Raw genomic sequence first — 57,671 nt, forward strand, 5'->3', positions numbered from 1 at the left:
TCTGGCCAGGATCCCGATGTCGAGCGGCTGCTGGAGGGGTTTGCATTTCTCACGGGTCGCTTGCGGCAAAAACTCGACGACGAACTTCCAGAACTCACGCACTCGCTGATGCATTTGCTGTGGCCCAACTACATGCGCCCAATGCCCGCGTTCAGCATGTTGCAATTTGACCCGTTGAAGCACTCAGGTCCCGGTGTGTGGGTGGCGCGTGATACGCCGGTGGAAAGCGCCGCAGTCAACGGTGAGCGATGCCGTTTCCGTACTTGCTACGCCACACAGGTTCTCCCGCTGCAACTGAGCGCCCTGGAGTACAGCACACAGGCAGGGCAGGGCGTGTTGAGTCTGCGCCTGCGCATGAGCGCCGCCGGTAATTTCAGTGACTGGGCCTTTGATCAGTTGCGCCTGCATCTGGCCGGGGATAGCTACATTAGCCAGGCGTTATACCTGAGCCTGCTGCGCCACCTCGAAGGTATCGAGCTGTTGCCTTTGGGCCACGATGGACTGCCCGTCAGCGGGCCCGACGGTCAGGCAATATCACTGCGACTGGGTGCCGAACAGGTACAGCCGGTGGGTTTCAGTGAGGAACAGGCGTTGATCCCCTATCCGCAGAATACCTTCCCGGGGTATCGCCATCTGCAGGAGTATTTTGCCTTTCCTGACAAGTTCCTGTTTGTCGATGTAGGGGGCATGGACGTGCTGCACAGATTGCCCGGTGAGCAGCTCAAGCAGGTAGGTGGCCTGATAATGCGCTTTGAGTTACGCACGCCATGGCGTGAGTCCCAACAGCCCACCCTGGATAACGTGAAGCTCTACTGCAAACCCATCGTGAATCTGTTCAAGCATGACGCGGTGCCCATTCGCCTGGACGGGAAGCAAGATGAGTACCTGCTCATTCCCGGCGAGTATTCGCGGGAGAACGCAAGTGTATTTTCCGTAGACCGTGTAACGGGTTGGCAGCCAGGTGGGCGCGGGTATAAGGCCTACGTGCCGTTCGAATCCTTTGAACATGATGGCGATACCGACCTACCGGAAAACCCACCCAGCTACAGCATTCGCCAACGGCCATCGACACAGCATGCCGGGCTGGAAACCTGGCTTGGGATTGGCAACGGCCTCGAGTCGGACCAGCAAACACTGTCGATCGAGTTGACGTGCACCAATCACAACCTACCTCGACTGTTGCAGTCAGGCGACATCAACCGGCCGTGCGAACAGACACCGGAGGGGCTGTCGTTTCGCAATATCTGCGCGCCGACAGCCAGTCTGTCTCCGCCTCTGGACCAGGATTTTCTCTGGCGGCTTATCAGCAACATGTCGCTCAACTACCTGTCATTGAGCGATATCGACGCCTTGAAGGTGATTCTCAAAACCTATGACTTGCCGCGCTATCACGACCGACTGGCGCAAAAGGTCAGTGAGAGGAAGTTGGATGCAATGCGATCCGTCAGTCATTCATCGGTTGACCGCTTGCACCGCGGCTTGCCGTGTCGCGGAGTACGAATTGATCTGAAGATTGATCCCCAAGGTTTCTTGGGGGCGGGCGAAGTGTTCATTTTTGCGTCAGTGCTCAACGAGTTCTTTGCGCTCTATGCCAGCCTCAATGCTTATCACGAACTAAGAGTCATCAGCACACAAGGAGACGTGTATCTATGGCCACCACGGATGGGGCAGCAGCCCCTGCTTTGACGCGACTGTCGCGGATCATCCGCGAATATTCGCTGTTCCAGGCGGTTTTGCAGGTGATCAAGCGTCTGCGCGATGCCCATCCTCTGTTGGATGACGACGCGCTGTATGACTTGCTGGAGTTTCAAGCCAACCCTGGCCTCGGTTTTCCCGGCCACGATATTGATCGCGTGGAGTTTTTTGTCGAACACGAACAGCTGCGCGCACGCCTTCGCCTCAACGTCTTGGGCTTGTGTGGCGCGGGGTCGCCGTTACCTGCGTTTTATGGCGAGCAGGCCTATGGCGACGGGGCGGGCGGCAACGCTACGCGAGATTTCCTGGACGTGTTTCATCACCGCCTGCAACGACTGATGCTGCCAATCTGGCGCAAATATCGTTATCGGGCGTGTTTCCAGGCGGATGCGCGTGACGCCTTTTCCGAGCAGATGTTTGCGTTGATCGGGTTGAGGGGACGGCCGATTCGCAGTGTCGCGCAATTGAACTGCAAACGGCTGTTGCCCTACTTGGGGCTGCTTGGCCTGCGGGCACATTCGGCGGCCTTGATCGAGACGGTGCTGCGCTACTACTTCAAGCACAACCGGCTGTTCCTCGAGCAATGGGTGTTGCGCACGGTTGTCATCGCCGACTCACAGCGAAACCGGCTCGGCGTCGCGAACAGCGTACTTGGTCATGACCAGGTATTGGGCAGCCAGGTGGCCGACCGCAGTGGCAAGTTCAGGGTGCACCTGCAGGGCCTGCGCTGGCAGCAACTCCATGGGTTTCTGCCCACGGGTGCGGACTACCCGCTGCTGTGCTCATTGGTGCGGCTGACGGCGCGGGACCCATTGGCATATGACCTGCGCCTGGTGCTTGCCAAAGAAGAGATCCGACCGCTGCACATTGGCGAACACAACGTCTGTCGCCTCGGCTGGACCAGCTGGCTGGCACATGAGTACGCCGATGGTGTGGTCATGGTGCCGAGCAACGCTCATGAGGGATGAATCATTATGATGAATGTGGACCTGCAACAACTTATCCAGACCTTGACCCCCCAGGCTCGTCGCGATTTGGTGCGCGCGGCTGAACGCTGCGTAACGCGCGGTGGCCGGGAGGTGTTGGTGGAAGACCTGCTGTTGGCCCTGCTGGAGCATCACGACGGCCTTCTGGTACGGGCATTGGCAGATGCGGGCATCGAAACCGGCGAGCTGCAAGCTGCACTGCAACCCAAAGGGGAGGCGAGTGCTTCGCGCAATCCGGTGTTTGCCCAGGCGCTTGTAGAGTGGCTGCAACAGGCCCTGATGGTTGCCCATCTGGAACTGCGACAGACCGAGGTCGATCACGGCGCCCTGTTGCTGGCATTGCTGCGTCATCCACTGCACCACGCGGGGAGTGTCTATCAGGTTTTATTGAATCGGTTGGATGCGCAGCGTGTGCACGACTTTGTGCGCAGCCAGGCGCCTGGCACTGACCCTGCCTCGAAGGGTGAGTCACTGCTGGAGCGCTTCACCCACGACCTGACGCGCCAGGCCCATGAAGGGCGTATTGATCCGGTGTTGTGCCGGGACGTCGAGATCGGCCAGTTGATCGACATCCTCATGCGCCGCCGCAAGAACAACCCAATACTCGTCGGCGAAGCCGGGGTCGGCAAGACGGCCGTTGTCGAAGGCCTCGCGCTACGCATTGCCAGTGCGCAGGTGCCGGGGCCACTGCAGGATGTCCGGGTGCTGACCCTGGACATGGGCTTGCTCCAGGCCGGTGCCAGTATCAAGGGTGAATTCGAGCGGCGCCTCAAGGGCTTGATCGATGAGGTCAACGTTTCAGTGCCGCCGGTGATCCTGTTTATCGATGAGGCGCATACCTTGGTCGGGGCGGGCGCCCAGGCAGGCGCGTCCGACGCCGCCAATCTGCTCAAGCCTGCCCTGGCTCGCGGCGAACTGCGCACCATCGCTGCCACTACCTGGTCGGAATACAAAAAATACTTCGAAAAGGATCCTGCATTGGCTCGGCGTTTCCAGCCTGTACGGGTGGGCGAGCCCAGTGTCGAGCAGGCGGTTTCGATCTTGCGCGGACTGGTGTCGGTGTATGAGCGCAGCCACGGCGTTTATGTGCGTGACGATGCCGTCGTGGCGGCGGCGCAAATGAGTGCTCGTTATCTGTCCGGGCGCCAGTTGCCCGACAAGGCGGTGGATGTATTGGACACGGCCTGTGCTCGCTTGCGTACCCGTCGGGAGACGGCGCCGGAGGCATTACAACGCCTGTACGCGGAGCAGGCGGAAGGTATGCGGCAGCATCAGGCATTAAGTCGTGACAGGGACGCAGGGTTTGCCGTGGATGAGCAGATCTTGCACGCGTTGAACCTGCGCAGGGATGCAATGGAAAGTGAGCGCCTGGAGCTGGAACAGCACTGGTTAGAGCAACAGGCCGTGCCGCAGCAGGTTTGCCCGCGCCTGGTGGCCCAGGTCATCAGTGCCTGGACCGGCATCCCGGTTGAACAACTGGCACTCGAGCACAGCGCACGGGCGCTGGGCTTTGCCGATGCGCTGCGCGCGCGCATTCTTGGCCAGGAACAGGCGGTGCAGGCCCTGGACCGCAACTTGCGCGCCGTTGCCACGGGGCTCAATAAAGCCGACGCACCGGTCGGTGTGTTCCTGCTGGTCGGCCCAAGCGGTGTAGGCAAGACCGAGACAGCACTTGCCCTTGGCGATCTACTGTATGGCGGTGAACGGTTCGTTACGACGCTCAACATGTCGGAGTTCCAGGAAAAACACTCCCTGTCGCGGTTGATTGGTGCTCCGCCCGGTTATGTCGGTTTCGGCGAGGGCGGTGTGCTGACCGAAGCCGTGCGCCAACGACCGTATTCGGTGGTGCTGCTCGATGAGGTCGAGAAAGCCGACCCGGAAGTGTTGAACCTGTTCTATCAGATTTTCGACAAGGGTCTGGTCAATGACGGGGAAGGCCGGGAAATCGACTTTCGCAACACACTGATCCTGATGACTTCCAACCTCGGCAGTGAATGTATCGGTGAACTGTGTGTTGGCGATCAACGGCCTGACATGCAAATGCTGCAAGAGGCGATCCATCCGCTGTTGCGCGATTACTTCAAACCGGCATTGTTGGCCCGCATGCGTGTGGTGCCGTATTACCCGATCAAGGGTGAGGTTCTGCATGACCTTGCAAGGCTCAAGCTGGAACGCTTGGGACAACGGTTGCGTCTACGCAAGCTGGCTTTCAGCTATACGCCAGAGCTGGTTGCACACATGGCCGAACACTGTGCCCACGGAGATAGCGGCGCTCGTTACATTGACCAGTGGATCGAGCTCAATTTGTTGCCGCAGGTGGCAGATCGGCTGCTGGCGGCCATGGCCCAGGGTGAATGCTTGGCGAATGTGCATGCGCGCCTGGAGGGTAGCGGCTATCCCATTTGTGAGCTCAGCCAATGAGGGATAATCGGTCCACTCAACTATCCCATCCCCTGGCCTTCGCCGACGCGTTGCTCGGCTGGTTCATTCGCTTGGGCATCGATGGCGACCAAGCCTCTTTGCCCGGCCTGTGTGTGACGGCGGTGGCGCAACTCAGCCAGTGCGAACTCAGCCAGTTGTACTGGCGAAATGAGTCTACAGGCCGACTCGAACTGATTGCCCAGCATTTATCCGGGGAGCTTTGCCCCGGTGATCCGGTCGGCACCAAGGACTTCCAGCACGAGCAGGTATTGCACTACGTACTCAGCCATCAAACGGCCCTTAGCCTGGAGGACCTATCGAGCAGCGTGTACGAATACGGCTTCCTGCCAGCCATGGCGACAGGCTGGGAAGCGCTGTCATGTGTGCCGTTGTTCAACCGGGACAAGGCCATCAGCGGCGTATTGCTGTGCGCCAGCCAATGCCGGAAACACTTGCAGGACTACTCGGTCGCCCTGAGCCAACTGGGTAGTTTTACCTTGATGCAATTGGCTTTGCTGCGCTGTCAGCCATCTTTTGGAAGTGTCGTCCGACAGAATCAATGCAATCCGGCTCCCCGTGCAGCATTTGGCTTGGTCGGTAACAGTACGGCCATGGATGAGACATACCGCCTGATTGGCAAGGTCATGCATACCTCTTACACCGTATTGCTGCGAGGGGAGACGGGAACGGGTAAGGAGGTGGTGGCGCGGGCTATCCATTCTGCGGGTTCGCGTCGCAGCAAAACGTTCGTGGTGCAGAACTGTGCGGCATTTCCCGAAGGCCTGCTGGAAAGTGAGCTGTTTGGCTATCGCAAAGGCGCTTTCACGGGAGCTGAACGCAACCATACCGGGCTGTTTGATGCGGCACACGGCGGCACGCTGCTCCTGGACGAAATCGGCGACATGCCGCTGTCGCTGCAGGCCAAGTTGCTGCGGGTTCTACAGGAGGGCGAAGTCCGTCCCTTGGGCGCCAGCGCGGCACACAAGGTGGATGTGCGGATCATCGCCGCGACTCACCGTGATCTCGCCGCGATGGTCGCCCAAGGCAGTTTTCGCGAAGACCTTTACTACCGGCTGGCGCAATTTCCCATCGAACTGCCGCCCTTGCGCGAGCGCGACGACGATGTGCTGTTGTTGGCGCGTGAATTTGCGCAAAAGGCTTCTCTTGCCCTTGAGCGCGAACCGGTGTCGTGGTCCCGCGCAGCCCTTGACCAACTGTCGAGTCACGCCTTTCCCGGCAATGTCCGTGAACTCAAGTGCCTGGTGGAACGTGCGGTACTGCTCTGCGATGACGGTGTGATCCTGCCCGCGCATTTGTCCTTGTCTGCCCCCCCCACCGATGAGTCCGTCGATGCAACGTTGCGTCAACGCCTGGAACGGGTCGAGCGAGTATTCCTGATCGATTGCCTGCACAAAAACCGTGGCAATCGCACCCGTACCGCACGTGAGTTGGGCGTCGCTCGCCGCACGCTGCTCTATCGCCTGGCGCGCCTGAAGATCCCCCTGGGCGATGTCTGCGAGGGGGGCTGAATGGGGGCGTGTTGGCACCTGATTTTCATGGGAGATACCTGATGTTTTTTCGTCCGTGGCAAGGCCTTTTGCTGGTGCTGTGTTTGTTGAGTGGCTGTAACGCCAATTATGTCTTTGACGATGCCGACTACCGTCCGTTGGGTGAACCCCAGGCGACCCGACGTGGGCAGTGAGCAGGGGAGCTGCGCCATGCAACTAGTGTTTGAAGTCTGTGGTACCGAAGGCGCTGCGATGCCTGCTCGCAAGACGTTTGCGGGCGTCGGTGGCGTGATCGGCCGTGGGGTGGGCTGTGACTGGATCATTCCTGATGCCAATCGCCTGATCTCCAGTCATCACGGCTTGGTCAGTTACCGAGAGGGCCGCTACTTCCTGACCGATATCAGCAGCAACGGCATCGGTGTATCAGGCAGCATGGAACGCCTGGAAAAGGGGCAGGCACGGCTGATCAGTGAGGGTGACGTGTACCAATTGGGCGGGCTGGAGATCCGCGCTCGCTTGCTGGCAAATGAGCGGCGGTCATATGCCCGAGATGACGCGATCCCAGACGATGCGTTCCTGGGACTTGACCCTGTCGATGCACTGGATCGCGAGCAACTGCGTGCTGATTCATCGGCAGAACTTGATGCCTTGGATACAGCCATGCAGGTGCCGTCCCAAGCGCTATGTCAGGGGGCCGTGGAGCGTGATCATTTGGTCGTGCCGAAGTGGGCTGACCCCGTCAGGGAGGATCTTCCTACCGGGCCCGCTGCGGCCGCGCCGGGTGGCTCGGAAACATTCTGGCCACAGTTCGCGCAAGCGTTGGGCATGCAACTGGACATGCTTGATACGCTGGGCCGTGAGGCCCTGGCGATCAAAGTGGCAGGTCTGTTCAAGCTAACCATCGATGGGTTGCAGCAGAGCCTGCGAACCCGCGACGAGCTGAACAGTGAAATCAACTCTGCACTGACCGCTCCAGGGCTCGATACCCGCAACCCTTTAAAAGCCTGTGCCGACGGCCCTACTGCCATGAAGTAATTGCTGGGTGTTGGCGAGCTGGGCGAACACTCTGCCGAATACGCCGTCGCCCAGGTCTGTCGTGAACTGCAAGTGCATCAACTGGCCTTGGTCGTGGCCAGTCGGGCCGCTGTGCGCAGCGCATTGGCAGCCTTTGCGCCAGGCCACTTGCTGCTGTGTTTCGAACGCGAGGGCAAGCCACCCAGGTTCTTCAGCGATGGCGCCCATTGGCGGGCGTATCAACGCCACTATCAACGGTTGACGTCCGAAGAGCCCTTGGGCGAGCAGGGGTTGCTGAATGATTTTTCCAAAGCCTACGAGGAGCAGGTGCGCCTGGTCTCCACCTTGCACGTCGGGTGCCCAGGATGATGTTCATGTATCGGATCACTGTCATATCAACGCTGTCAGCCCTTGGCCTATTGGCCGGCTGTAGCACGCTTTCACCTTTTTCGACGCTGACCAAACTGGACTTGACGTTGATCGCTGGCGATGAAGTCAACCCCGACCTGCACGGTCGTCCCTCACCCGTGGTGGTGCAACTGCTTGAGCTGCGGCATCCCGTGGCCTTTGAAAACGCCGACTTCTTCAGCCTCTACAGCCGGGCCGAGCAGACTCTCGCCAAGGATTGGGTCAGCGGTGAGGAATGGGAGTTGCGTCCCGGCGAGCAGTTGCCGCTCAAGCTCAGTGTCGAGCCGCATAGCCGTTATGTCGGCGTGCTGGCGGCCTACCGCGACTTGCCTCACGTGCAATGGCGGCTGGTGTTGCCAGTGGTGCCAGGGCAACTGACGCGGGCCGAAGTTGCGCTGGACCAGTCGGGCCTTCGCCTGGTCGCGCCTCAGACTGACAGGACGGAGGATTGAAATGCACGTCCATAACGTGATCTGGCAAGAGGGCATGTTGCTGCGGCCCCAGCACTTGCAGCATAACGACCGCTACTACCATCGACAGCTCAACCGTACCCGCCTGCTGAACAGTGACGCCTGGGGTTTCCTGACCTTGGAAGTCGATGTGCAGTACCTCAATCTGGGCAAGGTCGTGGTCAACCGGGCCAGCGGTGTCTTGCCGGATGGCAGCTTGTTCGAGCTGAGTGGCGCGATGGAGCCTTTGGTGTTGCAGGTGCCTGCCAATGCAGGCAGACAAGCTGTGTACCTGGCGCTGCCGCTGGCAACAGAGAATCAGGTTGAAGTGCGCAGGCAGGAGCAAGGCGATGTCCTGGCTCGCTACGTCGCCTGTGAAACGGAGATAGGGGACTCCAATGCCGGCGTCGACGCTCGTTGCCAGATCCACTGTGCACGCCCGGACTTGCGCCTGATGCTGGGGGAAGGGCCCAGCGATCCGTTCTACGTGAGACTCCAGGTCGCCCAGGTGCAGGATTCGACCCAGGAGGGGGGCGTAAAACTGGAGGCGGATTTTGTACCGACGTTCATCTATCTCCAAGGTTCGGGGTATGTGTCTTCATGCCTCAAGGAGGTGATCAGTCTGCTGGCAGCGCGTGGCGATGCGATCGCATCACGCATCCAGGGCAGTGGCGCCTCGGCTGGGGCACAGGTTGGCGACTTTTTGATGCTGCAACTGATCAACCGTGCTGAGTTGATATTGCGTCATTACCAGGGGCAAACCCAGGTGCGGCCGGAGTTGTTGTATCGGGCGTTGTTGGCGATTCTCGGGGAGCTGTCGACGTTCGCCTGCGACAACAAACGTGCGCAATTGGCGGTGCAGTACCAACACGGCGACCAGGGGGCGAGCTTTCGCGGGCTGATGGAGGGTCTTCGCACCGTCTTGTCGTCGGTGCTGGAGCAACATGCCATTGAGCTGACGTTGCAACAGCGACAGTACGGAGTGCTGGTCTGCCCGGTCAGCGATCTCAAATTGCTCGGCACTGCGACATTCATTTTAGCGGCTAGCGCCCAGTGTGATACGGAGGAGCTGCGTCATCGTCTGCCGGCGCATCTCAAGATCGGCCCTGTGGAACGTATCCGCGAGCTGGTGAACCTGCATCTCGCAGGTATCAAGGTCAAGCCGTTGCCGGTAGCACCTCGACAGATTCCGTATCACGCCGGCAAGACCTATTTCATGCTCGAACTCAGTCCACGTGACATCGCGCAGTTGGAGCAGTCGGGTGGTTTCGCCTTCCACGCCAGTGGCGAGTTCGCCGAGCTGGAACTCCACTTCTGGGCTATCAGGAACTGAACAGCATGACGATGGACAGTGAATACCCGCAGGATGAAAAAACCATATTGCTTGATCGTGAAGGGTTCGGTCCGGCACAGGGCCCCGTCACGGACTTTCCAACGCCGCCACGCTTCGAGCAGTTGGAAGACCGCATGATCTACACCGCCCATCTGCAGGGGGCGCAAAGCTTCAAGATGGGCTCCAACAGTCTGTTGGCCGCCGCCTGGGAACTCCTATCACAGGTTGCCCTGCTCAAGGCCAGCCCCGGTCGGGAAAGCCTGCAGACGCTCAATGACCAGCTTTCATCGGGTGTCACCGCGTTTGAGGCCCATGCCTTGCATTTGGGCGTAGAGAACAGTCAGGTGATCTCGGCGCGTTATGTGTTGTGCAGTGTCATTGATGAGGCCGTCGTGACCACGCCGTGGGGCAGTAGCAGCGATTGGTCGAAGAGAAGCCTGTTGAGCCGATTTCACAACGAGACCTTCGGAGGGGAAAAGTTTTTCCAGTTGCTGGAGCGTTTGTCCCGCGACCCCTTCAAGCATCTGGCCATGCTGGAACTCATGTACTTGTGCTTGTCGTTGGGCTTCGAAGGCAAGTACCGCGTCATGGAGCGGGGAAGGGCGCAACTTGAAGCGCTTCACGACGCTGTGTACCGCCAGATCAGGCATGTGCGCGGGGACCGTTTGCCGGTCTCCATTTCGCCAGAGGCGGGGAGAGCATCCCGGTCACGGATACGTATTGCCTCCGGCACTGGGGTCGCCATCTGCGTGCTGGTCTGTTTGCTGGTGATGTACTCAGGATTTGCCTGGGTACTGGGCCAGGAACGCAAGACGACGCTGCAACCTCTTCAATCCTGGGTGCCAGGTTTGTTTCGGACGCACTCATAACGCCGGGAGCAATGGATGAACGCATTTTTCAAGGGCGTGGGGACGGTGCTGCGCAAAATTTGGCTGTGGAGCTTGTTGCTGGTGTTGTCCAGTGCACTGCTGATTTGGTTTTTCGGGCCTTTGCTGGCGGTGGATGACTACCGTTTCTGGCAGAGCCCGACATCCCGGTTACTGACCATCAGCGGGTTGCTGCTGTTGTGGGGGCTGTCGATGGTCGTGGTGGGTACTCGCCGTACCGCTCGTTTGAATCAACACGAGCACCACGAGCAACATCAGCGTCAGGCATTGATCAACGACGAAACAAAGCAGGTGCAGGGGCGCTTCAAGGAGGCCCTGCACACGCTGAAAAGCTCCCGACACTATGGTGACCGCAGCGAGCGCTGGCGGAACGAGTTGCCCTGGTACCTGTTGATTGGCGAGCAAGGCAGTGGCAAGACCAGCCTGTTGGCTGCCAACGGCGTGCAGTCTCTGTCCGGGCGACCAGAAACCGTGCTCCCAGGCACTACGCCTGACTGTGACTGGTATTTTGCCGAAGAGGCCGTGATGGTCGAGACGGCCGGCCGCTACTTGGGCCAGCCAGACCCCTCGGTTGATGCTGCGGGATGGATGACACTCCTGGGTATGCTCAAGTCGCGACGCCGGGCGCGGCCACTCAATGGCGTGGTGGTCACGTTGTCTGTCGATACACTTTCAAGCAGCAATGAGCACGACCTGGAGCGCCATGCGCGTCATGTACGTAGTCGCTTGCAGGACATCCAGCAGACATTGCATGCGGATGTTCCGGTCTATCTGGTGTTGACCCAGGCTGATCGGTTGGCCGGGTTTGCCGAGTTCTTCGACGCGCAGCAGGGCGATGGCGCAGAAGTCGTCTTGGGTGGGCACCTGGTGACAGGTACCGCCGGCACAGACATCGCTCAGGTCAGAGAGGCGTTCGAGAGCCTTTTGCAGCGTCTGGGCGCGGAGCTGATCCCGCGCTTGCATCAGGAGCGAAATATCGCGCGTCGACGCCGGATACTGGACTTTCCTCGGCAGGTTGCACACATCGGTGATCGCCTGTGCCTGTTTATCGAGACTGGATTTTCCGCCTATCGCTACCCACACATCAATGGTTTGCGAGGGTTCTACCTGACCTGTGCGAAGACGGTCGATGTACGGCCTCATTTTGTCCAAGGCTTGTTCAAGCGCGTGATTTTTGCCGAAGCCGATCTTGCCGGACTGCGTAGTCCTGAGCGGCAGCGCATACATCGGCGTCATGGGCTGATGGCGCTGGCTGCTTCAGTGGTCATCGGCACGGCGGGGGCGTTGTGGACGCACAGTTACACCTTCAACCATCAGCGGTTGGTGCAACTACTGGGATTGATCAACACCCAACCCTCTATTCAACAAGGAGACGACGAGAGCCTCGCACTGTTGACGCTGCTGGACAGTCGCCTGGCTGCAACGCATGTGTTTCCATCGTTGGCCGAAGCACGTTGGATTGATCGGGCTGGCTTGTATCAGGGAGAGGTGAGTTATCCGCTGCTGGCCAGCGCCTATGACCAAGCCTTGCAGCAGCATTTACTGCCGTACGTGACCAGGCTGCTCGAAGGACGAGTACGAGGCAGCCTGGGTGACCGCGGGCAATTGCTGGACAGCCTGCGTGCCTACCTGATGTTTAGTTTGCGTGAGCGGCGTGATGTGGGGTGGCTGGCAGAGCACTTGGCGGGTCAGTGGCGTGGGGATACTTCGACACATAAGCGTCTGAATGAGCACTTTATGCGGCTCCTTGAGCGACCATTCCTGGTGCCATTGAATGAAGAGCTGGTCGCCCAGGCTCGCTTGGTGTTGCGCGGTGAGTCGCTTACGGAAGTGGTCTACCGGGCGCTGCGGGAACAAGCGCGGAGCCTGGAGCCTTACCGTCTGGCCGAAGGCCCGGCGTTTTCCAGTTCAGGGCCCCCTATACCGGGGTTCTACACCCAAAAATACCTGCAGGTTTTCGAAACACAGGGCGCTCAATGGGTCAATGCCATCGCCCAGGACAATTGGGTACTCGGGGAAAGCTCCGACCTCAGCGTCACGGAACTACGCCGGTTGATGCTGGCGCTGGAGCAACGCTATTTCAGTGAATACGCCGATGCCTGGAGTGACGCCCTGGGTCGGGTCAGGCTGCAGGACAGTGGCAGCCTGCGACAAGGCGCGGAGCAACTTGCGGGCCTCACATCAGCCCAGTCGGCCTTGGTGCAGTTGCTGCAGCAAGTGCGCGAAAACACGCGGTTAGTGCCGATTCCCGATCGGTTTGAGGCGGTGAGCTCGCACGTTGGCGAACTGGGCGCTGCGACTTCCAAGGTTCTGGCCAGAACACCACTGCCCGATACGGCCCGGCGTGCATTGCAACGCCGCTTCGAACCCTTGCACCAGTTGCTCGACGAAGAGCAGAACCCAGGCGGCGAGTTGACACAGGCATTGCGATTGCTTGATGAGCTGCAGTTGCAATTGCTGGCGCTGAACCGGGATAGCTCGCCGGAGCAGGCCGCGTTCAAAATGGCCAGGCAGCGGATGGATGGGCAGCAGCCGCTGTTGGGCAACCTGCGTGATACGGCGGCCCGCTTCCCGCAGCCGCTCAAAGGTTGGTTCGAGGGTATTGCCGACCAAACTTGGCGCCACCTGCTTGATGATGCGTATGGGTACGTGAATCAGCGTTATCAAAGCGAGGTCTACGGCCTCTATGCGAAAGCCATCCAACGCCGATACCCGTTCGATGCCCACACCGGCAGCGACGTCGCCCTGGGCGATTTTCAGGCGTTCTTCAAGCCACGGGGCGCGCTGGCGCGCTTTTATGAGGGGTACCTGCGGCCATTTGTCAGTGTCGAGGGCGACCGTTATCGCATGCGGGCCCTGGAGGGGCGCAGCCTGCCAATGTCGCGTTCGGTGCTGGACCAACTAACCCGGGCCCAGACCATTCGCCAGGGGTTTTTCACCGAGGACCAGGGTGATTGGGCCGTGCGGTTCACATTGGCGCCCTACAGTCTGGACCAGGCCGTCAGCCGGGCGACATTGCGCGTCGGCGATCAGCAATTGGAATACCGTCACGGCCCGATCGTGCCAATGGCATTCCGCTGGCCGATCGAAGCCGAGAATGGTCGCAGCAGCCTGGTGCTGGAGCGCGCTGCACAGCGGCCGTTGGGGATCGAGAAGGACAGTGGCGCCTGGTCGTTGTTCCGGTTTTTCGACCTGATGCAAAGCGAGTCTGCCAGCGGCCGGGATGCGCAGATTCTCAAGGCTGACCTGGCAGGCCTGCGGGCCAATTACCTGCTCACCAGCCAACGCAACCCTAGCCCGTTCCAGATGGCGACATGGCGCACGTTCCGCCTGCCGGAACAATTGTGAGTGGGCCGCACGCATGGCGCAGTGCCGGGCGCACGGCACAAGGCAAAAGCCGTGCGCGCAATGAAGATGCTCTCCTCGATTGCCCACAACGGGGTTGTTGGGCGGTCGCTGATGGCATGGGCGGTCATCAGGCCGGGAATGTCGCCAGCCAGTGGGTGGTCAACAGCCTTGCCGCACTGTCAGGCAAGGGCGGCTTTGACCAACGGATCGAGGCCGTCCGCCTTTGCCTGCGTGGCCTCGACAGTCAGTTGCAACCCGTCGATGGCGGGGCGGGCATCATGGGCAGTACGGTGGTTGTGTTGTTGCTCGAACCCAACCGTGCGGCCTGTATCTGGGCCGGGGACAGTCGATGCTATCTCTGGCGGGGTCAGCGGCTGTATCAACTGTCACGCGACCACTCCTTGCAGCAGCAACTGATCGACCGCCAGCAGTTGAGTCCAGAACTGGCCCAGGCTCACCCAGGCAGCAGGGCCTTGACCCGAGCGGTCGGAGGCCGGCAGCCGCTGAAGCTGGAAGTACTGGAGTTGCGCACCCAACCCGGGGACGTGTTTTTGTTATGCAGCGATGGCTTGTACCAGGGGCTCAGTCATAGGGAGTTGGGGCGTGCCATGAGCGCCGGTACGCCACGGCAGGTCGTGGACCGGCTGTTCCACGACGTATTGCGCGGCGCGGCACGCGATGACCTTACCGCCGTGGTGATCCAGCCATGAACGCGACGGTAGGCCCACCGAATCTGCTTGCGGGGCGTTATCAGCTTGAACGCATCCTGGGTACTGGGGGGATGGGCGTGGTCTATCGCGCCCGGGACCTGCTGCATGAAGCATTTGGCGAGCCAGACTGCCGCGTAGCGCTGAAGTTGCTGGGCGAGGGCCTGTCCGCGTCGGCTGACGCTCATGTGCTTCTCTACAGTGAATTCGCCCTGACCCGAAGCCTGCAACATGATCACGTGGTGCGGGCATTTTCTTTTGAGGTGGACACGGTGCACCAGGTGGCATTTTTTACCATGGAAGTCATGCCCGGCCTGACGCTGGACCGCATGCTCCCGGAGTGTCCGCAGGGATTGCCCTGGCAAGAGCTGCAGCCCATGGCCCTGCAACTGCTGGATGCACTGGCCTACACCCATCGGCAAGGTGTCCTGCATGGCGATGTGAAACCGGCGAATATCATGGTGAGCGAGCAGGGCGTGCGCCTGTTTGATTTTGGCTTGGGTCACGCCGAGGCCCAGGTCAGGTCAGGATTACCGGGTTTGAGCCGAAGCCGCCTGAATGCCTGGACCCCTGCGTACGCGGCGCCGGAATTGATGGCCGGAGGGTTGCCGTCCGCCAGCTCCGACCTGTATGGCGCTGCCTGTGTGCTCTATGAGCTGGCAGAGGGCCGGCGGCCAGGCGAGCGCCAATGTCATCAGCGACTGCCTCGGCCCAGGCAATTGCCCAGGCAGTACTGGCCTTCGTTACGTTCAGCATTGGCCGCGGACCCCGAGCAGCGCACCGTAGGCGTCGCCGAGCTGCGTGAAGGCTTGGCAAATCGACGGCGCCTATGGTTCGTGGGGTGATGGGTCAACCGGCCAAATCATGCAACTGGCGGTATTCGTCCCAGCTCAGGCCGGCCATCTGTGCCACTTCCTTATGCACTTCAAGACGTTGGGCTTCAAAGTCTTCGGGGGATTCGGCGGTGAGTTTAAGGGTCAACTCCCAGGCAAACAGGCCCTGGCGTTCGGCCTCTGCTTCGAAGGCCTCATGCAGCCGTTCGGCGCGATAGTGCGCCAGGGTTTCGCCCTTGGCTTGAGCCGCCAGCGGGTTCAGGGTGTTGAGTTCCACGGCTACATCGGGGTGTTCGTTGAGAAACCTGTCCAGTGCCAGTTGGTGGTTATCGCCGGGTGGTGACAAAGGCTTGCTCCAATCAATGGCCGGGTTTTGGACGCTGGCCGGCGCTAAGGCGGCGGGCGCGTTTGCGTAGTCGGCGGTCGGTCCAGGCGCGTATAGGGGTGAGTAAAAAGAATAAAAGATAGGCGATCAACACCAGGGTCAGGTCCAGGGAACCATCGTTGGTGGATCCCGTCATTCGTTCGATCACGCCCTTGCTGATCAACAGCAGCGTAACCCCGAATACCCAGAGCAGTATGTTGAAAAACAGCGGGCGTACATTCATTGACAGCTTGTCTTGCATATCGAGCTTCTCTCCTTGGTGCCCGCTTCCCTCGCAGGCGGCCTTCCATGAATACGGCGAACCTATTGCGCATTACAGGTGCCAATAATACTCATTGAAGCAGATTCGGCGATTGGCCCAGGTCAGAAAATTCAATTATTTTGAAAATCCAGGGGTTTGCCTGACATCCATTACGGAAAAAACACTTGGATGAACGGCAAAAGGCTTTCGCTCACCGTGCCAGGCCGTGTAGCGTTAGCCCCGTGTTTCCGGCCCTGCCTTCCAGGGACAGTGGGCGATGGGCAGAGGGATGGGTCATGGCGCAAACGCTGTTCAAGCTTTTCTTCACCCAACGTCTGGCCGCCTTGGCCAGCACGGAGTCTCTTCGAGCGATCCGCGAAGGTTTGTTGTGGATCCTGCCGTGCCTGTTGGTGTCTGCCGGCTTCCTGATCCTGTCTGAATGTGCGCGAGTGCTGGGTTTCGATCCGCAAGTGGTGACATTCCTGGCCGGCTTGCACAATCAAATCAGTTCTGTGATCCCGCTGTTGGTGGCGGCGTCCATCGGTTACATGCTGGCAATCCAGCATCGTTTGCCGCAACTGCCGGTGGCGTTCCTGTGCCTGGCCCATGTGGTGGTGGCGACGTTTATCCTGCGCGAGTATCCGCGCGCTTCGGCCACTTTCGTGCTGTTTATCGCGATTGCTTCGCCGCTGTTGAATGTGCCGGCGATTGCCTGGCTGCACCGTTACCGCTGGACTCGCTTGGTCAACGAAGACTTGGTAGGCCACAACCTGCGGGGCACGATCAATATGGTGGTGCCGGGCGCCATCACCGCTCTGGGGTTGGTGGTGGTGCTGTCCTTGCTGTTGCAGGTGCCGTATGTGGCGCAACTGCAGGGACCCCAAGTACTCGATGCCCTGCAATCGCCCTACGGTAGCGGGCTGTTCGTGACCCTGATGAATTCGTTGCTGTGGTTTTTCGGTATTCATGGCGTGTACGCCATGCAACCGCTGTTCGATGTGCTGGACCAGGCGGTGGTGCTGAACAGTACGGCGCTGGCAGCGGGCGAGCCGATCAAATATGTGTTGAACAGCGGGCTGCTCGGCAGCTTTGCGTTTATCGGCGGCTCCGGCGGTGCGTTGTGCCTGTTGCTGGCGATCCTGCTGTTTTCCAAAAGCCAGTCCATGCGCTTGTTGGCGGTGGCGAGCCTGCCGCTGTCACTGTTCAACGTCAGCGAAGTGCTGTTGTTCGGTTTGCCCATCATCCTCAACCCGCGCTTGTTCATCCCGTTTCTGATCGTACCCGCATTGAATGCCATGGTGGCGTTGACGGTGGTGCAGATGGGCTGGGTGTCGCCTGCGGTGGTCAGCGTTCCATTCACAGCGCCTGTTCTACTCAATGCCTACTTGAGCACGCACGGCGACCTCGCGGCAGTGGCGCTGCAACTGACGCTGCTGGGCCTGGGCACTTTGGTGTATGCGCCCTATGTGCGCGCGATTCATCGCCAGGCAACCGAGGGGGGCACGGTCTATCTCAAGTCTCTGGACATGACTTTCCGGGGTCTTGAAGAAAAGGGCCGGCTGCGTGAACTGGACCCGGTGCTCGCGTCCCACAAGACCCTGGCGCGCCAGGCCAATGAATTGAGCCGAATCCAACAAATCAGTGACTACGAGTTCTACCTCGAATTCCAGCCGCAGGTCTCGACCCGTACCGGCTTGTGCACGGGCTGTGAAGCACTGATGCGCGCCCGCGATGCCCAGGGCAAGGTGCATTCGCCGTGGGAGTTCCTGCAATGGCTGGCCCAGGCGCGGTTGATGCCGGATGTGGATGTGTGGGTAGCGTCCCAGGCGGTCCGCCAATACCAGAAGTGGCAGAAACTCGGCTTTGCCTTACCGATGACCATCAATATATCCAGCGCGACCCTGACCGACGCCGCCTATGGCGAGCGCCTTGTGGAAATCCTGGCCCAGGCCCACGGGCAGGTCTCGGTGGAAATCACCGAAGACGCACTGGTCAGCGACATCCAGGTCACGCGCCAGACCATCCAGAAGCTGCAAGCCATTGGCGCCAAGGTCTATATCGATGACTTCGGCACCGGGTTTTCGGCCTTGAGTTACCTGCATCAGTTTCCGGTGGATTTCATCAAGATCGACCGCAGTTTCGTGGTGGCCCAGCACGATCCCAAGGGCGCCCAGGTCATGACCGGCATGTTGCGCTTCTGTGAGGCGCTGAACCTGGGCGTGGTGGTGGAAGGCGTGGAGACTGCCGAGCAGTTGGCCTTCCTCAACACCGGCGCCGAATTGATCATCCAGGGCTGGTATTACAGCAAGGCACTGCCGGGCGATCAGTTGGAAGGCTTTGTGCGTGAGCGCGCCGCCTTGGCGCAAGCCTAATAGCCGCGTTGGGTCTGCTCGATGTCCTCGACCAGGTCGTCAATCCCGGCCAGGCGCGCACGGTTGTCATGATCCCAGGGGTGAAAGCCGGGTTTGAAGTAATGCAGCCACGGCACCAGCATCCGTGGGAAAACGCCCTTGGGCCCATACAGAAATTTCAGCATGCGCCAGAAGCCTTTCAGGTGTCCGCCGCACTTGCGGTCGGCGATCAGCAGGCGCAGGTGGAAATCGAACACCACCAGCCAGAAAAACACCGTGGTGGTGAGCATGGTCCCGGTGCGCAGCAAATAGCGCTTGGGGCCGGGCTTGATCACCGTGTTCCAGACATCAAAGGCCACCGCCTTATGTTCGGTTTCCTCCAGCGCGTGCCAGTACCACATCTGTTGGTAGCCCTTGAGTGACTCGCCGAAGCGGGAAGGGTCACTCAGCAGGATCTCGGCCAGCATCGCGGTGTAGTGTTCAAGGGCAATGGTCACGGCCAGGTTGAAGGACGCCGGCAGATGTTTTTTCTGCAGGTCCAAGATGAATTTCAGCCGGCGGTCCAGGGTATGCGCGGGCAAGCCGGCGGCTTGCAGCAAGTCGTTGTAGGCCACATGTTCGCGGCTGTGCATCGCCTCCTGGCCAATAAAACCCTGGATCTCTTTCTTCAGCGCTGGGTCGTCGATGCGTTGGCGGTAGTGGCGCACGCTGTCCATGAAAAACAGCTCGCCCTGAGGGAACAGCAGCGACAGGGCATTGAAGAAATGCGTGATGAACGGACCCTGTTCATGCCAGTCCTTGATGCGCTCGGCGGGCAGGGCGAAACGGATGTCACGGCGGATCGGCAACATGGTGCGTGCTCCTGTTCAGAGGCGGGGCTCGTCATTGGGTTCAAGTACCGGCGTGCGGGGTTTTGGCGCCATGCGTTTGCTGGCAAACACCACCAGGGCTTGATAGGCCGCTGGCAGGCAGCGGGCGAGCAGGTCGAGGCAATACGCGTCGCGGCCGATCAGCACACGGCGCTTGTTTTTGCGTACACCGTGCAGGATCACTTTGGCGGCTTGGTCGGCGTCGGTGATGAACAGCTTTTCGAAGTCGGCGCGGGCTTGCTGTTCGCTGTGGATCAGGAACCCCGTCATGTTCGCGTCGATACGGCTGCTGCGACAGATATCGGTGCGAATACCGCCAGGGTGCACGCAAGTGGCCGATACACCGCAGCGTTGCAGGTCCAGCTCCTGGCGCAGGGATTCGGTAAAGCCGCGCACGGCAAACTTGGTGGCGTTGTAGCCGCTCATGCCCGGTTGGGCAAACAAGCCGAACACGCTGGAGGTGTTGACGATATGGCCATCGCCTGCGGCTTTGAGGTACGGCAGAAACGCCTTGGTGCCGTAGACCACGCCCCAGAAGTTGATACCGACGATCCATTCCAGGTCGGCGTAGTCCACGCCCTCCACGGTGCTCGACAGGGCCACCCCGGCATTGTTGAACACCAGATTGACCTGGCCGTGATCGGCCGCGCAGCGTGCAGCCCAGTCCTCCATGGCCTGGCGATCGGACACATCCAGTACCTGGGTGGTGATCAGCACAGGCGCCAGGGTCGAGGTTTTGATCAGCGCCGACGTCTGTTCCAGCCCCTGGCTGTTTTTATCCGCCAGTGCCAGGTGGCAACCTTCCCGTGCCAAGGCTAATGCCAACGCGCGACCCATGCCCGACGCCGCGCCGGTAATGGCCGCCACGCGGCCGTTGAATGACTTCATGACAGGCTCCCTTCGGCAGCGGAATGGGCAGCGGGCACAGGACGGTCGGGCGCATTGATCGGCACCAGGCTGGCCACGTAGTCCTTGAGCGCAAACTGGCGTGTGACCTGCTTGAAGCGCCAGGTCGAGCCCGGCCACAAGGTAGTGTTCTTGCCGGTGCGAGGGTCGAGATACCAGCTCTGGCAACCGCCGGTATTCCAGATGGTGCGCTTGAGTTTGTCTTGCAACTGTTGGTTGAAGGCGCTTTCCACGCTGGGTTTGACGTCCACACTGGCGATGCGATGCCGCTGCATTTGCTTGAGTGCATCGAGGATGTAAGTGACCTGGGCTTCGATCATCAGGATCATCGAGTTATGCCCCAGGCCGGTGTTGGGGCCGACGATCAGGAACAGGTTGGGATAGCCGGGCACCGTGGTGCCCTTGTAGGCATGGGCGCCGTCTTGCCAGGTGTCCATCAGGTCGACGCCGCCGCGCCCGATAATGCAGTCGCGGGGCAGGGGGTCGGTGGCCTGGAAGCCGGTGCCGAAGATCAGGCAGTCGGCCGGGTGCTTGATACCGTCGGCGGTGATCACCCCGTCAGCTTCGATCCGCAGCACGTTGTCGGTGACCACCTCGACGTTACTGCGCGACAGCGCGGGGTAGTAGTCATTGGAGATCAGCACGCGCTTGCAGCCGATGGTGTAGCTCGGGGTCAGGGTCTTGCGCAGGGAAGGGCGCGCCACTTGTTTGTGCAGGTGGCGCAGGGCGATTTTCTGCACCATTTTCATCAGCCGTGGGTGCAGGGCAAAGCCGACCACGCGGCCTTCCAGCGCCCAATAAAAAGCGCCACGTACCAGGCGTTGGGTGAAGGGCAGATGCTTAAACAACCAGCGTTCGAAAGGCGAGATCGCCCGGTCGGGCTTGGGCATGATCCAGGGTGGAGTGCGTTGGAACAGGTCCAGATGAGCCACTTGCGGCGCAATCTGCGGCACAAACTGAATGGCGCTGGCTCCGGTGCCGATCACTGCCACGCGCTTGCCCTTCAAGGAATAGTCGTGGTCCCACTGCTGTGAGTGGAAGCGCTTGCCCTTGAAACTGTCGAGCCCCGGGATATCCGGCAGCGCCGGGCGCGACAGGCCGCCCATGCCCGAGACCAGCACCCGCGCACTGACCTGGCGACCATCGCTGAAGCGCAATTGCCAGCGCTGGTGTTGCTCATCGAAGACCGCCCGCTCAAGGCCCATGCTGAAACGCAAGTAGGGCGCCAGCCCGAAACGCGTGGCGCATTGCTCCAGGTAAGCGCGGATCTCCGCTTGCGGCGCGAACTGGCGAGTCCAGTCCGGGTTGGGCGCGAAGGAAAACGAATACACGTGGGACTGCACATCGCAGGCGCAGCCGGGGTAGTGGTTGTCACGCCAGGTGCCGCCGAGAGTATCGGCCTGCTCGGCGATAAAGAAGTCGGTGAACCCGGCCTCCTTGAGCTTGATCGCCATGCACAGGCCGGCAAAGCCGGAGCCGATGATGGCGATGTCGATGGCGTCGCGCTGGGCATTCATAAGCATTCCTTCATGGGCATCGGGTGTGCTCCTTTTCTTGTTGTGTCTTTTAGATAGAACACCATTGCAAAGAAAAATTGAATTACTTATTTTAAAAAAGATTTTAAATAATCTACCTGAAAATATCGCCTACGCTAGTCCCAGGTTCCTCATGTGCGACTTGTCCGACGGACAGGCACGACGTTCAGGTCCAGGGTGTGGACGATGGCTGAGGCCTTGATCAATTCCGGTCAGGTCGCCAGCCGCAGGGATGCAGAGGACCGAGCTATGGCTGTTGAATGGGTTATCGCTGCGGCTGTATTGATAGGCGCAAGCGCCGTTTTGTGGGGATTCAGCGCGTGGATGACGCGACGTATTGAAGCCGCCGTTCCGAACAACGGGCGCTTTGTGGAGGTGAATGGCGAGCGCTTTCATTATTACGAAGAGGGCAAGGGCCCACCGTTGGTGATGATTCACGGGCTGATGGGCAGTAGTCGCAACCTGACGTATGCCTTGTCCGGACAATTGCGTGACCAGTTCCGTGTCATCACGCTCGACCGCCCTGGATCGGGTTATTCCACACGCCACAAAGGCACCGCTGCGGACCTGCCGGCCCAGGCGCGGCAAGTGGCGGCGTTTATCGAGACGCTGGGCCTGGATAAACCTATGGTGCTGGGGCATTCCCTGGGCGGTGCGATTTCCCTGGCGCTGGCCCTCGACCATCCCCACGCAGTGTCGGGGTTGGTGTTGGTGGCGCCACTGACCCATCCACAACCGACTTTGCCCGTGGTGTTTTGGTCACTGGCGGTGCGACCGGCCTGGCTGCGGCGCTGGGTGTCTCACACCCTCACGGTGCCGATTGGCCTGTTGACGCGCCGTGCGGTGGTCAAAGGGGTGTTCGCACCGGACAGTGCCCCTGACGATTTCGCCACCCGTGGCGGGGGGCTGCTGGGCATGCGCCCCGATAACTTCTATGCCGCGTCCAGTGAGATCGCCTTGGTCAACAACGACCTGCCGGGCATGGTCACGCGTTACCCGCAACTGACGCTGCCCATCAGCCTGATCTATGGCGCGCAGGACAAGGTCCTGGACTTTCGCAAGCACGGCCAGGCCCTGGCCGACAAGGTTCCGGGCCTGAAACTGCAGGTGGTGGAGGGGCGCGGGCACATGCTGCCGATCACCGCCACCGCGCGGGTGGTGGAGGCGGTGCACCACCTGGCCAAGCGTGCGCGGCCGGCGCAAAGCGCTGCAATCCTGCATCCGCCGTTTGCGTTGGCAGGCAAATAATCGTGGCACTCACTGCGGGTTGTACCGTCCGAAATGCTTGCCCTAGAGACCTGACCCAGCGGCTGAAAAAGAGACTGTCCGGTCACGTAGAAAAGGCCTCGAAAAAGTAGTTGACGACCTAACGATTCCGCGCTATTTCTTTAAAAAAATATTTCAATGTTTATTTTGAAATGATTTTTGAAATGCCTAAGAGCGAATAAAAATGAAAAAAACGTCTTTTATCGCATGGTTGATTTCCTGGAGCATTCAACGCTCCCTGAACCTGTTTTGCACTGCCCAGCAACGGTGGCTGCCATGAACCAGACACTGGCAGCGCCTAGCGTATGGACCGACGGCAAGCGCCACCTGTGGTGGTTGGGCATCATGCCCTTGGCCACGCCTTTGTTGTCCGGCGCCCTGGCCATCACCACCGGTATCCAGCAACTCTGGTGGGTCGGCGTATTGGTGATCTTCGGCCTGATCCCGCTGATCGATGGTTTGCTCGGTGAAGACGTGAGCAACCCGCCCGAATCCGCCGTCAGCCACCTTGAATCGCAAAGCTACTACCGCTGGATCGTCTACACCGGCGTACTGTTTGTCATCTCGTCGGTGGTGATCACCGGTTGGCTGGCTGCCGGGGGTATCGACTGGATCATCCAGGGCGGGCTGTTGCAGGCTGCCGCGAACCTGGAACCGTCGAGTTGGCTGTCCCATGCGGCCAGCTACCTCACCGCACGCACCCAGCTGCATGGCGAAGTGAGCTGGTTCACTTACCTGGGCATGGCCATGTCGACCGGCGCCGCCACTGGCATCGCGATCAACACCGCCCATGAACTGGGCCACAAACCCAATGCACTGGAAGTGTTCTTGGCCAAAGTCACCTTGGCCCCGACCTTCTACGGTCACTTCTACACCGAACACAACCGTGGTCACCACGTCCGTGTCGCCACGCCGGAAGATCCCGCCAGTTCGCGCCTGGGCGAGAGCTTCTGGGCCTTTCTGCCGCGCTCGGTGTGGTTCAGTGCCCGCTCGGCGTGGAACCTGGAGCGCGAACGCCTGCGCAAGCTCGGCCTGCCGGCCTGGCATTGGCAGAACGGCGTGCTCAGTGCCTGGATGTACAGCGTGGTGCTGTGGGGCGCGATGATCGCCTGGCTGGGAGCGGCAGTGATTCCGTTCCTGATTATCCAAGGCATCTACGGGTTTTCGCTGCTGGAAGTCGTGAACTATGTAGAACACTACGGGCTTAAACGTCAGAAGTTGCCCAATGGTCGTTATGAACGTTGTTCGCCACGGCATTCATGGAACAGCAATCGGATTGTGACCAATATCTTCCTGTTTCAATTGCAACGGCACTCCGATCACCATGCCAACCCCACTCGTAGTTATCAGTCGTTGCGTCATTTTGATGAATCGCCGCAACTTCCTTATGGTTACGCCAGCATGATTGTCTGGGCCTACGTGCCTTACTTATGGCGGCGGCGCATGGACCATCGGGTACTGAATCATTATGCGGGAGATATAACGCTGACCAATCTTCAGCCCTCACAACGGTTGAAGTACCTGGAGAAGTACAGCAACAGCGCCAAGCCTTTTTAAGTTCAAGCTATACCGTGTGCGTACTCGGGGCCTGCGTGCCGCGCAGGTCTCTATCACCCGCAAGTTTGCAAATGGATAGCCAGAAAGTTGTTTGACCCTAACAAAAATAATTAAAGGGAAGGACGTACACCATGCAAGCACCTGCCAAGTTCACCACCCATATCGTATTGGCTGCGCTGGGCCTTATTGTCTATCACCAGGCCCAGGCAGCGCGCATCGAACCCGCCGGCAGTGCATTCACCGCCCAAGGCCCCATCAGCTTTTCCAAAGGCGCACTGATCAGTGCCGATTGCACCATCAAGGTCGCCGGCAAAGTGTCGGCGGATGGCTCATCGGTGAATGTCGACAAAGTCGAATTCGACGGCGGCCTCAAGTGCAGCCGGGTCGAAGCCATCAACCTGCCTTGGGTACTGGTTGCCAAAGATACCAAGAGTGGCTCCATGTCGAAGATCAGCGTGGATGTCCACGCATTTGGCCTGGGCGGCAAATGCGGTCCTTCTACCGCCGAAGGCACCTGGGATAACGCCACTGGCAAGTTGGAGGCCGCGAATGTACCAATTGGCGAAGACTGCACGATCAAGACGGTATCCATCAAGATGCCACCTAACTTTAAGGTTGTTGAGTAACCACCTGATTTTATTGCGGTAATTGAATTGAGATTTGGCTGGAAAGGGAAGTTCTGCAGTTTCACCGTGACCTCTCGATCATGGCCATTACCCCTGGCGAAATGACTTCGCCATAACATGTGAGGAAAAACAATGAAAAGCTTGAAAACCCTCGTGTCGTTGACTGCTTTGACTGTTTGCATGGGTGCTGCTTCCATGGTGAATGCCGCTACCATTTCTCCTGCTGGCGCGGGTTTCACTACGCCCGCAGGTGCTATCACTGTTACATCGCCTGCGTCGTTCGGGGCGCCCGTGGCTTGCACCATCGTCTTTACCGGCAGCGTGGCTGCGAGTGGTGCCAACGCTTCGATCACCGGTGCCACTGTGAGCGGCTCCAACCCACTTTGCGGTGTGCCAGTGTTGCTGGGTTTGCCATGGACCTTGACCGCCTCCACCGCCACCGGGCCTGACACCTTTGCAGGCACTGTATCGGGCGTGAACTTCAAGATCGTCAGCAACTGCGCAAGCGCTCCCGCCACCATCAATGTGGTCTACAACAACAGCACCCACACCATCACTGTTCCATCGGCACAAACCGTCGGCAGTTGCAAAATCACTGCGCTGACCGCGACGCCAACCCCAACGCTCACTGTCAACCCTTGATAGGCGTGCGCTTGACGTGATGATCACACGTTGAAACGCAAGTGCCCTGCAAAGGGCACTTGTTAAGGCAAGCCAAGGCGGTGATTCCGGCTGTGGTGGATAAAAATAATAAGGAGTGGAGCATGAATAATAAGAAACAACAGGCCCAGGCGTTACTTGGCCTGGCGTTGTTGAGCGGGTTTATGGTCGCAGCCGGGCCCGTTCAGGCTGGCGGGTACTCGACTCCTACATTTGGCGCGCAAGGCTGGGGCCGTGCGTTTGGCGGTGGTTCACTGTTCAAGAATGACCCTTCTTCAGCCTACAACAACCCGGCCGCCATGGCGTTCATTGACCAGACCATCGCGCAGCAGAACGTTATCTATGCGCGTATCAATATCAAGTTCAAGGGAAATGCCTATGACTACAAAGGGGACCCGACGTCCACCGGGGTCATGGACGAATTCGGCGGTGTGACCTCCACGCCGCGTGAAGGCAATGGGGGTGAAGCCGGCTTTACGGCTTGGGTGCCCACTGGCTTCTTGGTGATACCTATCAACGATCGCTTCAGTTTTGGCTTGAGTCAGGTCGTCCCGCAGGGCATGAAATCCACTTGGGATGAGGATTGGAAAGGCCGTGACTTCGCCGTTGACACCAAAATTGAAACCGTAGGTTTGACCGGCTCGCTGTCGTTCAAGGTCAATGACCAGTTTTCTATTGGTGCAGGTGCCATTGTTCAGCACAGCACAGGGTTCGTGAGCCAGAACGTCGACCTGTATGCGGCGGCGGCGGTCTCGCCGGGGCTGGGTGGTCTCGGCATCCCGTTCCCATCGGGGGTAGGGCAGTCGCTGATGCGGGTCAAGGTCGATAACACCTCGGTGGGCTGGTTCGCCGGCCTGGCCTGGAAACCCACTGAGAAAGACACGCTGGGTTTCAACTACCACGCCAAGATCAAGAACAAAATGGAAGGCAAATACAACATCTATGCTGATCCAGGCAGCAGGCTGCTGATGACCGATGCCGGAGGGGATGGCTTGACGCTGGTCGAGCGTGCTTACCCCGGCCTCAAACTGTTTCCGGACGGCGCGAACGCATCCACTCAGTTGGACATCCCGGCCACCGCCGCCATCGACTGGGTGCATGTGTTCAACGACCGATTCAGCCTCGGCGCCAGTGTGCTGTGGACCCAATGGTCGTCATTCAAGGCGCTGACCCTGAAGTCCGATGGCAATACCATCGTGTCGATTCCCTACAAGTACAGGGACGTCATGATGTATTCCCTGGGGGGCGACTATAAGCTTACCGATGACTTCACCCTGCGCGCCGGTGTTGCCTATGACCAGACTCCCACCCGCAATTCCACGCGTGACCCACGTATCCCCGACGGCGATCGTTACTTCGCTTCTCTCGGCTTTGGCTACGATATCAAGGCCATACCCGGCTTGAGTATCGACGGTGCCTACTCTCGGCAGTTTGTCGAGCAGGTGAAGCTCAAAACCGTCAACGTCGACCGCCTGGGCGCTGCGCGCCTGGATGGTAAAGTCGACAGCAAAGGTGAGGTTGTCAGCCTGTCGGCCACTTACAAGTTCTAATGCATGCGGTAGTGGAGCAGCCAGTCAGCGCATCTTTCTGCTGTTTCACGCGTTTACCGCATCGACGGGTCGCCTGTGCGACCCGTTTCGATTTTTACTGAAGCACCTTCAACCTCCCGCTTCATCATCCCTCGCAAGTACTCACGACCCCGCCTGGTTCCGTCATTATTTCCTAATAAATCGATGTTTTCACTCGCTCGGATTAGTCCTATTCCGGCGCCTGCTTAGTTGCAGGAAAGTTGTTCTACCCGAACAAAAAATAATTTGAAGGGATGAACGCTAACTATGCAATTTCCTACAAGGTTCCCCGCTCATCGGTATCGGTCATTGATGTGAAGTTTGGCCGGATCGAGGAGTTCTGCTGTTTCACCTCAACTCCTCAGTCATGGTCATTGTCCCTGGCGACTAACTCGCCTTTCTACGTGAGGAATAACAATGATGAACTTTAAAACTGTCGTATCGTTGTCTGCCTTGGCTGTTCTGATGGGGGCCGCCTCCATGGCCAATGCCTACAGCATCACCCCTGTAAACACCAACTTCACCGCACCCGGCACGATCTCGGTGAAATCGCCATCCTCCTATCAGGCCGCGGTCAATTGCGGGGCGACCTTCACCGGTAATGTCGATGCCGCTGGCGTTGCCAAAATCACGGACGTTGCCATCACAGGTGGTGGGCTTTGCAGCCTGCCCAAGATCACCGGCTTGCCATGGACGTTGACGGCCACCGGTGCTACCGCAGGTTCGGTGACCAACGTCGGATACACCATCGCGGGTTCGATTCTGTACCCCGTCTCCAATTGTGGTGCTTCCACCATCACCGCCAACTACAGCGGTGGCGTGTTGACGGCTACCAATCAATCCCTGGCAGGCAACTGCACCGTGGTGAGCCTGAGCGTCAAGCCAACGCCAGCGTTCACTGTTGTTCCTTGAGGATGGCGTGAATACAAGGGGCTGAGCGCCCGTTAAAAGGCAGGCGCCTCCCATGAGGCGCCTGTTGCGGCTGGCTGATTGAGAGCGCAGTAGAGGTGCCGTGTGAATTTCAATAAACGACAGATAGACGTACTGCTGGGCCTGGCGTTGATAGGCGGATGGATGGTGTCCGCACCTGTGCAGGCCGGTGGTTTCTCCACCCCGACTTATGGCGCCCCCGGTTGGGGCAGGTCCTTCGCGGGCGGCTCACTGTTCAAGAACGATCCGAGTTCGGCGTATAACAACCCGGCCGCCATGGCCTTCATCGACCGTAACGTTGCGCAGTTCACGGTCGATTACGCGCGCATCAAGATCAAGTACAAAGGCGACGCCTATGATTACGCAGGCAAGCCGATTTCCAGCACGCCGCTGGACGACAGCGGCTTTCCTGATTCCACAGCGACGACCGCGAACCACAATGACGGTGGCCAAGGGGGCTTCTCCGCCTGGCTGCCCACAGGCTTCATGGTGATGCCGTTGGGCGACCGGTTTGCCTTCGGCCTGAGTCAGGTCGTGCCCCAGGGCATGCGTTCCACCTGGGACCAGGATTCGAAACTGCGTGGGTTTGCAGTGGACACCAAAATCGAAACCGTGGGTTTGACCGGCGCCTTGTCGTTCAAGGTCAACGAACAGTTTTCCGTCGGCGGTGGGGTGATCGTCCAGCACAGCAAGGGGTTCGTCAGCCAGAACATCGACTTGTTGTCGGCGGCGGCGGTATCGGACTCTGAACTGGGCGGCATTGCTTTCCCGTCGGACGTTGGCGGCGCGCTGATGCGGGTCAAGGTCGACAATGTGTCAGCCGGCTGGTTTACCGGTGTGGTGTGGAAACCCACGGCAAAAGACACGCTGGGGTTGAACTACCACGCCAGGATCAAGAACAAGATGACCGGCAAGTACAACATCCATGCCGATAAGTTTTCCTACAACCTCATGACCCAACCAAGCCCCTTCGGTGGCAGCGGTACGCTGGTGGGCACGGCCTATCCGGGGCTTGAGCTGTTTCCGGACGGTGCCCATGCCAGCACCCGGCTGGATATCCCTGCTACCGCAGGCCTGGACTGGGTGCACCAGTTCAATGATCGGTTCACCCTGGGCGCGAGTGTGGTCTGGACGCAGTGGTCCTCGTTCAAGGACCTGACACTCAAGTCGGGGGACATCACCATCGTGTCTATTCCCTACAACTACAGGGACACCTGGATGTACTCCCTCGGTGGCGACTTCCGTGCGACCGATGAGCTGACCTTGCGTGCAGGTGTGGCCATTGACCAGACGCCAACCCGCAATTCCACCCGTGACCCGCGCATCCCGGATGGTGATCGCACCTTTGTGTCCCTCGGTGCCGGGTACGACGTGAAGACAATTAAGGGCCTGACCCTCGACGTTGCCTATTCCCACCAGTTCGTTCAGACGGTGAAGTTGAAGACCCAGAACGTCGACCGGCTGGGGGCCGCGAGCCTCGATGGCAAGGTGAATGCGTCCGGTGATGTCGTCAGCCTGTCGGCCACCTATACGTTCTGATGTTTCAAGGCTGTATTCCCCTTTGGTGACGGATTGACCAGGCGGCTCGCTCAGCCGCCATTTTTTTGTCCAGGCATTAAATAATAATTTCAAAACAAAATTTGAATATAGTTTTCGAATTTTGTAGTGTGGCGTTACGCCGCATGTCATCCGACCTGGCGCACGTAGGCCGTACCCTGAATCGAGTCGAGGTATCTCCATGGTTATCTGGTTACTGGTGGGTTTCGCAGCAGCGATCGCCCTGGCATATCGACAAACTGTCGCCACCCTGTGGTTGGCCGCAGGCCTGATCTGGCTGGCAGCGGGTTACCTGTTCAACGTCGTGGCCGGTTTCGGCGCCACAGTCGCGGCGATACTGGTGGTGGCGCCCGCGTTGCTGATGACCATCAAACCCCTGCGCCGCACCTTGCTGACCAGCAGGGCTTTGGGCCTGTTTCGTACGATCATGCCGGCGATGTCTGACACCGAACGCGCCGCCATAGAGTCCGGCACCGTGTGGTGGGACGCCGAGTTGTTCAGTGGCAAGCCCAATTGGCAGCGCCTGCTGCAAGCCGCACCGGCCAGCCTGAGCGCCGAAGAACAAGCCTTCCTCGACAACGAAGTCGAAACCCTGTGCGACATCGCCAACGACTGGGAAACCACCCAGGTCTGGCAGGACATGTCGCCCGAAGGCTGGCAGTACACCAAGGACGCCGGGTTCCTCGGCATGATCATTCCCAAGCAATACGGCGGCAAAGGCTTCTCCCACTACGCGCACTCGCAGGTGGTGATGAAGCTGTCGACGCGCTGCTCGGCGGCCGCCATTTCGGTGATGGTGCCCAACTCCCTCGGCCCGGCCGAACTGTTGTTGCATTACGGCACCGATGCCCAGCGCAACTACTATCTGCCGCGTCTGGCGCGGGGTGAAGACATCCCATGCTTTGCCCTGACCAGCCCGTATGCCGGCTCCGATGCCGGGGCGATTCCCGACCTGGGCATCGTCTGCAAAGGCACCCATGAAGGCGAGGAAGTGCTGGGCTTTCGCGTGACCTGGGACAAGCGCTACATCACCCTCGGCCCGATTGCCACGGTGCTCGGCCTGGCGTTCCGCGCAGAAGACCCGGACGGGTTGCTCGGCGCTCCGGGTTCACTCGGTATCACCTGCGCACTGATCCCAACCTCCCATCCCGGCGTCAACAGCGGCCGCCGGCATTGGCCGCTGAACGCCGTCTTCCAGAACGGTCCTACCACCGGCAAGGATGTGTTTATTCCGCTGGAGTGGGTGATCGGCGGCCGCGAGCAAGTCGGCAACGGCTGGCGCATGTTGATGGAATGCCTGGCCGCCGGCCGTGCGATTTCTCTGCCGTCGGCCAACGTTGGCCTGGGCAAGGTGGCGGTGCGCGGCACCACCGCCTATGCCGCGATGCGCAAACAGTTCGGCCTGCCCATCGGCAAATTCGAAGGCGTGCAGGCGCCCTTGGCGCGCATGGCCGGACACTTGTATGCCTGTGATGCGGTGCGCAAGGTGTCGGTGGCGTCCCTGGACGCGGGTGAGAAACCCTCGGTGATCTCGGCGATTGCCAAGTACCACGTCACCGAGCGCGCGCGGATCATCGTCAATGACGGCATGGACATCGTTGCCGGCAAGGGCATCTGCATGGGCCCCAACAACTTCCTGGCCCGTGCCTACCAGCAAAGCCCCATCGCCATCACCGTGGAAGGCGCGAACATCATGACGCGCTGCCTGATCATCTTTGGCCAGGGTCTGATCCGTTGCCATCCCTACGTGTTCCGCGAAATGGAAGCGGCGCGTAACCCGGACCGACGTAAAGCGCTGGAAGCCTTCGACAGTGCCATGTTCGGTCATGTGAGCTTTGTGCTGGCCAATACCGTCCGAGCGGCGGTGCATTCCCTGACAGGCGGGCGGCTGATTTCCGTTCCGGCCAAGACCGACCCGGCGCTGGCGTCCTACTACCGCCAGGCTAATCGTCTGTCAGTGGTGCTCGCGCTGATTTCGGACATTTCTATGGGTGTGCTGGGCGGTGCCCTCAAGCGCAAGGAAAGCATCACCGGGCGCCTGGGCGATATTCTGTCGCAGCTGTACATCCTGTCCTGCGTACTCAAGCGGTTTGAGGACGACGGCCGGCCCCAGGCGGATCTGCCGTTGGTGCACTGGGCGGCGCAGGATGCATTGCAGCGGGCCCACGAAGCGCTGGCGGAAGTGCTCGATAACTACCCCTCGAAACCTGCTGCGGCGGTGCTACGTGGCCTGACCTTCCCGTTCGGGATCCCACTGCGCAAACCGTCGGACCGTCTGCTGGCCCAAGTGGCCGACGTGGTGCAGACACCGGGCGAAACCCGCGACCGCTTGTTGGCCAATTCCTACATTCCCCGTCCGGAAATCGACAAGTTGGCCTACGGCGAGCTGGGTTTCCGCCTGCTGCCCCAAGTCGAGCTGATCGACGCCCGGCTCAAGCCCGCCGTGAAGCAGGGCCTGATCGAGCCGATGCCGATCTCCGCCACGGCCTTCACCGCCTGGCGCGTCAAGGCGCGGGCGCTGGACTTGATCAGCGATGACGAAGACACCTTGCTCGGCCGCTACGTGGAATACGCCGACCACGGCATCCAGGTGGACGACTTCCCGCAGGACTTCGGCTTGCTGGAGGCGTTGCAGCAGCGCAAGCAAGCGCTGGAGCCGACGGCGAAACGTCGCACCAGCCAAAGCGAAAACGCCTCGGTCAATTAGCCAACACCGTGTTGTGAGTGAATCTATCAATGAGTGACAGCTACCTTTCCTTCGTCAATTCCCCTTGGGGCCGTCGCCTGGCTCAGGCCATCGGCTTGCCGCAGCCCCTGCCACTGCAACGCCACCGCAGCGGCCAGCAGGGCTTGGTCAACCCGGTGATCATCGCCGGGGCAGGGCGCCTGGCCGCCGAGGTACAGCGGATTTTCGCGGCCACTGATACCGTTGCCGCCACCCCGGCGACGCTCAAGGCGCCGTCCACGGTGAAAGTGCAGGGCGCCGTGTTTGACGCCAGCGCCGTGGCCGACCTGCAACAGTTGGACGAGCTGTATGTGTTCTTCCACGCCAACGCCAAGCGCCTTGGCCACCATGGCCGCGTCGTGGTGCTCGGCACTGCGCCGGAGCATTGCCAGGATTTGCCCCAGGCCATTGCCCAGCGTGCCCTCGAAGGCTTGGTGCGCTCGCTGGCCAAGGAGCTGCGCCGGGCGATCACCGTGCAGTTGATCTACGTGGCGCCGGGTGCCGAAGACGCACTGGACAGCAGCTTGCGTTTCTTCCTGTCGCGCCGTTCGGCCTATGTGTCGGGGCAAGTGGTGCGCCTGGAGAAACCGGTGGACGGCCACGTCACGGTCAATTGGGACAAACCCTTCGCTGGCCGTCGCGCCTTGGTCACCGGCGCCTCCCGTGGCATCGGCCTGGCGATTGCCCAGGTATTGGCGCGGGACGGCGCCCATGTGGTGTGCGTGGATGTGCCCCAGGCCCAGACGGCGTTGCAACAGGCGGCGGACAGCGTCGGCGGTTCGGCGCTGCCCCTGGACATCACCGCGCCGGACGCGCCCGCACTGCTGCAAGCCCACGTCAGCCAATACGGCGCCTTTGACGTGGTGGTACACAACGCCGGCATCACCCGCGACAAGACCATCGCCAAAATGACCGAGGCCGCCTGGCGCAGCGTGCTGGCGGTGAACCTCGAAGCGCCGTTGCTACTGAGCAATGCCTTATTGGACAGCCAAGGCCTGAATCCCGGAGGGCGAATTGTCTGTGTCTCGTCGATTTCCGGTATCGCCGGCAACCTCGGACAAAGCAATTACGCCACCTCCAAGGCTGGTGTGATCGGCCTGGTGCAGGGCCTGGCACCGCGTGCGGCGGCGCAGCAAGTGACGGTGAATGCGGTGGCGCCGGGGTTCATCGAAACCCAGATGACCGCCAAGATCCCGCTGATGATCCGTGAAGCCGGGCGGCGCATGAATTCGCTGTCCCAGGGCGGGCAGCCGATCGACGTGGCCGAAACTATCGCCTGGCTGGCGCATCCGGCGTCCGGCGGGGTCAACGGCCAAGTCGTACGGGTGTGTGGCCAAAGCCTGCTGGGAGCCTGAGCCATGGACTACGTGACGCAGATCATTGATCCGCCGCCTTCACGCACCCGCTTGCTGCTGGATGGCGTGCGTGCCCTGCGTAAACCCAAGCTAGATGGTGCGCCTGCGCTGCCCAAGGAGCGCCTGGTGCGCTCGGCGGTGGGGTTGTCTGCCGCCGACATCGCCGCCTATGGCCGTGCCTGTGGTTTTCGCCGCGAGCAGGGCGTGCCGTTGTCCTATCCCCATGTGCTGGCGTTCCCTTTGCACTTGATGCTGCTGACCCGCCCCAGCTTTCCGTACCCGGCCAGCGGCATGGTGCACCTGGCCAATCGCATCCGTCAGCACCAACGCTTGCACGAAGACCAGGCGTTGCGCATTGAGGTGTATTGCGAGCGTTGGGTGGCTCATCCCAAGGGCCAGGCGCTGAGCATCGCCACCCGTGCCTACGGTGCCGGCACGCTGGTGTGGGAAAGCGACAGCCTGTACCTGCGCCGGGACGTCAAGGATCCCGTCGGCGGACCGTGGGGTGACGCGTTGCCGCTGCAGGAAGAAGGCTTGTTACGCACCCAACGCTGGGTGCTGCCCGCCGACCTGGGCCGACGTTTTGCCAAGGTCTCAGGGGATTTCAACCCGATTCACGCCTCGGTGATCGGCGCCAAGCTGTTCGGCTTTCGCCGCGCCATCGCCCATGGCATGTGGACCCTGGGCCGCGCACTCGCCGCCCAGCAACCGCCCGGAGGCCTGGACCAGGCCGAGGCCCATTGTGACTTCAAGTTGCCGATCTTCCTGCCCGGCCAGGTCGCGCTGTGGGGCCATCCGGTGACTGGCCCGCGCCGCGAATTCGAAGTGCGCAACTTTGCCGGTGACAAACCCCATATGCGTGGCCTTTTCATCTGGAAAGAGAACCTGGAATGAGTGACTACAGCTTCAACCCGGCCCCGGTCCGTCGTGTGGCGATCATCGGCGGCAACCGCATCCCGTTTGCTCGCTCCAACACGGTGTACGCCCACGACAGCAACCAGGACCTGCTGGTCGCCGCGCTGCAAGGGTTGGTCGACCGTTACAACCTGCACGGCCAACGCCTCGGTGAGTTTGCCGCTGGCGCTGTGATCAAGCACTCGCGGGATTTCAACCTGGCGCGTGAGTCGTTGCTGTCCACCACCTTGTCACCGGATACGCCGGCCTACGATGTGCAGCAAGCCTGCGGCACCGGGCTGGAAGCCGCATTGCTGGTGGCGAACAAGATTGCCCTCGGCCAGATCGAGGTAGGCATTGCCGGGGGGGCCGACACCACCTCTGACGCGCCCATCGGCATTAATGAATCCCTGCGCCACACCTTGCTCGCGGCCAATCGCGCCAAGGGCATGGGCGATAAGCTGAAGACGTTGCTCAAGGTCCGGCCGTCGATGTTCTTCAAGCCGTTGCTGCCGCGCAACGGCGAGCCGCGCACCGGCCTGTCCATGGGCGAACACTGCGAAGAAATGGCCAAGCGCTGGCAGATCAAACGCCTGGCCCAGGATGAGCTGACCCTCACCAGCCATCAACGCCTGGACGCGGCCTACCAGCGCGGCTTCTTCGACGACTTGATCAGCCCCCATCGCGGCCTGGCCAGGGACAACAACCTGCGCGCCGATGCCAGCCTGGAAAAGCTCGCCGGCCTGTCTCCAGCCTACGACCGCCAGAACGGCACCCTTACCGCCGGTAACTCCACTCCGTTGACCGACGGCGCCTCGGTGGTGCTGCTGGCCAGTGAAGAGTGGGCCGCCGCCAACGGATGGCCGGTGCTGGCCTACCTGCGTACCGGCGAAACCGCAGCGGTGAATTTTGTCGACGGCACCGAAGGCCTGCTGATGGCCCCGGCCTACGCCGTGCCGCGCATGCTGAAACGCGAAGGCCTGAGCTTCAAGGACTTCGACTTCTTCGAGATCCACGAAGCCTTTGCCGCCCAGGTGTTGTGCACACTCAAGGCCTGGGAAGACCCGGATTATTGCCGCGAACGCCTAGGCTTGGAGGCGCCCCTGGGCACCATTGATCGCGCGAAGATGAACGTCAACGGTGGCTCGCTGGGCTGCGGCCATCCCTTTGCCGCCACGGGAGGCAGGCAGTTGGCGGCGCTGGCCAAGATCATCCATGAGAACGGCGGCGGGCGCGGCCTGATTTCCATCTGCGCGGCAGGCGGGCTGGGCATTACCGCCATCGTCGAAAAGTAGCTCTATCAAAAACAACAACAAGGAGACTGCCATGAACGCTGTAAGCCTGGAACACACCGAACGGATCTGGTTGAACGCTTACCTGCCCGGCGTCCCGGCAGATATCGACGCCGCTATCGAGGACTACCCATCGCTGCGCGAGGTGTTCCTGGAACACCTGGAGAAGTTTCGCGAACGGGTGGCGTACGTCAGCATTGGCACCGAAATGACCTACGCCGACTGGCAGGTGCAAGGCTATGCCTTTGCCGCCTGGCTGCAGGGGCAGGGCGTCAAGAAAGGTGATCGTGTGGCGCTGATGATGCCCAACTGCTTGCAGTATCCGATTTGCCTGTTGGGTACGATCCTGGCCGGCGCGGTGGTGGTCAACGTCAACCCGCTGTACACCTCCCATGAACTCAAGCACCTGCTCAAGGACAGCGGTGCTGAAACGGTGGTGATCTTCGAGAACTTCGCCCACACCCTGGAAAAAGTCATCACCGGCAGCAGCGTCAAGCGCGTGGTGATCGCGGCCATCGGCGATTTGCTGGGGACGTTCAAGGGCGCCGCGATGAACTTCATCCTGCGTAGCGTGCAAAAGCAGGTGCCAGCGTTCAATCTGCGCGGCTCGCTGCGCTTCAACCAGGTGCTGAAACAGGGACGGGCGCTCACTCATTTCCCGGTGGAGATGCACCTCGACGACCTGGCCTTCCTGCAATACACCGGTGGCACTACCGGCGATGCCAAGGGCGTGATGCTCAGCCACCGCAATATCATCGCCAACCTGCTGCAAGCCAAGGCCTGGGTTGGCGACCAACTGGACCAGGACAAGCAGGAAACCAATGTCACCTTGTTGCCGCTGTACCACATCTTTTCCCTGACGGTGAATTGCCTGATGTTCATGTGCCTGGGCGGGCGCAACATCCTGATCGCCAACCCACGGGACGTGAAGCGCGTGCAGATGATCCTGCGCAAGGAGCGCTTCAACGGGATTGCCGGGGTCAACACCTTGTTTAACGGCCTGCTCGAGAACAAGGAGTTCTGCGCACGGGACTTTTCCGACCTGCGCATGGTGATCGCCGGCGGCATGGCCACGCACACGGCGGTGGCCAAGCGCTGGAAGGAAGTCACCGGGCTGCCGATCATCGAAGGCTACGGCCTCACCGAATGCTCGCCGGTGGTGAGCATCAGTCCGATCAACATTGCGCGCATGCGCGAGATGGAATTCACCGGCAGCATCGGCGTGCCATTGCCCTCGACCTGGGTGCGGTTTATCCGCGAAGACGGCGAACTGGCCGAGATTGGCGAGCAGGGCGAACTGCAAGTGCGTGGGCCTCAGGTGATGCAGGGCTACTGGAAGCGTCCGGAGGCCACTGCCGAGGTGCTGGATGCCGAAGGGTGGTTGTCGACCGGGGATATCGGCGTGATGGACGCGCGCGGCTTTATCCGCCTGGTAGACCGGAAAAAGGACATGATCCTGGTCTCCGGCTTCAACGTGTACCCCAATGAAATCGAGGACGTGGTGGCGCTGCACCCTGGCGTGGCCGAAGTGGCGGCCATTGGTGTGGAAGATGGCGTGACGGGGGAGAAGGTCAAGATCATCGTGGTGCGCAAGGACCCGAGCCTGACCCAGGAGCAGATTCTGGCGCATTGCCGGGAGTACCTGACGGGGTACAAGGTGCCCAGGTACGTGGAGTTCCGCACCACTGAACTGCCCAAGACCACTGTCGGCAAAGTCCTACGCAGGGCCTTGCGCTGATTCGAAGGTTTAGGTGATCCAAATGTGGGAGCTGGCTTGCCTGCGATGGCGGTGTACCTGTTACACCGACATCGCAGGCAAGCCAGCTCCCACAAAGTTCTGTGGTGGATTTTAGAGTGAGTTCACTGTTACCCAGCGCTCCTCTTTGGCCGCCACACGAATCGCCGTCGCCAACCGCTCAACTTCCCACGCCGCCTCAAAGTCCGTGCCATCCGCACCTTGACCCGCCAGCGCCAGGATCAACTCCTGCACCTCCAGCGTCTTCAGTTCGTTGTAGCCCAACTGATGGCCCGCCGCCGGGCTGAACGCCGCATAACCGGGCAGGGCAGGGCCTGCGAGCAAACGCTGGAAACCGTCCTGGCCAACGCGACAGATCTGCAATTCATTCAAGCGCTCTTGATCGAACGCCAAGGTGCCTTTCGTCCCGCTGATCTCGAAACTCAGGTGGTTTTTGTAGCCCTGCTTGAGCCAGCTGCTGCTCACCGTCCCGCGTGCGCCGTTGGCAAAACGCAGCAGGGCGTGCACTTGGTCATCCACCGCGATCGATTTAAGGTCGGTGCTGCCTTTGACGGCCGGTCGCCTGGCGTGGACGGTCTGGGTGTCGGCACACACACCCACTACGTCGCCCACCAGATAACGCGCCATCGATAGCAAGTGACTGCCCAAGTCCGCCAGTGCGCCGCCGGCATGCTCGACTTCGCAGCGCCACGACCATGGCGAGGCCGGATCAGCCATGAAATCTTCGCTGAACTCACCCTGGAAGCTGATGATCTCGCCCAACTCGCCGCTCGCAATCATCTGTCGTGCCAGGGTGATCATCGGGTTGTGCTGGTAGTTGTAGCCCACCCGCGTCACCACGCCCGCAGCACTGGCGGCGCGGCGCATGGCGTCGGCCTGTTCCAGGCTCACGGCCAGGGGTTTTTCGCAATACACCGCCTTGCCCGCTGCGATGGCGGCCATGGCCATGGGGTAGTGCAAATGGTTGGGCGTGGTGATGGCCACCACGTCGACATTGGGATCATTGATCAACGCCTGCCAGTCGCCATGGGCCTGGGAAAAGCCCCAATCCTTGGCGCAGCGTTGTGCGCGTTCGGTGTCGGCGTCGGCCAGTGCTGCCAGCTTGAGGTGCAGCGGCAGTTCGAATACCGCGCGGGCGTTATTGAAGGCCAAGGCGTGGGCGCGCCCCATGAAGCCTGTGCCGATCAAGCCGATTCCGAGTTCACGCATCGCCGTGGTCCTTTGGATTATTGTTTTCAGGAGGCTTATTAATGGAATAAAAATTCGTATATTTCAATAGATAGAATAAAAATTCATTAAGGCCTCGCCGATCACTCCAACGAATGCAGCTATATTCAGCCTCTGACGAAAGGCCGTCAGTTAACAAAAGATAACGTAGTGCCGATTGTCAGACGATTCGAAAGCCCGATAGGATGGCCCCTGCTTCCTCCAGGCGCTCTAGATTGCAGGTTTCAAGGCCCCGGAAGGCAGCGATAACAATAATAAATGGGAGAAAGGTCTATGAGTGAGCCTGTCATGGGTTGGGTTGTCTGCCGCCCACGCGCCGCACGCAGGGTTGCGATGCTGGCCGCAGCGCTCTCGCTGTTTGGCGCTGTCGTGTTACCGGCAGCCGTCCAGGCCGCCAGCGATACCTCGTTTGCGATTGAATCCCCCAAGGCCGCCAAAGGCCTGATGATCGATGTAGTCCACGCGGGCAAGCGCCTGGTGGCGGTCGGTGATCGCGGGCACATCCTCTATTCCGATGACCAGGGCAGCACCTGGACCCAAGCCAAAGTCCCCACCCGGCAGTTGCTCACGGCGGTGTTTTTCGTCAATGACAAGCAGGGTTGGGCGGTGGGCCATGATGCGCAGATTCTTGCCAGTTCCGACGGCGGCGCCACCTGGACCCAGCAATACCAGGACCTCAAACGCGAAGCCCCGCTGCTCGACGTGTGGTTCAACGACGCCAACCACGGCCTGGCCGTCGGCGCCTACGGTGCGTTGATCGAAACCACCGACGGCGGCAAGACCTGGGATGACGTCAGCGACCGCCTCGACAACGAAGACCAGTACCACCTCAACGCCATTGCCCACATCAAGGACGCCGGCCTGTTCATCGTTGGCGAGCAGGGCAGCATGTTCCGCTCCAGCGACGACGGTCAGACCTGGGAAAAACTCGAAGGCCCCTACGAGGGCTCGCTGTTTGGCGTGATCGGCACTGCCCAAGCGCAAACCCTGCTGGCTTATGGCTTGCGCGGCAACCTGTACCGCTCAACAGATTTCGGCAATACCTGGGAGCAAGTTGAACTGAACGCTGCGCGGGGAGCGCTGGAGTTTGGTTTGTCCGGCGCGACCTTGCTGGAGGACGGCTCGATTGTCGTGGTCGGCAACGGCGGCAGCGTGGTGGTCAGCCATGACGACGGCGTGACCTTCAGCGTGTTCAACCGTGCGGACCGCATTTCGCTTTCGTCCGTCACGGCGGCAGGCAATGGCAACTTGATTCTGGCCGGGCAGGGGGGCGTTCGCGTCGCTAAAGCCGATGGCGCCGAACCGACAAAACAATAAGAAGGCGGGGAAAGAATGAGCAGTCATCACAACGATAAAGCGACCTTTCTTGAGCGCCTGATCTTCAACAACCGCCCGGCAGTGATCGTGATCTGCCTGCTGGTGAGTATTTTCCTGTTCTGGCAGGCGACCTTGATTCGCCCGTCCACCAGCTTCGAAAAAATGATCCCGCTCAAGCACCCCTTCATCGAGAAGATGATGGAGCACCGCAATGACCTGGCGAACCTGGGCAACACGGTGCGCATCTCGGTGGAAGCCAAGGACGGAGACATCTTCACCAAGGAGTACATGGAGACCCTGCGTCAGATCAACGACGAAGTGTTCTACATTTCCGGTGTCGACCGTTCGGGCCTCAAGTCGCTGTGGAGCCCCAGCGTCCGCTGGACCGAAGTGACCGAAGAAGGCTTTGCCGGCGGTGAAGTGATCCCGCAGAGCTACAACGGCTCCCCGGAAAGCCTCGATCAACTGCGCAACAACGTGCTCAAGTCCGGTCAGGTCGGGCGCCTGGTGGCCAACGACTTCAAATCGAGCATCGTCGACATTCCGCTGCTGGAGTCCTACCCGGACCCACAGGACCAGGGCAAGTTGCTGGCCCTGGACTACCGCAAGTTCTCCCATGAACTCGAAGACAAGATCCGCACCAAGTTCCAGGAGCAGAACCCCAACGTGCAGATCCACATCGTCGGCTTCGCCAAGAAAGTCGGCGACCTGATTGATGGCCTGATCATGGTGGTGCTGTTCTTCGGCGTGGCGTTCGGCATCACCCTGGTCCTGCTGCTGTGGTTCACCAACTGCCTGCGCAGCACCATTGCGGTGTTGAGCACCACCCTGGTGGCGGTGGTCTGGCAGTTGGGGCTGATGCATGCCGCCGGTTTCGGGCTGGACCCTTACTCGATGCTGGTGCCGTTCCTGATCTTTGCCATCGGTATTTCCCACGGCGTGCAGAAAATCAACGGTATCGCCCTGCAATCCAGCGAAGCGGACAACGCACTGACGGCCGCACGCCGTACCTTCCGCCAACTGTTCCTGCCGGGGATGATCGCGATTCTTGCCGATGCGGTGGGCTTCATCACGCTGCTGATCATCGACATCGGCGTGATCCGCGAACTGGCCATCGGCGCCTCTATCGGCGTGGCGGTGATCGTGTTCACCAACCTGATCCTGTTGCCAGTGGCGATTTCCTACGTCGGCATCAGCAAACGCGCCATCGCCAAGAGCAAGAAAGACGCGAACCGCGAACACCCGTTCTGGCGCCTGCTGTCGAAATTCGCCAGCCCCAAAGTCGCGCCGGTCTCGATCCTCCTGGCCCTGATCGCCTTTGGCGGTGGCCTCTGGTACAGCCAGAACCTCAAGATCGGCGACCTCGACCAGGGCGCGCCGGAACTGCGCCCGGACTCGCGCTACAACAAAGACAACAACTTCATCATCAGCAACTACTCCACCAGCTCCGACGTGCTGGTGGTGATGGTCAAGACCAAGGCCGAAGGCTGCTCGCGCTATGAAGCCATGGCGCCCATCGACCAGTTGATGTGGAAGATGCAGAACACCGAGGGCGTGCAGTCGGCGATCTCGCTGGTGACCGTGTCCAAGCAGATGATCAAGGGCATGAACGAGGGCAACCTGAAATGGGAAACCCTGTCGCGTAACCCGGATGTGCTCAACAACTCCATCGCCCGTGCCGATGGCCTGTACAACAACAACTGCTCCCTGGCGCCGGTGCTGGTGTTCCTCAACGACCACAAGGCCGAAACCCTCGACCGCGCGGTGCATGCGGTGCAGGACTTCGCCAAGGAAAACAACAAGGACGGCCTGGAATTCATCCTCGCCGCCGGTAACGCCGGGATCGAAGCGGCCACGAACGAGGTGATCAAGGAGTCGGAGCTGACCATCCTGATCCTGGTGTACCTGTGCGTGGCGACCATGTGCATGATCACCTTCCGCTCCTGGGCGGCGACCCTGTGCATCGTGCTGCCGCTGGTGCTCACGTCGGTGCTCGGCAACGCGCTGATGGCGTTCATGGGCATTGGCGTCAAGGTCGCGACCTTGCCGGTGGTGGCGCTGGGCGTGGGGATTGGCGTGGACTACGGCATCTACATCTACAGCCGCCTGGAAAGCTTCCTGCGCGCCGGCTTGCCGCTGCAAGAGGCGTATTACCAGACGCTCAAGTCCACCGGTAAAGCCGTGCTGTTCACCGGCCTGTGCCTGGCAATCGGCGTGTGCACCTGGATCTTCTCGGCGATCAAGTTCCAGGCCGACATGGGCCTGATGCTTACCTTCATGCTGCTGTGGAACATGTTCGGCGCGTTGTGGCTGCTGCCGGCGCTGGCGCGGTTCCTGATCAAGCCGGAGAAACTGGCGGGGCAGAAGGGCAACTCACTCTTCGCGCATTGATCGATTAGACCATTGCCGCAAGGCACCGCGGGGGAATTGACCTATCATGTGTCTTTTCCCCCGCAGTGACTTCACATCATGACCGATTCGCAACCCAACCTGAGCACCGCCCTGACCGACAGCGACATGCTGATCATCAATGGGCTGCACGCCTTCGACTTCACGTTTGACCAGCACTTGCTGATCGAAAGCATGGACGGCCGGGAACTCAAGCGTTGGAAGTTCAGTCCAGAACAACTGAACGCCGCCACCTTTGATGACAGCTTGCAAAGCTGGCTCTTGAGCAACGAAGACGGTGAACACCGTCTGGTCTGCCTGAGTGCGATCAAGGGCGACAACAATAACGATGAGGACGAAGCGGATGATGATGCGTAAATTCTGGCCCCTGCTGATGGCGGGCAGTGTCGGTGCCATGTCGGTGCAAGCCGCGCCGGCCGACACCTATGAACTGCTGGTGGGCAGCTACACCGCCGGCAGCAGCGAAGGCATCTACCGCCTGCAATTCGACAGCCGCACTGGCAAATTCCAGGGCCAGCCGGTGCTGGCGGCCAAGGCGGCCAATCCGTCATGGCTGACAATCTCCAAGGACCAGAAGCACCTGTTTGTGGTCAACGAAAACGGCCCCGGCCAGCAAGACCCGGTCGGGCGCGTAAGCAGCTACAGCATCGACCCGCAGAATCATCAACTGACCTTGATCAACCAGGTGCAGAGCCTGGGCAATGAGCCGACCCATTCCAGCGTGGCCGCCGATGGGCGCTACCTGTTTGTCGCCAACTATTCGGTGCTGGAAGATCCGGGCGGCAGCCTGGCGGTGTTGCCGGTGGATGCCACGGGCAAGCTGTCGGCCCCTGTGCAACTGAGCGGGCACCCGGCCAGTCGCGTCAACCCTGAGCGGCAGGCGTCCAACCACGTGCATTCAGTGGTGTCGTCGCCCGATGGCAAATACGTGTTTGTGCAGGACCTGGGCGCGGACAAGGTCTTTGCCTACCACTACGATCCCAAGGCCAACCCTGAGCTGCCATTGACGCCGGCCAACCCGGCCTCGGTGCAATTGCCGCCCGGCAGTGGCCCGCGTCATTTGTTGTTCAGCGCCGATGGCAAGCACGCGTGGTTGACCACCGAGATGAGCGCGCAGGTGGCGGTGTTCGACTACAAGGACGGCCAACTGACCCAGACCCAACTCGTGGACTTCGCCGCCGGGCAACCGGTGACCGACAAGGCCGGTGCGGCGCTGCATGCCTCCAGTGATGGCAAGTTCCTGTACCTGAGCAACCGTGGCACGGCCAATCAACTGCTGGTGTTCAGCATCGACCCGGCCACCGCGCACCTCAAGGAACTGCAGCGCCGCTCCGTGGAAGGCGATCATCCGCGTGAGTTCAGCCTGGACCCGAGCGGCAAGTTCTTGCTGATCGCCAACCAGAAAAGCAACGAAATCGTGGTGGTCGAACGCGACCCCAAAACCGGCCTCCTGGGTAAAACCGTGCAGAAATTGCCGATCGATGCGCCCAGCGACCTGAAGTTTCTGGTGCGTCAATAAGCCACAGGCCCCGTCATGCGGGGCCTGAGCCTTTCTATTAATTCTGTTAATAGCGGCTACTGTTTCAAAGCATTTCTAAGGTTTAGCCCTCGGGCGTAAGTTTGGTTCCAAGGCCTTCCCCGGCCACTCAACCAAACGAACACAAGGGTTACCGACATGAATCTGAATCTCTTCTCCATCATCGCCGCTTCCGCTGTTTCCGCCACTGTTGCCCTGCCAGCCGCGGCCAGCGTGGAAGTCTCCGGCAAAAAATCCAGCACCAGCGCCTACACCCAGAAATACCTGCAACAAAGTGCCAACTTCTATGCTGCTCTGGATCACAAGACTCAGCAGTGAGCCCGCTGGCGCGGTATTCAGGGTTTTGCCATCACCGCGATGAACAACCCTGAATCCAGAAAGCGCTCAAGCCAAGCCTGCAACCGTTTATACGATGTACCGGCAAACCACACTCGATCCACATGGGCATACTGGCGCACAAACGGCGCCAGTGCAGCATCCGCCAGGGTCAGGTGGTTAGCCAACAGGTAGTCGCGCTCTGCCAACAACGCTTCCAGCTTTTGCAGAAACACTTCACCCCCGGCCCGATACTGTTCCATCGGTTGCTCGGGGTAGCGTTCGGCATACTTGTATCGATCCAAGTGATACTTGAAGCCTTGGTCGTTCTCGGCGATCAATGCGAATACCGCCGGGTCGCCTTGCAGCAACCAGTTATCCGGGTCGTTTTGCGCCAAGGCCCACTGCATGATCTCCAGGCTTTCTTCAATCACCCTGCCATCAACGTTCAATACCGGCACGGTGCCCTTGGGCGACAGCGCCAGCATCTCGGCGGGCTTGGCCTTGAGGCTCACCTCGACGATGCGCACCGGTACGCCCGAATAACGCAGCGCCAGCCGTGCCCGCATCGCATAGGGGCAGCGCCGGAACGAATACAACAGCGCCTCGCTCACTTGACCTCCAACGTGCTCAAGCCATTGCCCTGGCGCTTGACCTGGATCTGCACCGGAATGCGCTCGTGCATTTCCTGCACGTGGGAGATCACCGCCACTTTACGGCCCTGAGCCTGCAAGCCATCCAGCGCGTCCATCGCCAATTGCAGGGATTCCGGGTCAAGGCTGCCAAAGCCCTCATCGATAAACAGCGATTCGATCTTCAATGTACTCGAGGCCATCGACGCCAGCCCCAGGGCTAGCGCCAGTGAAACCAGGAAGGTTTCGCCGCCGGACAACGAATGCACCGAGCGCAGTTCATCGCCCATTTCCGTGTCCATCACCAACAGGCCGAGCATGCTGCCGCCACGCTTGAGGCGATAACGCCGCACCAACTGGCGCAGTTGCACGTTGGCGTGATGCACCAACAAATCGAGGTTGTAAGCCTGGGCGATCTTGCGGAAGGTGTCGCCGGTGGCCGAGCCGATCAGCGCGTTCAGGCGTGCCCAGCGTTGCCATTCGTCATAGGCCTTGGCGATCTGCTCGGCAAAGGCCTGGTTGGCGTCCTGGCGACGCTGGTCTTCGGATTGGCGTGCGCGCAGTTCAGCGCAGTGTTTTTCACTCTCGGCCAGTTGCTGATTGAGCGTGGCCAAGGCGCTGTCCAGTTCTTCAGCTGCAAGGTTGCCGTTGTGCAGGGCCTGATGGTCGGCCAGGCGTTGTTCGCGTTCTTGCAGCAGTACCTTGGCCTGTTCGACGGCTTTTTCGCTGAGCTGCACCTGCTGGCGCAATTGGCTGACCTGGGCGTCATCGTAGGCCAGCAAGCGGTTGAGGCCAGCGTCATCGAGTTCCGGATGCAAGGCGCGCCATTCGCTGATACGCGTGACGAGGGCCTGTTGTTCGGCCTGCAACGCGTGTTCGCGTTCCTGTTGTGCCTTGAGGTCCGCCGCCAGCTGGATCAGTGCGTTGTGGATTTCCTGCAACTGTTTGCTGGCGTCGGTTTCGCTTTGGCGTGACTGGGTCACGGCCTGTTCCAGTTGCTGCTGCCAGTGTTCGGCACTGGTGAACTCGCCCAGTAACGTGCTGAGTTTTGCCTGGGCTGCTTGCTGTTGGGTCGCCAACTCGGTGACCTGCTGGCGCAGAGCGTCGAGTTGCTGCTGACGATGCTGCTGGTGGGTCTGTTCCTTCTCGATCGCCTGTTGGCGTTCTTGTTGCTCGGCCAGTTCATCGCGTTGATGGCCCAGCTGCTCCAGGCGCTGGCTGACTTGCTGGTCCAGCTGCATGAAGGTGGCGGCCGGCTCGGCGCGCAAACCTTCCAGGGTTTCTGCGGGCAGCAGGCTGGCGAAGGCGTTCAGTTCCTGTTCGAGGCGTTCGCGGTCGCTGGCCAGCTCGCGTTGCTGATCGACCATCAATTGACGGGCCTGTTGGCTGGCTTCCTGGGCCGCTTGCAGTTGCTGCTGCAAGCGCCCGGCGTTTTGTTGCAGGTTGAGCAGGGCGCTTTGGCGTTGTTCGTCCTGAGTGATGCTTTGGCTCAGTTGGCCCAATTGCTGCTCAAGCCAGACGCTGCGTTTGGCGGTGTCCTGGTTGAGCAACGACGCGGCCAGCGGGTGCGCATCCAGACTTGGCTGGAGGGCTTGCTGTTGCGTGGCCAGGTGTTCCTGCTGTTGCAGGTATTCCTTCTGTTGGGCGATCAAACCGCCCACTTCGCCACGCAACTCAGTGAGTTTTTCCTTGAGGCTGTCCACGGCTTTCTGTGCGGTGGCTTCTTCGTTTTCGTCATGCCGACCGAGGCTTTGCAGCAACGCTTCGGGTTGGTGGTACGGGTGTTCGTGGCTGCCGCACACCGGGCAGGGCTGGTCGTCCTGCAACTGCTCGCGCAACTCCTCGACGCTGGCGCTGCGGGCCAGGCGCTGGCGTTCCAACAGTTGCTTGGTCACGTTCAGCGTCTGTTCGGCAACCGTCAGTTCGGCCTTGGTTTGCAGGCCGGTCTGGTTCAGTTGTTCGCGTTGCTGTTGGGCGTCGGTGAGCTTTTGCGTCAGGTTGGCGGCGTGTTGGTCCAGCTGTTGCTGGTTGTCCCACAGGCGCGTCAGGTCTTCAAAGGCGCGCTGCTGTTTGCGATTGTCTTGCAGCAGGCTCGCCAGCAACTGGATCTGCTCGGCCACGGCGTGAGGCTCGGCACCGGCCTCCTGATACAGCAGGTCCAGGGCTTCGCGTTGCTGAGTGAACTGCTCGGCGGCGCGGGTCGCACGTTGCTCCAATTGGGGCAGTTCGGCCTGGCCTTTATTCAGGCGATTGCCGATCTGCGTCAGCTGTTGCAAGCGGTCGCGGTAGGCGGTCCAGGCATCGCTCAGCGGCGCGAGGGCGGCGCTGCGCTCAAGCTCGGTGCCCAGGCGTTGCAGGCGCTCAGTGACGTGATTCTGTTTTTCCAGCAGCGCAGTGAGGTGGGCCTGACCTTCGGCGCAGGCGCTTTCGTGCTGCTGTTGGTCCTCGGTGCGCTTGGCCAGCTCCTTGGTCAAGTGGGCGAGGGTGCTTTGCTCTTCAAACGCCTGTCGCAGCAACGGCACGGCATCCGTTTGGGTTCTCAGGGCCTCAGCCAACGCAGTTTGCGCGCTGGCTTGTTGCTGCTGGGCCTGCCCCTGGCGGGTATGCAGTTCACCTTGCTGTTGGATATGCGACTGAATCTGCACGGCCAACGGGGCAAGCACGCTGCCGAGTTCGGCCTGGCGCGCAAACTGGTGACGCTGTGGCGCCAATTGGTCCAGGCGGCTCAGGTCTTCACGTTGCTGGCCTTGGTTATCCCAATCGGCCTGTGCGCGCTGCAGTTGTTCGGTGGCAGCAAGTTGACGTTCCTGCCATTCCCGCAGCTCCTTGAGCCAGGTGTGCTGAAGCTCAAGTTGTTTGAGTTGCGCTTGCTGTGTCTTGAGTTGCTGTTGTGCGGCATCGAACTGCTGATCCAGCTCCACACGTGCCTCGGGCGCCAGGGGCACTACACCGGTGGCCTGGTCCTGCAACTGCTTGTGCGCATCCCTGGCCTCTTTGGCCTTGTCGAACGCGCGCCGGCCGAGTTGGGTGTACAGGGCGGTGTCGGTGAGCTTTTCCAGCAGTTCACTGCGCTCGTTGTCGTTGGCCTTGAGGAAGGCGCTGAACTCACTCTGCGCGAGCAAGACGGCACGGGTGAACTGTTCGAAGTTCAGGCCCAGGGCGAGTTCCAGCTGGGTTTTGTACTCGGTTTTCTGGCTGGCCAGCAGTTGGTCGCTGTCCAGGTCGATCAGGCTCTGGCGGCTGTTCTGCAACTTGCCGCTGGCCTTGTCGCGGGCGCGATTGGCTTCCCAGCGCGCGCGATAGCGACGGCCACTGACGCCGACAAAATCCACTTCGGCATAACCGCCACCGGTACCACGCCGTAGCAGAGTGCGCGGGTCTCCGATGGAAATGTCGCTGTCGGCATCCGGCATCTTCGCCTGGCCGGTGTCGCCCAGGCGTGGCACCGCGCCAAACAGCGCCAGGCACAAGGCATCGAGCAGGGTACTTTTACCGGCGCCGGTCGGCCCGGTAATCGCGAACAACCCGGCACTGGCCAGGGGCTCGGCAGTAAAGTCGATTTCAAACGGGCCGGCCAGTGAAGCCAGGTTTTTCAGGCGGATGGCGAGGATCTTCATGGCTGTTCCTCCTCCTGTTGCACTTCCTGGAGCAGCACGGCGAAGTCCTTCAAGGTCTGTTCATCCACTTCACTGCCATAACTGTCCTGCCAGGCGCGGCTGAACAATTCCTGGGGCGTGAGCTGGTCGAGTTCGATCAGGCGGTCGTCGCCTTCGTCTTCACTGCTGCCGTTACCTGCGTATTCAGCGGCGATGCGCACCAGGCGCACGGCCTTGCCTTGCAGGGCGCTTTCGATCTGCTGGCGCAGGTCGGGTTGCGGCTCGTCGAGGCGCACGCGCACTTCCAGCCAAGGGTGGCGCTGGGTTTCGGCCAGCAGGTCGACGTCGGGCAACTCGGCCAGGGCCTTGAGGATATCGGCCAGCGGCGCGGCTTCCAGGCGTTGCAGGTCGACCGAGCGCGGAATCAGGATCGGTTCGACGTTCACCAGGCATTGGCCCTGGAACGTCACGTCGAGGATCTGGTGCTTGTAGCCGATTTCGGAAAACGACAGCGGAATTGGCGAACCGCTATAGCGAATGCGTTCTTCGCCATTGACCTTCTGCGGCTTGTGCAAATGGCCGAGGGCGACGTAAGCGACACTTCGATCAAACAGACTGGCCGGCAGCGCCTCGGCATTGCCGATGATCAGGCTGCGCTCAGAGTCTTCCGACACCGAGCCACCGGCCATGTGCGCGTGGCTGATGGCAATCAGCGCCTGGCCTTTTTTGCGCTTGGCGTTGGCGGCGGCGATCAGCCATTCATGCACCTGGCCGATGCCGCGCAGGTAGTCGTCACCCAGGTGCGCGCCGGTCACTTCCGCCGGGCGCAGGAACGGCAGCGCCAGGCACCAGGCGGCGATCTTGCCTTTGGCGTCCGGCAGCGGGATCAGCAGGCGTTCGGCGTCGAGTTGGCCGTCATCCAGCCACAGCACCCGGCCCAATGCATGGGTACGCAGGCGGCGCATCAAGGGGGCGGGCAGCTCAATACGCGAGCCGGAGTCGTGGTTGCCTGCGATCATCACGATGGTCAGCTTGGGGTTCTGTTCGTGGGCGCTGATGATGAAGTCATACAGACGCTCCTGGGCCTTGAGCGGCGGGTTGACAGTGTCGAAGATATCGCCGGCGATCAGCAGCACATCCGGCAGATGGGTGTTCAGTTGGCCCAGCAGCCATTCGAGGAAACAGGCGTGTTCGAAGTCGCGTTCCTGGCCGTGGAGGTTTTGGCCCAGGTGCCAGTCGGAGGTGTGAAACAGACGCAAGGCGAACTCCGTTGAAGAGATGAAAAGGAGGGGAGTTTACCCTGTAAACCTGTGGGAGGGGACAAGCGCCCTCCCACAAGGGTCAGGCGGTGTGCAGGCAGTCCAGCGCTCGGTCAGCCAGGGTTCTGGCACTGTTGATCAAGTGCTCGGTGGCGCCGGCCATGTGGCGCTGATTACTGCTTGACCCTTGGGTGGTGCCAGCAGCGGTCGCGGCTGCGCAACGCAGCACGTCGCAGATCTGGGCGAGGGCGTCTTCGAAGCTGAGGTCGTGGTGCACGGTGAAGGTGGGCGGTGGGTCGGGGACGATTTTGTTCATGGAAGTACCTACAGGGTTTGGAGCCATTCTTTTGCCGATCTCACACGTCAAAAGGTGGCAGCTATGTGCGGGGTGAGATACCGGATTTGTAGGCGCACCCGGCCAGACCGAAGTCTGCCCGCACACAGCTGCCATAGAGCATGTTGCTCATGGCGCCTACAAATTCACGGGATCTCACACCCGATCGCTGATATGCAGCGACGGAGCGAAGGCTAGCCAGTGGAGTGAGCAGGCGCAAGGCCGTGGGATTGTCTAGGAAACTTCCTGCAAATTAAAGCGATATGGATTGCTGGCCTTTAACAATGCATGTCGACCAGACGACGGAGATTAAGTGTGGGAGCGGGCTTGCCCGCGAATGCGGTGTATCAGTCGGGGTATCTTTATCTGACACACCGTATTCGCGGGCAAGCCCGCTCCCACATTTTTGATGTGTGTGGTGTCAGGGAGGTTGCGGTTACTTGGGATAGAGCGGCGGCAAGCTGGTGGTGTCCGCCGCCGGGTCCACCTCGCGCTCGGCCATCGGGATCGCCTTCACCGCACGCCACAGGTCTTCACCCAGCCAGAAATGCCCGCTCTCGCTGTACAGCGCGCCGTTCAAGCCATCCAACGCATCCGACAGCGGCACAAACCGCGCCGCCATATCGGCGAGCGTTTCCGGCTGCTGCCGCGCCCAGGCGTCGAGGGCCTGGCGGGTGGCTTGCGGGTCGTTGGCCTGGGTGGCGCGCTTGAGGTCGTCGAGTAGCGTGCGCGGGCTCGGGCCGGTTTGTGCGGCGCGCAACACGGCCGGTTGCCGACGGGCACGCCACCACAGGCCAAAGCCCAGCAGGGTGGTGCAGGCGAGGATCAACGTGCTCAGTTGCCACAACCACAGGCGTTCATCGTCCGGAGCGGTGATCACGGTCGGCGTTGCAGGTGTGTCCACGGCCAGGCTCGGGTTGATCGCCACTTGCAAGGTGCGCGCGGGCAGGCTGGTGCGCTCCAGGTGGTCTTCGTGGGTGTTCCACCACACCACGTCCACGGCGGGCAGTTCCAGGCTGCCGGCGCGGGTGGGCACCAGGGCTTCGCGGTCTTCGCGGCTGCCGATCAGGCCACGGTCGTTGGTCTGGTTGCCGAGCACCGGTTGGTCCGGGTAGCGGCGCAGGCCATTGATCTCGGTGCTGGGCAAGGCCGGCAGTTGCGCACTGGACAGGCCCTCGGCCTTGACCGTGAGGCTGCGGGTCAGGGAGTCGCCGACCTGCACATGCTCAGGCTCCGGGTTCCAGTTTTCACTCAGGGTCAGGCTGCGCGCTGGCAGCCAAGGGGTATCGGCGGGGTACAGCGCGGGCTTGGGTTTGACCACCAGGGGCAACTCTGCAGAACTGACGTGGATCAGTTTGCCGGGCTTGGTGCCTTGCAGGGTGTTTTCCTGGGGTGGGCGCGACTCCACCAGCGTCGCGCTGAAGGTCTGCGCCGGGATCGCCAGCGTGCCGCTGTGCTGCGGATAGATCGCGTAGCGGGTTTCGATCACGCCATGGCGGATGCTGTTGATGACTTTTTCGTAGGTGCGTGACTCGCCCAGCTGCTCCACGCGCGCATCGGCAATCTGCAAGGGCGTGAGGCTGCTGTCGTCATACAGCGACACCGAATGGTAGACGCGCACGGTCAACAGCGCCTGGGCCTGTACGTAGACGCTGGTCTGGTCGAGGTTGGCCTCGACAAACACCGGCGCCAGTTCGGCGGCGGTGTTCTGGCTGGCGGTTTCGACCACTTGCAGGCTGATCGGCTGGGTCTTGTAGTCGCCCACTTGCAGGGGCGGGATGACCACCGTGCCGTTTTCCTTGGGCAGCAGGGTGATGATCCAGCGCGTGGTGGCGTGGTTATCGCCGCCAAGGGTGGTGAGCTGGTTGATCTGGCGCGTGCCGCTGACTTCGAACTGCGCATCCAGCGGTGTCAGGTCTGGCTTGCCGAACTGCGTGACATCACTGGACTCCACCGTCAGTTCCACCGTTTCCCCGGAGTTGACGCGGCTGCGGTCGACGCTGGCGGACAGGTTCGCCGCCTGAGCGTGGCCTGCCGAGAGGGCGAGCAGGAGCAGTAGGGTGGTGCGGCGGCTCATCGAGTCTTGTCCTGATGTTGTTGCTGTTCGTACCAGAATTTGCGGCGCAGCAGTTCGCCGGGGTTGTCCGGGATCTCTTGCAGCCATTGCTCCAGGGCCTGGCGGTGCTCACCGTCGAGGCTGGCGTCATTGGGGCGCAGCGGCGGGGTGGTGGTTTGTTCGTCGCCCAGTTCGCTGCCCGGCACTTCGTTACCCGGGGTGTGCGGCGTGTTGCCGGGTTGGGTGTCGTCAGTCCCGGCTTCGCCTTGCCCTTGGGACGACGGCTCGCCACCTGTGGCGTTTTGCCCACTGGCGCCCGGTTGCGCAGTTTGGCCGGGTTGGGTGGTTTCGTCATCCTCGTTTTTTGCAGGTTCGGTGGGTTCCGGTTCGGCCTGTTCCTGCATCAGCGCTTCCACCAGCGCCTTGTTCTTCAGGGCTGGTTGCAGGTCGGGCTGGGCTTCGAGGGCCTGTTCGTAGGCGTCAATGGCGGCTTCCAGTTCGCCGGACTTGGCCAGGGCGTTACCCCGATTGTAGTGGGAGTAGGCGTCATTGCCCTCGGCAAACAGCTTGATCGCCTCGGCATAGTTGCCGGCCTCGTAAAGCGCCACGCCTTTCCACTGCGGGTCTTGGAAGTGTTCGGCGGCTTCGGCGGGACGTTTTTTCTTCAGCAGGTACTGGCCTTGCTGGTCGGGCCGCAGCCACAAGTCTTGCAAGCCGAACGCATAGCTGGGCTGTGGCGCGCTCAACAGCAGCAGCGGCAGGCAGAACAACCAGCCACGCCGCCCGGCGCAGGCGGCGAGCAGCAACAGCGGCAGGAGCAGCCAGTAACCCTGGTCGGCCCAGGTATCGAGGTGCAGCCGTTGGCCGTCATTGCGCAAGGTTTGCGGCGGGTCGAGCACGCCGAGTTGGCGCAGGTCCTTGTCGTCCAGGCGCGCGGCACGGTAGCGGCCGCCCATTTCACTGGCGAAGGCCTTGAGTGTCGGGCTGTCGAGACGCGGTACCAGGATCGCGCCTTGTTCGTCCTTGAGGAATTCACCGCTTTCCTGGGTGACTGGCGTGCCTTCGCGGCTGCCGATGCCAAGGATCGACAAGGTGGGCGATTGTGCGTTTTGCAGCAGCAGGCGAATGCCCTGGCGTTCCTGTTTGGACAGCGAGGAACCGATCAGCAGCAAGCGACCCTGGCCGAGGCCACCTTGCTTGAGCAGGCCGAGGGCTTTCTCGACGGCCAGGTCGGCGCGATGGCCGGGCTCGGGCATGATCGACGGGCGCAAGGCTTCCAGCAAGTTGCGGCTGGTGGCCAAGTCGTCCGACAGCGGCACCAGGGTGTGGGCGCTACCGGCATACACGACGATGGCGGTTTGCGCATCGGTGCGCGCCTGCAACAAGTCGTATAGCTTGCGCCGTGCCTGTTCCAGGCGGTTGGGCGGGCTGTCGGTGGCGAGCATTTCCGGGGTCAGTTCCAGCAGCACCACCAACGGGTCGGAAGGCTTCTGGCTGGACTGCTCCACACGCTGCCAGCTCGGGCCGAGCAACGCCAATACGGCTAACAGCCAGGCAATGCCCAGTACCACCCAGGGCGATTTGCTCTCGCGGCCGTTGCCACCGCTGAGCAACACCGCGTGGAAGGCCGGCGGCAGGATCATTTGCCAGCGCCCGGCGCGCTTTTGCCGGTGCCACAGGTGCCACAGCAACCAGCCGAGCAACGGCAGCAGCAACAACCACCACGGACGGAACCAATGCGGCCACAGGTCGATCATCGACGCCTCCGCAAACGCAGGCGTTTGAGGCGCTGGCGCCACTCAGGGTGTTGTTGCAGGAATATCCCCTTGCTCGACAATTTGTTGAACAGCCGTTGCAACGCGTTGTTCGGCCAGCGCTCCTGAATCACCAGCAACATGCTCAGCACCAAGGCCAGGGCCAGTGGCGCGCTGTACAGCGCCAGGGCTGGGCGCGCTTGGGTGGGTTGCTGTTCGACGGGCTCGAGTTTGTCGAGGGTCGCTTTGATCGCTTGCAACTCTTCACCATCGCGGGCACGGAAGTACTGGCCGCCGGTGGCTTCGGCGATGGCCTTGAGCGCAGGTTCGTCCAAGTCCAGGCTCGGGTTGACGCCCAGGATGCCCAGGGAACCGGTTTGTTCCGGGTCGGCACCGATGCCGATTGGGTAGATCTTCACGCCTTCTTCAGCCGCCAGGCGCGCGGCGGTCAGCGGGTCGATCTGCCCGGCGTTGTTGGCGCCGTCAGTGACCAGGATCAGCACGCGACTCTGCGCCGGGCGCTGGCGCAGGCGTTTGAGGGCCAGGCCGATGGCGTCGCCAATCGCGGTGTTCTTGCCGGCGATGCCGATGCGCGCTTCATCCAGCCAGGCGCGCACGGTGCGGCGGTCAAAGGTCAGTGGCGCTTGCAGGTAGGCCTGGCTGCCGAACAGGATCAGGCCGACGCGGTCGCCTTCACGCTCCTCAAGGAAATCGCCAAGCAGGTGCTTGACCAGGCTCAAGCGACTTACGTCGTCGTCCTGCCAATGCATATCGGGGAAGTCCATGGAGCCAGACACGTCCACCGCCACCAGCAGATCGCGGCCACTGGCGGCAATCGGTAACGGTTCGCCGAGCCATTCCGGGCGCGCGGCGGCGGTCAGCAGCAGCAACCACAGCACCACGAACGGCGCTTGCTGGCGCCAGCCGGGCAGGTTGACGCGGGCGCGGCGACGGGCCAGGCCTTCAAGGTCGCTGAGGTAGCTGACTTTCAACGCGGGCTCACCGCTGTCGGCGGCCGGCAACACAAGGCGCATCAACCACGGCAACGGCAACAGGGTGAAGATCCACGGCCAGGCGAACTCAAACATGTTTGCGAATCCAGGTGTCGACGGCCTGGGTCAGGCCGGCGATGGCCTTGTCGTCGAGTTTGCATTCGGGTTTGTAGGCGCCTTCGACCAAGACCATCCAGCGGGTGAGGCCGGCGGCGGGGCAGCGGTTGTCGAGGAATGCCAGCCATTTGCGGCCGTTGAGGGTGTGGCTCTGGCTGTAGGGGTAGTCGTTGCGGCACAGGCGCTTGAGCAGGCCGTTGAGCTGTTGCAGCCAGGCGCCGGCGGGCGCGCCATCGTAAGGCTTGGGCATGAGCGCAAGCTCTGCCAGGGCGGCGATGCGCAGGGGGTCCAAGGGTTGTTCGGCACGGGCGATGGGGCGGCGGGTCGGCAGAAAGCGGCGCAGTGACCACAGGCCCCAGCCGAGCAGCGGAATCACCAGCAGCAACAGCCACCAACCCGGCGCGGGCGGCCAGAAGCCGATGGCGGGCGGGGCGATCAGCGGTTGCAGTTGGTCAAGGCTGCTCATTGTTTTTTAACCGGACGTTGCGGGTTGAGGTATTCGCGCAGTTGCTCGACCATTTCGCTCTGGGTGCTCAGGGGCATCAGCAGTACGCGCAGTTTCTGCGCGAGCAACTCCCAGCGCGCAAGGCGCGCTTCGGCCTGGGCCTTGTAGGCCTGGCGCAGGTCGAAATTCAGCGTGTCCAGTTCCAGCTGGGCGCCGCGTTCGGCGAAACGCAACAGCCCTGCGGCGGGCAGGGCGTGGTCCAGTGGGTCGGAGATCGGTAACAGCAGCAAATCGCAATGGCGCGACAGCAAGCTCAGCTGTTGCTCGGCGCCTTCGGTCAGCGCGCGTTCATCGCAGATCACAATCACCAGGCTGCCAGGGCGCAACACTTCGCGGCCACGGCGCAGGGCCATGCCAAGGGCGTCGGCTTCGGGGCGGCTTTCGGTGCTCAGGCTCTGGTTGACGCGCACCAGGCGGTTGAGCAGTTGCAGCAGGCTTTGCTTGCTGCGGCGCGGCTTGATTTCGTAGTGCTCGTTGTCGCCGAACACCAGCCCGCCCACACGGTCGTTATGCCCCAGCGCGGCCCAGCCGATCAGGCTGGCCGCCTGGGCGGCCAGCACCGACTTGAACATCTGCCCCGAGCCGAAAAACAGCCGGCAGCTTTGCTCCACCATGATGAAGATCGGCCGCTCGCGTTCTTCATGGAACAACTTGGTGTGCGGCTCCTGGGTGCGTGCGGTGACGCGCCAGTCGATGGTGCGCACATCGTCGCCGGCCTGGTACACGCGCACTTGGTCGAAGTCCACGCCACGCCCGCGCAGCTTGGAGTGGTGCAGGCCGATCAATGGGCTGCGTTGGCTTGGCGTGGAAAACAGCTGCACTTCGCGCACGCGATGGCGCATCTCGATCAATTCGCTGAGCGTGACGCGGACCCCATCACCGGCGTTCATGGGTTTCAAGCGACGGCAACGACGTCGAGAATGCGCTGCACCACACGGTCCTGGTCAATGCCAGCGGCTTCGGCCTCGAACGACAGGATGATGCGATGGCGCAGCACGTCGAACAGCACCGCCTGGATATCTTCCGGGCTGACGAAGTCGCGACCGGCCAGCCAGGCATGGGCGCGGGCACAGCGGTCCAGGGCGATGGAACCGCGTGGGCTGGCGCCGTAGGCGATCCACTCGGCCATTTCGGGTTCGAACTTGGCCGGCGTGCGCGTGGCCATCACCAGTTGCACCAGGTATTCCTCCACGGCGTCTGCCATGTACAGGCCGAGGATTTCCTTGCGTGCAGCGAAGATCGCCTGCTGGCTGACGCGGCGCTCCGGCTTGGTTTCGCCGTTGAGCGCTTCGCCACGGGCTTGTTGCAGGATGCGCCGCTCGACGGCGGCGTCCGGGAAGCCGATTTTCACATGCATCAGGAAACGGTCGAGCTGGGCCTCGGGCAGCGGGTAGGTGCCTTCCTGCTCGATGGGGTTTTGCGTGGCCATCACCAGGAACAGCGGCGATAGGTCATACGTGCTGCGCCCAACGCTGACCTGGCGCTCGGCCATGGCCTCCAGCAAGGCCGACTGCACCTTGGCCGGGGCGCGGTTGATTTCGTCCGCCAGCACCAGGTTG

At 61.0% G+C, this 57,671-nt stretch carries 45 protein-coding genes and 1 pseudogene (2 of these 46 cut by a window edge); 30 read left to right on the forward strand and 16 right to left on the reverse strand.

Annotated features, from left to right (window positions below; all coding sequences use genetic code 11):
- From tssF to ACP7BX_RS27760, 12 genes and pseudogenes are all read left to right on the forward strand, one after another.
- A protein-coding gene (gene tssF / locus ACP7BX_RS27705) for a type VI secretion system baseplate subunit TssF (RefSeq protein ID WP_426131985.1) crosses the window boundary here: on the forward strand, nt 1–1,686 show its 3' portion. Its footprint begins 102 nt before the window's first position; the window shows 1,686 of its 1,788 coding nt (coding positions 103–1,788); the start codon falls outside the window, past its left edge; its stop codon occupies nt 1,684–1,686.
- Nucleotides 1,650–2,663, forward strand: coding sequence for a type VI secretion system baseplate subunit TssG (gene tssG, locus ACP7BX_RS27710; protein WP_426131987.1), 1,014 nt, complete (start codon nt 1,650–1,652; stop codon nt 2,661–2,663). Before tssF ends, tssG begins: the two co-directional genes overlap by 37 nt.
- Before the next feature lie 6 nt (nt 2,664–2,669).
- Nucleotides 2,670–5,102, forward strand: a complete 2,433-nt coding sequence (locus ACP7BX_RS27715) for an AAA family ATPase (protein WP_426131989.1) — start codon at nt 2,670–2,672, stop codon at nt 5,100–5,102.
- The gene (locus ACP7BX_RS27720) at nt 5,099–6,631 is read left to right on the forward strand and encodes a sigma-54 interaction domain-containing protein (RefSeq protein ID WP_426131991.1); all 1,533 of its coding nucleotides are present in this window, start codon (nt 5,099–5,101) and stop codon (nt 6,629–6,631) included. Before ACP7BX_RS27715 ends, ACP7BX_RS27720 begins: the two co-directional genes overlap by 4 nt.
- A 41-nt stretch (nt 6,632–6,672) precedes the next feature.
- Nucleotides 6,673–6,804 (forward strand): type VI secretion protein, encoded by a 132-nt coding sequence (locus tag ACP7BX_RS27725; RefSeq protein ID WP_314533319.1) that lies wholly within the window; start codon nt 6,673–6,675, stop codon nt 6,802–6,804.
- 16 nt (nt 6,805–6,820) lie between these two features.
- A pseudogene (tagH, locus tag ACP7BX_RS27730) lies at nt 6,821–7,993 on the forward strand (type VI secretion system-associated FHA domain protein TagH).
- 5 nt (nt 7,994–7,998) lie between these two features.
- Nucleotides 7,999–8,484: a type VI secretion system lipoprotein TssJ gene (gene tssJ / locus ACP7BX_RS27735; RefSeq protein WP_426131992.1), complete on the forward strand. Its 486-nt coding sequence runs from the start codon at nt 7,999–8,001 to the stop codon at nt 8,482–8,484.
- Between the two features lies 1 nt (nt 8,485).
- The gene (gene tssK, locus ACP7BX_RS27740) at nt 8,486–9,814 is read left to right on the forward strand and encodes a type VI secretion system baseplate subunit TssK (protein ID WP_426131993.1); all 1,329 of its coding nucleotides are present in this window, start codon (nt 8,486–8,488) and stop codon (nt 9,812–9,814) included.
- A gap of 5 nt (nt 9,815–9,819) precedes the next feature.
- Nucleotides 9,820–10,683 (forward strand): type IVB secretion system protein IcmH/DotU, encoded by an 864-nt coding sequence (icmH, locus tag ACP7BX_RS27745; RefSeq protein WP_426131994.1) that lies wholly within the window; start codon nt 9,820–9,822, stop codon nt 10,681–10,683.
- Between the two features lie 15 nt (nt 10,684–10,698).
- Nucleotides 10,699–14,049, forward strand: coding sequence for a type VI secretion system membrane subunit TssM (gene tssM, locus ACP7BX_RS27750; protein WP_426131995.1), 3,351 nt, complete (start codon nt 10,699–10,701; stop codon nt 14,047–14,049).
- On the forward strand, nt 14,016–14,759 hold the full coding sequence (locus ACP7BX_RS27755) for a PP2C family protein-serine/threonine phosphatase (protein WP_426131996.1): 744 nt from the start codon (nt 14,016–14,018) through the stop codon (nt 14,757–14,759). Before tssM ends, ACP7BX_RS27755 begins: the two co-directional genes overlap by 34 nt.
- Nucleotides 14,756–15,601, forward strand: a complete 846-nt coding sequence (locus ACP7BX_RS27760) for a serine/threonine-protein kinase (protein ID WP_426131997.1) — start codon at nt 14,756–14,758, stop codon at nt 15,599–15,601. The genes ACP7BX_RS27755 and ACP7BX_RS27760 overlap by 4 nt, the downstream gene beginning before the upstream one ends.
- A 4-nt stretch (nt 15,602–15,605) precedes the next feature.
- Here the strand turns inward: ACP7BX_RS27760 and ACP7BX_RS27765 are convergent, their stop codons facing one another.
- Nucleotides 15,606–15,935 carry a DUF6388 family protein gene (locus ACP7BX_RS27765; RefSeq protein ID WP_033902371.1) on the reverse strand — a complete coding sequence of 110 codons (330 nt, stop codon included), beginning with the start codon at nt 15,933–15,935 and terminating at the stop codon, nt 15,606–15,608.
- A 13-nt stretch (nt 15,936–15,948) separates the two neighbouring features.
- Nucleotides 15,949–16,215, reverse strand: a complete 267-nt coding sequence (locus tag ACP7BX_RS27770; RefSeq protein WP_314533295.1) for a hypothetical protein — start codon at nt 16,213–16,215, stop codon at nt 15,949–15,951.
- Nucleotides 16,216–16,511: 296 nt separating this feature from the next.
- Here ACP7BX_RS27770 and ACP7BX_RS27775 point away from each other — a divergent pair, with 296 nt between their 5' ends.
- Nucleotides 16,512–18,587 (forward strand): EAL domain-containing protein, encoded by a 2,076-nt coding sequence (locus ACP7BX_RS27775; protein ID WP_314533292.1) that lies wholly within the window; start codon nt 16,512–16,514, stop codon nt 18,585–18,587.
- Here the strand turns inward: ACP7BX_RS27775 and ACP7BX_RS27780 are convergent.
- The 3 genes from ACP7BX_RS27780 to ACP7BX_RS27790 are packed head-to-tail and all read right to left on the reverse strand — an operon-like array spanning nt 18,584 to nt 21,858.
- Complete coding sequence (locus ACP7BX_RS27780) at nt 18,584–19,417, reverse strand: metal-dependent hydrolase (RefSeq protein ID WP_314533289.1); 834 nt, start codon at nt 19,415–19,417, stop codon at nt 18,584–18,586. The genes ACP7BX_RS27775 and ACP7BX_RS27780 overlap by 4 nt on opposite strands.
- 15 nt (nt 19,418–19,432) lie before the next feature.
- Complete coding sequence (locus tag ACP7BX_RS27785) at nt 19,433–20,323, reverse strand: SDR family NAD(P)-dependent oxidoreductase (RefSeq protein WP_061437282.1); 891 nt, start codon at nt 20,321–20,323, stop codon at nt 19,433–19,435.
- Complete coding sequence (locus tag ACP7BX_RS27790; protein ID WP_426131998.1) at nt 20,320–21,858, reverse strand: flavin-containing monooxygenase; 1,539 nt, start codon at nt 21,856–21,858, stop codon at nt 20,320–20,322. Before ACP7BX_RS27790 ends, ACP7BX_RS27785 begins: the two co-directional genes overlap by 4 nt.
- A gap of 204 nt (nt 21,859–22,062) precedes the next feature.
- Here ACP7BX_RS27790 and ACP7BX_RS27795 point away from each other — a divergent pair, with 204 nt between their 5' ends.
- The 12 genes from ACP7BX_RS27795 (at nt 22,063) to ACP7BX_RS27850 (ending at nt 38,044) form a co-directional block, all read left to right on the forward strand.
- Nucleotides 22,063–23,124, forward strand: a complete 1,062-nt coding sequence (locus ACP7BX_RS27795; RefSeq protein ID WP_426131999.1) for an alpha/beta fold hydrolase — start codon at nt 22,063–22,065, stop codon at nt 23,122–23,124.
- Between the two features lie 294 nt (nt 23,125–23,418).
- A complete protein-coding gene (locus tag ACP7BX_RS27800) occupies nt 23,419–24,699 on the forward strand; it encodes an alkane 1-monooxygenase (RefSeq protein WP_426132000.1) in 1,281 nt (426 codons plus the stop codon).
- 131 nt (nt 24,700–24,830) lie between these two features.
- Nucleotides 24,831–25,325: an alkane oxidation protein activator PraA gene (gene praA, locus ACP7BX_RS27805; RefSeq protein WP_426132001.1), complete on the forward strand. Its 495-nt coding sequence runs from the start codon at nt 24,831–24,833 to the stop codon at nt 25,323–25,325.
- Nucleotides 25,326–25,457: 132 nt separating this feature from the next.
- Nucleotides 25,458–25,967: an alkane oxidation protein activator PraB gene (gene praB / locus ACP7BX_RS27810; RefSeq protein ID WP_426132002.1), complete on the forward strand. Its 510-nt coding sequence runs from the start codon at nt 25,458–25,460 to the stop codon at nt 25,965–25,967.
- 122 nt (nt 25,968–26,089) lie between these two features.
- The gene (locus ACP7BX_RS27815) at nt 26,090–27,535 is read left to right on the forward strand and encodes an outer membrane protein transport protein (protein WP_314533274.1); all 1,446 of its coding nucleotides are present in this window, start codon (nt 26,090–26,092) and stop codon (nt 27,533–27,535) included.
- Nucleotides 27,536–27,970: 435 nt separating this feature from the next.
- Nucleotides 27,971–28,465 carry an alkane oxidation protein activator PraB gene (gene praB / locus ACP7BX_RS27820; RefSeq protein WP_314533271.1) on the forward strand — a complete coding sequence of 165 codons (495 nt, stop codon included), beginning with the start codon at nt 27,971–27,973 and terminating at the stop codon, nt 28,463–28,465.
- Between the two features lie 162 nt (nt 28,466–28,627).
- Nucleotides 28,628–30,022 carry an outer membrane protein transport protein gene (locus ACP7BX_RS27825; RefSeq protein WP_426132008.1) on the forward strand — a complete coding sequence of 465 codons (1,395 nt, stop codon included), beginning with the start codon at nt 28,628–28,630 and terminating at the stop codon, nt 30,020–30,022.
- A 199-nt stretch (nt 30,023–30,221) separates the two neighbouring features.
- Nucleotides 30,222–32,747: an acyl-CoA dehydrogenase gene (locus tag ACP7BX_RS27830; protein WP_426132003.1), complete on the forward strand. Its 2,526-nt coding sequence runs from the start codon at nt 30,222–30,224 to the stop codon at nt 32,745–32,747.
- Between the two features lie 29 nt (nt 32,748–32,776).
- Nucleotides 32,777–34,120 carry a 3-oxoacyl-ACP reductase gene (locus ACP7BX_RS27835; protein WP_426132004.1) on the forward strand — a complete coding sequence of 448 codons (1,344 nt, stop codon included), beginning with the start codon at nt 32,777–32,779 and terminating at the stop codon, nt 34,118–34,120.
- Between the two features lie 3 nt (nt 34,121–34,123).
- Nucleotides 34,124–35,014: a MaoC/PaaZ C-terminal domain-containing protein gene (locus ACP7BX_RS27840; protein ID WP_426132005.1), complete on the forward strand. Its 891-nt coding sequence runs from the start codon at nt 34,124–34,126 to the stop codon at nt 35,012–35,014.
- Nucleotides 35,011–36,309: an acetyl-CoA C-acetyltransferase gene (locus ACP7BX_RS27845; RefSeq protein ID WP_426132006.1), complete on the forward strand. Its 1,299-nt coding sequence runs from the start codon at nt 35,011–35,013 to the stop codon at nt 36,307–36,309. Before ACP7BX_RS27840 ends, ACP7BX_RS27845 begins: the two co-directional genes overlap by 4 nt.
- A 31-nt stretch (nt 36,310–36,340) precedes the next feature.
- Complete coding sequence (locus ACP7BX_RS27850) at nt 36,341–38,044, forward strand: AMP-binding protein (RefSeq protein ID WP_426132007.1); 1,704 nt, start codon at nt 36,341–36,343, stop codon at nt 38,042–38,044.
- Nucleotides 38,045–38,155: 111 nt separating this feature from the next.
- Here the strand turns inward: ACP7BX_RS27850 and ACP7BX_RS27855 are convergent, their stop codons facing one another.
- Nucleotides 38,156–39,271, reverse strand: a complete 1,116-nt coding sequence (locus tag ACP7BX_RS27855; RefSeq protein ID WP_426128461.1) for a Gfo/Idh/MocA family protein — start codon at nt 39,269–39,271, stop codon at nt 38,156–38,158.
- A gap of 291 nt (nt 39,272–39,562) precedes the next feature.
- On the opposite strand from ACP7BX_RS27855, the gene ACP7BX_RS27860 reads away from it, so the two are divergent.
- The 5 genes from ACP7BX_RS27860 to ACP7BX_RS27880 all read left to right on the forward strand — a co-directional run bounded on the left by ACP7BX_RS27860 (nt 39,563) and on the right by ACP7BX_RS27880 (nt 44,870).
- Nucleotides 39,563–40,606: a WD40/YVTN/BNR-like repeat-containing protein gene (locus ACP7BX_RS27860; protein WP_426128463.1), complete on the forward strand. Its 1,044-nt coding sequence runs from the start codon at nt 39,563–39,565 to the stop codon at nt 40,604–40,606.
- A gap of 15 nt (nt 40,607–40,621) precedes the next feature.
- On the forward strand, nt 40,622–42,997 hold the full coding sequence (locus tag ACP7BX_RS27865) for an efflux RND transporter permease subunit (protein ID WP_426128465.1): 2,376 nt from the start codon (nt 40,622–40,624) through the stop codon (nt 42,995–42,997).
- A 78-nt stretch (nt 42,998–43,075) separates the two neighbouring features.
- Nucleotides 43,076–43,372, forward strand: coding sequence for a DUF5629 family protein (locus ACP7BX_RS27870; RefSeq protein ID WP_177075580.1), 297 nt, complete (start codon nt 43,076–43,078; stop codon nt 43,370–43,372).
- Complete coding sequence (locus ACP7BX_RS27875) at nt 43,359–44,534, forward strand: lactonase family protein (protein WP_426128467.1); 1,176 nt, start codon at nt 43,359–43,361, stop codon at nt 44,532–44,534. Before ACP7BX_RS27870 ends, ACP7BX_RS27875 begins: the two co-directional genes overlap by 14 nt.
- Nucleotides 44,535–44,690: 156 nt before the next feature.
- Nucleotides 44,691–44,870: a hypothetical protein gene (locus ACP7BX_RS27880; RefSeq protein ID WP_016980181.1), complete on the forward strand. Its 180-nt coding sequence runs from the start codon at nt 44,691–44,693 to the stop codon at nt 44,868–44,870.
- Between the two features lie 17 nt (nt 44,871–44,887).
- On the opposite strand, the gene ACP7BX_RS27885 is transcribed toward ACP7BX_RS27880, so the two are convergent.
- The 10 genes from ACP7BX_RS27885 to ACP7BX_RS27930 form a co-directional block, all read right to left on the reverse strand.
- Nucleotides 44,888–45,481 (reverse strand): glutathione S-transferase, encoded by a 594-nt coding sequence (locus tag ACP7BX_RS27885; RefSeq protein WP_426128469.1) that lies wholly within the window; start codon nt 45,479–45,481, stop codon nt 44,888–44,890.
- On the reverse strand, nt 45,478–49,116 hold the full coding sequence (locus ACP7BX_RS27890) for an AAA family ATPase (protein WP_426128471.1): 3,639 nt from the start codon (nt 49,114–49,116) through the stop codon (nt 45,478–45,480). The genes ACP7BX_RS27885 and ACP7BX_RS27890 overlap by 4 nt, the downstream gene beginning before the upstream one ends.
- The gene (locus tag ACP7BX_RS27895) at nt 49,113–50,354 is read right to left on the reverse strand and encodes an exonuclease SbcCD subunit D C-terminal domain-containing protein (RefSeq protein WP_314533229.1); all 1,242 of its coding nucleotides are present in this window, start codon (nt 50,352–50,354) and stop codon (nt 49,113–49,115) included. The genes ACP7BX_RS27890 and ACP7BX_RS27895 overlap by 4 nt, the downstream gene beginning before the upstream one ends.
- 82 nt (nt 50,355–50,436) lie before the next feature.
- The gene (locus tag ACP7BX_RS27900; RefSeq protein ID WP_426128473.1) at nt 50,437–50,670 is read right to left on the reverse strand and encodes a DUF6124 family protein; all 234 of its coding nucleotides are present in this window, start codon (nt 50,668–50,670) and stop codon (nt 50,437–50,439) included.
- Between the two features lie 454 nt (nt 50,671–51,124).
- Nucleotides 51,125–52,765, reverse strand: a complete 1,641-nt coding sequence (locus tag ACP7BX_RS27905; protein WP_038848732.1) for a BatD family protein — start codon at nt 52,763–52,765, stop codon at nt 51,125–51,127.
- Complete coding sequence (locus ACP7BX_RS27910) at nt 52,762–54,501, reverse strand: tetratricopeptide repeat protein (protein ID WP_426128476.1); 1,740 nt, start codon at nt 54,499–54,501, stop codon at nt 52,762–52,764. The genes ACP7BX_RS27905 and ACP7BX_RS27910 overlap by 4 nt, the downstream gene beginning before the upstream one ends.
- Nucleotides 54,498–55,586 carry a vWA domain-containing protein gene (locus ACP7BX_RS27915; protein ID WP_426128478.1) on the reverse strand — a complete coding sequence of 363 codons (1,089 nt, stop codon included), beginning with the start codon at nt 55,584–55,586 and terminating at the stop codon, nt 54,498–54,500. Before ACP7BX_RS27915 ends, ACP7BX_RS27910 begins: the two co-directional genes overlap by 4 nt.
- A complete protein-coding gene (locus ACP7BX_RS27920) occupies nt 55,579–56,073 on the reverse strand; it encodes a DUF4381 domain-containing protein (RefSeq protein WP_028616472.1) in 495 nt (164 codons plus the stop codon). The genes ACP7BX_RS27915 and ACP7BX_RS27920 overlap by 8 nt, the downstream gene beginning before the upstream one ends.
- Nucleotides 56,070–57,002, reverse strand: a complete 933-nt coding sequence (locus ACP7BX_RS27925; RefSeq protein WP_426128480.1) for a DUF58 domain-containing protein — start codon at nt 57,000–57,002, stop codon at nt 56,070–56,072. Before ACP7BX_RS27925 ends, ACP7BX_RS27920 begins: the two co-directional genes overlap by 4 nt.
- 5 nt (nt 57,003–57,007) lie before the next feature.
- A protein-coding gene (locus ACP7BX_RS27930; protein WP_426128482.1) for an AAA family ATPase crosses the window boundary here: on the reverse strand, nt 57,008–57,671 show its 3' portion. 296 nt of this gene lie beyond the right edge of the window; 664 of the gene's 960 nt are visible here — the last part of the coding sequence; its start codon lies off the right edge, out of view — the gene reads right to left on this strand; it ends in the stop codon at nt 57,008–57,010.

It is taken from the genome of Pseudomonas sp. DWP3-1-3b3 (genome assembly GCF_049896305.1).
GTDB classification, from domain to species: Bacteria; Pseudomonadota; Gammaproteobacteria; order Pseudomonadales; family Pseudomonadaceae; genus Aquipseudomonas; species Aquipseudomonas azotoformans_A.

Excerpts from the sequence above, each read along its gene's own strand:
- ACP7BX_RS27720 (WP_426131991.1), top strand. The coding sequence starts at position 5,099 with ATGAGGGATAATCGGTCCACTCAACTATCCCATCCCCTGGCCTTCGCC.
- ACP7BX_RS27925 (WP_426128480.1), bottom strand. The coding sequence starts at position 57,002 with ATGAACGCCGGTGATGGGGTCCGCGTCACGCTCAGCGAATTGATCGAG.
- ACP7BX_RS27900 (WP_426128473.1), bottom strand. The coding sequence starts at position 50,670 with ATGAACAAAATCGTCCCCGACCCACCGCCCACCTTCACCGTGCACCAC.
- icmH (WP_426131994.1), top strand. The coding sequence starts at position 9,820 with ATGACGATGGACAGTGAATACCCGCAGGATGAAAAAACCATATTGCTT.
- tssG (WP_426131987.1), top strand. The coding sequence starts at position 1,650 with ATGGCCACCACGGATGGGGCAGCAGCCCCTGCTTTGACGCGACTGTCG.
- ACP7BX_RS27860 (WP_426128463.1), top strand. The coding sequence starts at position 39,563 with ATGAGTGAGCCTGTCATGGGTTGGGTTGTCTGCCGCCCACGCGCCGCA.
- ACP7BX_RS27870 (WP_177075580.1), top strand. The coding sequence starts at position 43,076 with ATGACCGATTCGCAACCCAACCTGAGCACCGCCCTGACCGACAGCGAC.
- ACP7BX_RS27795 (WP_426131999.1), top strand. The coding sequence starts at position 22,063 with ATGGCTGAGGCCTTGATCAATTCCGGTCAGGTCGCCAGCCGCAGGGAT.
- ACP7BX_RS27775 (WP_314533292.1), top strand. The coding sequence starts at position 16,512 with ATGGCGCAAACGCTGTTCAAGCTTTTCTTCACCCAACGTCTGGCCGCC.
- ACP7BX_RS27855 (WP_426128461.1), bottom strand. The coding sequence starts at position 39,271 with ATGCGTGAACTCGGAATCGGCTTGATCGGCACAGGCTTCATGGGGCGC.
- tssK (WP_426131993.1), top strand. The coding sequence starts at position 8,486 with ATGCACGTCCATAACGTGATCTGGCAAGAGGGCATGTTGCTGCGGCCC.
- tssM (WP_426131995.1), top strand. The coding sequence starts at position 10,699 with ATGAACGCATTTTTCAAGGGCGTGGGGACGGTGCTGCGCAAAATTTGG.
- ACP7BX_RS27780 (WP_314533289.1), bottom strand. The coding sequence starts at position 19,417 with ATGTTGCCGATCCGCCGTGACATCCGTTTCGCCCTGCCCGCCGAGCGC.
- ACP7BX_RS27785 (WP_061437282.1), bottom strand. The coding sequence starts at position 20,323 with ATGAAGTCATTCAACGGCCGCGTGGCGGCCATTACCGGCGCGGCGTCG.
- ACP7BX_RS27875 (WP_426128467.1), top strand. The coding sequence starts at position 43,359 with ATGATGATGCGTAAATTCTGGCCCCTGCTGATGGCGGGCAGTGTCGGT.
- ACP7BX_RS27915 (WP_426128478.1), bottom strand. The coding sequence starts at position 55,586 with ATGTTTGAGTTCGCCTGGCCGTGGATCTTCACCCTGTTGCCGTTGCCG.
- ACP7BX_RS27880 (WP_016980181.1), top strand. The coding sequence starts at position 44,691 with ATGAATCTGAATCTCTTCTCCATCATCGCCGCTTCCGCTGTTTCCGCC.
- ACP7BX_RS27770 (WP_314533295.1), bottom strand. The coding sequence starts at position 16,215 with ATGCAAGACAAGCTGTCAATGAATGTACGCCCGCTGTTTTTCAACATA.
- ACP7BX_RS27865 (WP_426128465.1), top strand. The coding sequence starts at position 40,622 with ATGAGCAGTCATCACAACGATAAAGCGACCTTTCTTGAGCGCCTGATC.
- ACP7BX_RS27715 (WP_426131989.1), top strand. The coding sequence starts at position 2,670 with ATGATGAATGTGGACCTGCAACAACTTATCCAGACCTTGACCCCCCAG.
- praA (WP_426132001.1), top strand. The coding sequence starts at position 24,831 with ATGCAAGCACCTGCCAAGTTCACCACCCATATCGTATTGGCTGCGCTG.
- ACP7BX_RS27800 (WP_426132000.1), top strand. The coding sequence starts at position 23,419 with ATGAACCAGACACTGGCAGCGCCTAGCGTATGGACCGACGGCAAGCGC.
- ACP7BX_RS27890 (WP_426128471.1), bottom strand. The coding sequence starts at position 49,116 with ATGAAGATCCTCGCCATCCGCCTGAAAAACCTGGCTTCACTGGCCGGC.
- ACP7BX_RS27905 (WP_038848732.1), bottom strand. The coding sequence starts at position 52,765 with ATGAGCCGCCGCACCACCCTACTGCTCCTGCTCGCCCTCTCGGCAGGC.
- ACP7BX_RS27825 (WP_426132008.1), top strand. The coding sequence starts at position 28,628 with ATGGTGTCCGCACCTGTGCAGGCCGGTGGTTTCTCCACCCCGACTTAT.
- ACP7BX_RS27830 (WP_426132003.1), top strand. The coding sequence starts at position 30,222 with ATGGTTATCTGGTTACTGGTGGGTTTCGCAGCAGCGATCGCCCTGGCA.
- ACP7BX_RS27755 (WP_426131996.1), top strand. The coding sequence starts at position 14,016 with ATGGCGCACGTTCCGCCTGCCGGAACAATTGTGAGTGGGCCGCACGCA.
- ACP7BX_RS27920 (WP_028616472.1), bottom strand. The coding sequence starts at position 56,073 with ATGAGCAGCCTTGACCAACTGCAACCGCTGATCGCCCCGCCCGCCATC.
- ACP7BX_RS27725 (WP_314533319.1), top strand. The coding sequence starts at position 6,673 with ATGTTTTTTCGTCCGTGGCAAGGCCTTTTGCTGGTGCTGTGTTTGTTG.
- ACP7BX_RS27910 (WP_426128476.1), bottom strand. The coding sequence starts at position 54,501 with ATGATCGACCTGTGGCCGCATTGGTTCCGTCCGTGGTGGTTGTTGCTG.
- ACP7BX_RS27815 (WP_314533274.1), top strand. The coding sequence starts at position 26,090 with ATGAATAATAAGAAACAACAGGCCCAGGCGTTACTTGGCCTGGCGTTG.
- ACP7BX_RS27835 (WP_426132004.1), top strand. The coding sequence starts at position 32,777 with ATGAGTGACAGCTACCTTTCCTTCGTCAATTCCCCTTGGGGCCGTCGC.
- ACP7BX_RS27790 (WP_426131998.1), bottom strand. The coding sequence starts at position 21,858 with ATGAATGCCCAGCGCGACGCCATCGACATCGCCATCATCGGCTCCGGC.
- ACP7BX_RS27850 (WP_426132007.1), top strand. The coding sequence starts at position 36,341 with ATGAACGCTGTAAGCCTGGAACACACCGAACGGATCTGGTTGAACGCT.
- ACP7BX_RS27760 (WP_426131997.1), top strand. The coding sequence starts at position 14,756 with ATGAACGCGACGGTAGGCCCACCGAATCTGCTTGCGGGGCGTTATCAG.
- ACP7BX_RS27845 (WP_426132006.1), top strand. The coding sequence starts at position 35,011 with ATGAGTGACTACAGCTTCAACCCGGCCCCGGTCCGTCGTGTGGCGATC.
- ACP7BX_RS27840 (WP_426132005.1), top strand. The coding sequence starts at position 34,124 with ATGGACTACGTGACGCAGATCATTGATCCGCCGCCTTCACGCACCCGC.
- praB (WP_314533271.1), top strand. The coding sequence starts at position 27,971 with ATGATGAACTTTAAAACTGTCGTATCGTTGTCTGCCTTGGCTGTTCTG.
- praB (WP_426132002.1), top strand. The coding sequence starts at position 25,458 with ATGAAAAGCTTGAAAACCCTCGTGTCGTTGACTGCTTTGACTGTTTGC.
- tssJ (WP_426131992.1), top strand. The coding sequence starts at position 7,999 with ATGTATCGGATCACTGTCATATCAACGCTGTCAGCCCTTGGCCTATTG.